Source organism: Streptomyces adustus, assembly GCF_009377175.1.
GTDB lineage: Bacteria > Actinomycetota > Actinomycetes > Streptomycetales > Streptomycetaceae > Streptomyces > Streptomyces adustus.
On the sequence record NZ_VJZD01000021.1, the window covers coordinates 1 to 57,671 of the forward strand.

The following is a 57,671-nucleotide window of genomic DNA, read 5'->3' on the forward strand; positions in this document are numbered from 1 at the left end:
CCCCCGCCCCGCGAACCCCTCCCACTCGGGCGGCCATCTCGCGATCGAACTGGACGCCGAACTGCACGCCGGTCTGGTCCGCCTCGGCCGGGAGCACGGCGCCAGCGTCTACATGGTGTTGCAGGCCGCCCTGGCCTCGCTGCTGCACAAGCTCGGCGCGGGCGAGGACGTCCCGATCGGCAGCCTGATCGCCGGCCGGACCGACCAGACCCTGGACGACCTCGTCGGATTCTTCGTCAACACCCTGGTGCTGCGCACCGACACGAGCGGTGACCCGACCTTCGCCGACCTCCTCGGCCGGGTCCGCGAGCGCGCGCTGGCCGCCTACGCGCACCAGGACCTGCCGTTCGAGCACGTGGTCGAGGCCCTCAACCCGACCCGGTCGCTCGCCCGCCAGCCGCTGTTCCAGGTGCTGCTCGCGCTCCAGAACGTGCCGCGCACCGAGTTCGCGCTGAGCGGTCTGGCCTCCGAGATCGTCCTGGTGCGGACACCCACGGCGATGTTCGACCTCGGCTTCCACCTGCTGGAGCGCGGCGGCACCGGCGGCCCGGCCGAGGGCATCGTCGGGCGGGTCGAGTACAGCACCGACCTGTTCGACCCCGCCACGGTGGAGGCACTGGTCGCCCGATGGCTGCGTCTGCTGGCGTGGGTGGTCGCCGAGCCGGACCGTCCGCTGAGCCGGATCGACGTCCTGACCGCCGAGGAGCGGCACGAGCTGCTGGTCGTACGCAACGACACGGCGCGTGCGGTGCCGGCCGCCACCCTGCCCGCTCTGTTCGAGACGCAGGTCCGGGCGACCCCCGAGGCCCCGGCGGTGGTGTTCGAGGACACCGTGCTGACCTACCGGGAGCTGAACCGCAGGGCCAACCGCCTGGCGCACGCGCTGATCGCGCGCGGGGTCGGCCCTGAGCAGGTCGTGGCCCTGCGGCTGCCGCGCTCCGCCGAGCTGTCGGTCGCCGTCCTCGCGGTGCTCAAGACGGGCGCGGCGTACCTTCCGGTCGATCCGGACTACCCGGCCGCCCGGATCGCGTACATGCTCCAGGACGCGCGGCCTGCCGTGGTGCTCGACGACCTCGCGGCCGTCACACCGGACGGGGACCTGCCGGAGCACGATCCGGCCGTCGTCGTGGACCCGCGGCACCCGGCCTACGTCATCTACACCTCGGGTTCCACCGGCCGGCCCAAGGCCGTGGTGATGCCCGCCGCCGGGCTGCTGAACCTGCTGGCCTGGCACCACCGGGCCGTCGGCGGCGAACCCGGCACCCGTACCGCGCAGTTCACCGCGATCAGCTTCGACGTCTCGGTACAGGAGACGCTCTCCGCGCTGTTGTACGGCAAGACCCTCGTGGTGCCGACCGAGGAACAGCGGCGCAGCGCCGAGCTGTTCGCGCGCTGGCTGGACCGGCACGGGGTCGAGGAGCTGTTCGCGCCCAACCTGGTGATCGAGGCCCTGGCCGAGGCCGCCGAGGAGGTCGGCCTCGAACTGCCGAGGCTGCGGCTGATCGCGCAGGCCGGCGAGGCGATGCGCCTCGGCGGTGCCGTAGGCCGCCTCCAGACCCGGCGGCCGGGCCGGGAGCTGCACAACCACTACGGCCCCGCCGAGACCCATGTGATCACGGCCTACCCGCTGCCGGCCGACCCCGCCGACTGCCCGCTGCCGGTGCCGATCGGCGTACCGATCACCAACTGCCGGGTGTACGTGCTGGATTCGACCTTGCGGCCGGTAGCCCCCGGCGTGCTGGGCGAGCTGTACCTCGCCGGGACGGGACTCGCCCGCGGCTACCTGAACCGGCCCGGACTCACCGCCACCCGGTTCGTCGCCAACCCCTGCGGACCGGCCGGCGCGCTGATGTACCGCACCGGCGACCTGGTCCGCTGGCGCGCCGACGGCGAGCTGGAGTTCGCGGGCCGGGTGGACCACCAGGTGAAGATCCGCGGCTTCCGGGTCGAGCCGGGCGAGATCGAGGCCGAGCTGGCCGCGCACCCGGGTGTCGCCCAGGTCGCGGTGCTCGCCCGCGAGGACCGGCTCGTCGGGTACGTCGTCCCCCTGGCCGGGACCGGCACGACCGCGTCGGCGCTGGCGGCGTATCTGCGCGACCGGGTGCCGGACCACCTGGTGCCGTCCGCGTTCGTGCTGCTCGACGCGCTGCCGCTGACGCCGAACGGGAAGCTGGACCGGGCGGCGCTGCCCGCGCCCGAGCCGGGCACGACCCCCGGCGGCCGGGCGCCGCGCACCCCGCAGGAGCAGATCCTGTGCGAGCTGTTCGCCGAGGTGCTTGGCGTGCCGCGGGTCGGGGCCGACGACGGCTTCTTCGACCTGGGCGGGCACTCCCTGCTCGCCACCCGGCTGGTCTCGCGGGTCCGGGCGACCCTCGGCGTCGAGCTGGAACTGCGCAGCCTGTTCCGGGCGCCGACGCCCGCCGGGATCGCGGCCGGGCTGCACGACGCCGGCACCGCGCGGCAGGCCCTGGTACCCCGGCCCCGCCCCGAACCGATGCCGCTGTCGTTCGCCCAGCGCCGGCTCTGGTTCCTCCAGCAGTTCGGGGCGCCGAGCGCCACGTACCACATGCCGCTCGCCCTGCGGCTGACCGGCGACCTCGACCGGGCGGCGCTGAGCACCGCGCTCGCGGACGTGGTGGCCCGGCACGAGACCCTGCGCACGGTCTTCCCGCACATCGCGGGCGTCCCGCACCAGCGGGTGCTGGACCCCGCCGAGGCCGCCGTGCCGTTGACCGTACGCACGGCCGACGAGGCGGAGCTGCCCGCGCTGCTGCGTGAGTCGGCGGTACGGGCATTCGACCTGACCTCGGAAGTACCGCTGCGGGCCGAGCTGTTCGCGCTCGCGCCGGACGAGCACGTGCTCCTGCTGGTGATCCACCACATCGTCGGGGACGGCTGGTCCATGGGTCCGCTGGCCAGTGACCTGGCCACCGCCTACACCACCCGGCAGGGCGGCGGGGCGCCGACCTGGCCGCCGTTGCCGGTGACGTACGGCGACTACACCCTGTGGCAGCACGAGATCCTCGGCGACGAGCACGACACGGACAGCGTGTTCGCCCGCCAGGTCACCTACTGGACCGAGGCGCTGACCGGGCTGCCCGAGCAGTTGCAACTGCCCGCCGACCGGCCACGCCCGGCCGCCATGTCGTACGGCGGCGACCTGCTGGAACTCCGGATCGACGCCGAACTGCACGCGGCCCTGGCGGAGTTGGCCCGAAGGTCGGGCGCGACCCTGTTCATGGTGCTCCAGGCGGCGCTGGCGGCGCTGTACACGCGGCTGGGCGCGGGCACGGACATCGTGATCGGGTCGCCGGTCGCGGGGCGTACCGACGAGGCGCTGGACGATCTGGTCGGGTTCTTCGTGAACACGCTGGTGCTGCGCACCGACACGAGCGGTGATCCGAGTTTCGCCGAGCTGCTGGGCCGGGTGCGGGAGACGGCGCTGTCGGCGTACGCGCACCAGGACGTGCCGTTCGAGCACCTGGTGGAGGCGCTGAACCCGTCCCGCTCGCTGTCCCACCACCCGCTGTTCCAGACCGGGTTGGTGGTGCAGAACGCGCCGGGCGGCGACTTCGAGCTGCCGGGTCTCCGGGTCTCCGGGGTCGGCGTGCTCACCGGGACCGCGCGGCTCGACCTGACCTTCGGGTTCGCGGAGGAGCACGGGCCCGACGGCGCGCCTGCCGGGCTCGGCGGCGCGGTCGAGTACAGCACCGACCTGTTCGACCGCTCGACGGTCGAGGCCCTGGTCGCTCGCTGGACCCGGCTGCTGGCCGCGGTCGTCGAGGCGCCCGACCGGCCGATCGGCGGGATCGACCTGCTGTCCGCCGAGGAGCGCCGCGAGCTACTGCCCGCCGCCGAGGCCGGGGCGCCCGGAGTGAGCCTGCCGGAGCTGTTCGCGGCGCAGGTGGCGGCGACCCCGGACGCGATCGCACTCGTCTGTGGTGCCACTGAGCTGACGTATCGTCAACTACACGTTTGGGCGAACCGGTTCGCGCATACGCTGATCGCCCGTGGGGTCGGTCCGGAGCGGACCGTGGCCGTGGCGTTGCCGCGTTCGGTGGAGTCCGTGGTGGCCGTCCTGGGGGTGCTGAAGGCCGGGGCCGCGTATCTGCCGGTGGATCCGACGTACCCGCAGGCGCGGGTCGCGTACATGCTGGACGACGCGCGGCCCGCGGTGGTGGTCGACGACCCGGCGGCAGTGACCGAAGGAAGCGGGCCGGAGACCGACCCCGTGGTCGCGCTCGACGTCCGGCACCCGGCCTACGTGATCTACACCTCCGGCTCGACCGGCCGGCCCAAGGGCGTCGTGGTGAGTCACGCGGGTGTGTCGGGCCTGGTGGCGGCGCAGATCGAGCGGCTCGGCGTGGCGCCGGGCAGCCGGGTGCTCCAGTTCGCCTCGCCCAACTTCGACGCGGCCTTCTGGGACCTTTGCAGCGCCGTGCTCACCGGCGCGGCCCTCGTCCTGGCCCCGTCCGAGGCCCCGCTGGAGGCCCTGACCGACCGCGGGCTCGACGTCACCCATGTGACGCTGCCGCCCTCGGCCCTGGCCGCGGTGGAGAGCGCCGACCTCACGGCGACCACCCTGGTGGTGGCGGGCGAGGCCTGCACGCCGGAGCTGGTGGCCCGATGGGCGCCCGGCCGGCGGATGATCAACGCGTACGGTCCGACCGAGACGACGGTGTGCGCGACCATGAGCGACCCGCTCGCGCCGGGGTCGGGCGTACCGCCGATCGGCCGATCGGTCGCGGGCTTCCGGGTGTACGTCCTCGACGAGCGACTGCGCATCGTGCCGCCCGGCGCGACGGGGGAGTTGTACGTCGCAGGGCCGGGTCTGGCACGCGGGTACCTGAACCGGCCCGGGCTGACGGCCGGGCGGTTCGTCGCCTGCCCGTTCGGTCCTGCGGGTGCGCGGATGTACCGCACGGGCGACCTGGTGCGCCGCCGGGCCTGGGGGTCCCCCCGGCCGGAGGCTGGGGGAGAGCTGGAGTACGTCGGCCGCGCCGACGACCAGGTGAAGGTGCGCGGCTTCCGCATCGAACTCGGCGAGGTCGAGGCGGCGCTGGCCGAGCACCCCGCCGTCGCCCAGACCGCCGTCCTCGCCCGGGACGACCGGCTCGTCGGTTACGTGGCGGCGCGTCCCGGCGCGGTCGTACGCCCGGCGGAGCTGACGGCGTACCTGCGCGACCGGCTGCCCGACTACCTGGTGCCGGCAGTCCTCGTGGTGCTGGACGTCCTCCCGCTGACGCCGAACGGGAAGCTGGACCGGGCGGCGCTGCCCGCGCCCGACCTCGGCTCGGCCGAGGCCGGGCGGGCGCCGCGCACCCCGCAGGAGCAGATCCTGTGCGAGCTGTTCGCCGAGGTCCTGGGCGTGCCGCGGGTCGGGGTCGACGACGACTTCTTCGACCTGGGCGGGCACTCGCTGCTCGCCACCCGGCTGGCCGCGCGGGTGCGCTCGGTGCTCGGGGTCGAGCTTGGGCTGCGCGCGCTGTTCCTGGCGCCCACCGTGGCAGGCCTGGCCGAGGTGCTGGCCGGGGCCGGCCACGCCCGTCCGGCGCTGACCACACACGAGCGGCCGGAGGCGGTGCCGCTGTCCTTCGCCCAGCGCCGGCTCTGGTTCCTGCACCGTATGGACGCCGCCGCCGCGACCTATCACATCCCGCTCGCGCTCCAGCTGACCGGGACGCTCGACCGGGTGGCGCTGGACGAGGCGCTGGCCGACGTGGTGGCCCGGCACGAGAGCCTGCGGACGGTCTTCCCGGAGGTCGACGGCGTACCCCGGCAACTCGTCCTGGACCCGGCCGAGGTCCGGCCCCAGGCACGGCTGACCGAGGTGTCGGGCACCGAACTCTTCGAGCGGCTCGCCGAGTTCGCTCGGCAGCCCTTCGATCTGGAGGCCGAAGTGCCCCTGCGGGCCGGGCTGTTCGCGCTCGCCCCCGACGAGCACGTGCTGCTGCTGGTGATGCACCACATCGCCGGTGACGGCTGGTCCACCGGCCCGCTGGCCCGCGACCTGGCCGAGGCGTACGCCGCCCGCTGCGAGGGCCGCGCGCCGCACCGGTCGGCCCTGCCGGTGCAGTACGCGGACTACACGCTGTGGCAGCGCGACCTGCTCGGCGACGCCGCGGACCCGAAGAGCCGGTTCGCCGAACAGCTCGACTACTGGAAGCGTCAGCTGTCCGACCTGCCGGAGCTGCTCCAGCTGCCCGCCGACCGGCCGAGGCCTGCCGTCGCGGGCTGGCGCGGGGACCACGTCGGCCTGGAGTTGGATCCCGAACTGCACGCAGCCCTGGTGGAGTTGGCCCGAAGGTCGGGCGCGAGCCTGTTCATGGTGCTCCAGGCGGCGCTGGCGGCGCTGTACACGCGGCTGGGCGCGGGGACGGACATCCCGATCGGGAGCCCAATCGCGGGACGGACGGACGAGGCGCTGGACGATCTGGTCGGGTTCTTCGTCAACACGCTGGTGCTGCGCACCGACACGAGCGGTGATCCGAGTTTCGCCGAGCTGCTGGGCCGGGTGCGGGAGACGGCGCTGTCGGCGTACGCGCACCAGGACGTGCCGTTCGAGCACCTGGTGGAGGCGCTGAACCCGTCCCGCTCGCTGTCCCACCACCCGCTGTTCCAGACCATCCTGGCCGTGCAGAACGCCCCGATGGGCCGCTTCTCCCTGCCCGGCCTGGACGTGACCACCTACGCGGTGGCCACCGGGACCGCCAAGTTCGACCTCGGGGTGAGCCTCGTCGAACAGTTCGCTCCGGACGGCAGTCCGGCGGGGATCGTCGGCGCGGTGGAGTACGCCACCGACCTGTTCGACCGCTCGACGGTCGAGGCGCTCGCCGGGCGCTGGACGCGTCTGCTGGAGGCGGTCACCGCCGACCCGGACCGGTCGATCGGACGGATCGAGCTCCTCGACGCCGACGAGCGGCACCGGCTGCTGGAGCGGGGCAACGCGACCACCCGGGAGGTGGACGCCGTCCCGGTGCCGCAGGCCTTCGCGGCGCAGGTGGCGGCGACCCCGGACGCCCTCGCCCTGGTGTGCGCCGACACCGAGCTGACGTACAGTCAACTCGACGCCTGGGCGAACCGGTTCGCGCATGCGCTGATCGCCCGTGGGGTAGGTCCGGAGCGGACCGTGGCCGTGGCGTTGCCGCGGTCGGTGGAGTCCGTGGTGGCCGTCCTGGGCGTACTGAAGGCCGGGGCCGCCTACCTGCCCGTGGATCCGGCGTACCCGCAGGCACGGATCGCGTACATGCTGGACGATGCCCGGCCGGCCCTGATGGTCGACGACCCGGCACTGGTGACCGACGTGTCCGCCTGGCCGGAGACCGACCCCGTGGTCGCGCTCGACGTCCGGCACCCGGCCTACGTGATCTACACCTCGGGCTCGACCGGCCGCCCCAAGGGCGTCGTGGTCGCCCACGGCGGCGTCGCGAGTTTGGTCGCCGCGCAGATCGAACGGTTCGCGATCGAACCCGACAGCCGGGTGCTCCAGTTCGCCTCGCCCAGCTTCGACGCCTCGGTGTCGGAGATCTACACCGCCCTGCTGCGCGGCGCGGCCCTGGTGCTGCCCCCGACGGCGGACCCGGTCGCCGCGCTGGCCGACCGGGACCTCGCGGTCACCCATGTGACCGTGCCCCCGTCCGTCCTCGCCGCCGTGCCGGAGGGCTCGGTGCAGGTGTCGACGCTGGTGGTGGCCGGTGAGGCGTGCCCGCCGGAGCTGGTGGACCGCTGGGCGCCGGGCCGTCGGATGATCAACGCGTACGGTCCGACCGAGACGACGGTGTGCGCGACCATGAGCGCCCCGCTGTCCCCGGGATCCGGTGTACCGCCGATCGGCCGCCCGATCGCCAACTCCCGGGTGTACGTGCTGGACGTGCGGCTGCGGCCGGTGCCGACGGGCGTGGCGGGGGAGCTGTACGTCGCGGGCGCGGGACTGGCGCGTGGCTATCTGAACCGGCCGGGTCTGACGGCCGGACGGTTCGTCGCCTGCCCGTTCGGGGCCGGTGAGCGCATGTACCGCACCGGAGACCTGGTGCGCTGGCGCTCCGACGGAGAGCTGGAGTACGTCGGCCGTGCCGACGACCAGGTGAAGGTGCGCGGCTTCCGGGTCGAGCCCGGCGAGGTCGAGGCGGCGCTGGCCGAGCACCCCGCCGTCGCCCGGGCCGCCGTCCTGGCCCAGGACGACCGGCTCGTCGGCTACGTCGTACCGCACCAGGACGAGACCCGGGACAGTGGCCTGGAAGCGGACCACGTGGGCGAGTGGCAGGACATCTACGACGCCCTGCCCATCACCCCCGAGGAAGCCGGCTTCGGCCAGAACTTCGTCGGCTGGAACAGCAGTTATGACGCCAGCCCGATCCCGGTCGAGCAGATGCGGGAATGGCGGGACGCCACCGTGGCCCGCATCCTGGCCCTGCGCCCCCGCCAGGTGCTGGAGGTCGGCGTCGGCACCGGACTGCTGCTCTCGCAGATCGCACCGCACTGCGAGTCCTACTGGGCGACGGACTTCTCCGCCACCGCGATCGACGCGCTGAGCGCGCAGGTCGCCCGGCAGGAGGGCCTGGCCGAGCGTGTCGTGTTGCAGACCCGCCCGGCGCACGACACCGACGGTCTGCCGGCCGGGCGGTTCGACACCGTCGTGATCAACTCGGTGGTGCAGTACTTCCCGTCCGCCGACTATCTCGCCGACGTGATCGGGAAGTTGATGCGGCTGCTCGCCCCCGGCGGGGCGCTCTTCGTCGGTGACGTCCGCAACCTGCGGCTGCTGCGCCCGCTGGCCACCGCGGTCCAGCTGCACCGGGCCGATGCGGACGGCGACCTCGCGGCGGTGCGCCGCGCGGTGGAGCAGGCCGTCAGGGTGGAGAAGGAACTCCTGGTCGACCCGGACTTCTTCACCGTCCTGCGGGAGCGCGGCACGGACGTCGGCACGGACATCGGCGCGGTGGCCGTGGAGGTCAAGCAGGGCCGCCACCACAACGAACTGACCCGCTACCGCTACGACGTCACCCTGCACAAGGCCCCGGTCGTTCCGGCGGACCCGGGCCGGACGGTCGAGCTGGAGTGGGGACGTCGGCTCGCGGAACTGGACGAGCTGCGCGAACTCCTCGCCCGGACACCCGCCGACGTACTGCGGATCACCGGAGTGCCGAACCGCCGGGTACTGCGCGAGGCCGCCCATTCCCGGGCGGTGCAGAACGGTGACGGCTCGCTCGCCGAGTTGCTGGAGCGGCTGCACGGCCCGGAGGCGAGCGACCTCCCCGACCCCGAGGACTTCCGGGCCCTCGGACGGGAGTTCGACCGCTGGGTGGGTGTCACCTGGTCGGCCACAGCGGCCGACGCCGTGGACGTCGTCTTCGCCGACCCGCGGGCGCGGCACGGCTGCCCGGTCGAGCCGTACCGGCCGACCGGGACCATCGGCGGGCCGCTGTCGTCGCTGACCAACCGCCCGACCGGCAGCCGGGGCACCGGTGCCCTCATCGGCGAACTCCGTGAATGGCTGCGCGGGCGGCTGCCCGACTACCTGATCCCGTCGGCGTTCGTGGCGCTGGAGACCTTGCCGCTCACGGCCAGCGGCAAGCTCGACCGCCGTGCGCTGCCCGCGCCCGACCTCGGCGCGGCCGCAGGCGGCCGGGCGCCGCGCACCCCGCAGGAACAGCTCCTCGCCGGACTGTTCGCCGAGGTGCTCGGCCTGGCCCAGGTCGGTGTCGAGGACAGCTTCTTCGACCTGGGCGGACACTCGCTGCTGGCGACCCGCCTGGCCTCCCGCGTCCGGGCGACCCTGGGCGCGGAGCTCGAAGTCCGGACGCTGTTCGAGGTGCCTACCGTGGCCGGACTGGCGGCCCGTCTCGACGGCTCCGGCACGGCGCGGCCCGCGCTGACCGCGCAACCGCGGCCCGAACGCGTGGAGCTGTCCTTCGCCCAGCGCCGCCTGTGGTTCCTGCACCGGATGGACGGGCCGAGCGCCACGTACAACATGCCGCTCGCGCTGAGCCTGACCGGCGAGCTCGACCGCCCGGCCCTGCACGCGGCGCTCGGGGACGTGATCGCCCGGCACGAGAGCCTGCGGACGGTCTTCCGCGAGACGGACGGCGTGCCGTACCAGGTCGTGCTGAGCGCCGCGCAGGCGCACCCGGAGCTGCCGGTGGTCGAGCTCGACCAGAGTCGGCTGGCCGACCGGCTGGCGCGGACGGCACAGCTGGGCTTCGACCTGGCGGCCCAGCCGCCGGTCCGGGCGGAGCTGTACGCGCTCGCTCCCGACCGGCATGTGCTGCTGGTCGTGGTGCACCACATCGCCGCCGACGGCTGGTCGATGGGGCCGCTGTCCGACGGCCTCGCGGCTGCCTACGCGGCGCGCTGCCGAGGCGAGGAGCCGCAGTGGTCGCCGCTGCCCGTGCAGTACGCGGACTACACGCTCTGGCAGCGCGACCTGCTTGGCGACACCGCCGACCCGGACAGCCTGTTCGCCCGACAACTGGCTTACTGGAAAAAGGAGTTGGCGGGCATTCCGCAGCAGGTGCAGTTGCCCGCCGACCGCCCCCGGCCGCCGGTGGCCTCCCAGCGGGGCGGCCGGGTCGTGGTCGGGCTGGAGCCCGAACTGCACCAGGCCCTGCGGGATCTGGCCGCCGCGCGCGGCGCCAGCATGTTCATGGTGCTCCAGGCGGGCCTCGCCGCGCTGCTCACCCGGCTCGGCGCCGGTACCGACATCTCCGTGGGCAGCCCGATCGCCGGCCGTACCGACCAGGCGCTGGACGACCTCGTCGGCTTCTTCGTCAACACCCTGGTGCTGCGCACCGACACCGGCGGCGACCCCGATTTCGCCGAACTGCTCGGCCGGGTGCGGCAGAAGGCGCTCGCCGCGTACGGCCACCAGGACGTGCCGTTCGAGTACCTGGTCGAGGTGGTCAACCCGGCCCGGTCGCTGTCGCACCACCCCCTGTTCCAGATCATGCTGGCCCTCCAGAACGCACCGGTGGGCGAGTTCGCGCTGCCGGGCCTTGAGACCGCCCACCTTGAGGCGTCGACCGGCACCTCGCGGGTCGACCTGACGTTCAGCCTGGCCGAGCGGTTCCGCCCGGACGGCAGCCCCGACGGCCTGGCCGGCGCGGTGGAGTACGCCACCGACCTGTTCGAACCGGCCACCGTGGAGCTGCTGTTCGAGCGCTGGGCACGGCTGCTGCGAGCGGCGGTCGCCGACCCCGGCCTGCCGGTCAGCCGGATCGACATCATGTCCGGCGAGGAACGCAGTCGGCTGCTGTCCCGGTCCACCGGCGCCGCGTTCGAGCTGCCGGAGGCCGCGCTGCCGGAGCTGTTCGCCCGCCAGGTGCGCGCCACCCCGGACGCGGTGGCCGTCGTGGCGGGCGCCACCGAGCTGACCTACCGGGAACTCGACCAGCGGTCCAACCGCCTCGCGCGGGCCCTGATCCGCCAGGGCGTACGGCCGGAAACACCGGTCGCGGTGCTGCTGGACCGCTCGGCCGACCTGGTGGTGGCGCTCCTGGCGATCGTCAAGGCGGGCGGCGCCTACGCGCCCCTCGACTCGCGCTTCCCGCAGTCCCGGATCGACCTGATCCTGAAGGAGGCCGGGGCCGCGCTGGTGCTCACCGAGGACGTGCTGACCGCGCTGATCGAGGGCGAGCCCGATGCGTCCGACCTCGAAGTGACGTGCGACCCGCTCCAGTTGGCGTACGTGATGTACACCTCCGGCTCGACCGGCCGGCCGAAGGGCGTGGCCGTCACCCACCGCGACGTGGTGGGCCTGGCACTGACCCCCGAGTACCGCGGCGGCGGACACGAGCGGGTGCTGATGCACTCCCCGACCGCCTTCGACCTCTCGACCTACGAGCTGTGGGTGCCGCTGCTCAACGGCGGCCGGATCGTGGTCGCACCGCCCGAGCGGCTCGACCTCGACCTGCTCCAGCACACGATCGGCACGCACGGGGTGACCGGACTGTGGCTGACGGCCGGCCTGTTCCGGCTGGTCGCCGAGGAGCGGCCGGGACTGCTCGCGGGGGTGCGCGAGGTGTGGACCGGCGGTGACGTGGTCTCCCCTGCCGCCGTCGCCCGGGTGCTGGAGGTCTGCCCCGGCGTCGAGGTGGTCAACGGCTACGGGCCCACCGAGGCCACCACCCTGGCCACCCGCCACCCGGTGCACAGCCTCCCCGAGAACGCCGCGACCGTGCCGATCGGCGGGCCGATGGCGAACATGCGCGCCTACGTGCTCGACGACCGTCTGCGGCCGGTGCCCACCGGCCTGGTCGGCGAGCTGTACCTCGCGGGGACCGGCGTGGCCCGCGGCTACCTCGGCCGGCCCGGCCTGACGGCGGAGCGCTTCACCGCCGACCCGTACGGGCCGCCCGGGAGCCGGATGTACCGCACCGGCGACCTGGCGTGGTGGCCGGCCGAGGGCACCCTGGAGTTCGCCGGCCGGACCGACCACCAGGTCAAGCTCCGCGGCCTGCGGATCGAGCCCGGCGAGATCGAGGCGATCCTCGCGAGCTGCCCGGGCGTCGCCCAGGCGGCCGTCGTCGCCCGCGAGGACCGGCCCGGCGACAAGCGCCTTGTGGCCTACCTGGTGCCCGCCCCCGAGGGCGCGCCCGAGACGGGCGAGCTGTCCGGGCGGCTGCGCCGGGAACTGCCCGACTACATGGTCCCGTCGGCGTTCGTCACCCTGGACACGCTGCCGCTGACCGCCAACGGCAAGCTGGACCGGGCCGCCCTGCCCGCCCCCGAGTACGGGGCGCCGGGCACCGGCCGCGGCCCACGGACGCCGCGGGAGCAGCTGCTGTGCGACCTCTTCGCCGAGGTCCTCGGCCGGGAACAGGTGCGCATCGACGACAACTTCTTCGATCTGGGCGGGCACTCGCTGCTGGCCGCCCGCCTGACCTCCCGCGTCCGCGAGACCCTCGGCCTGGAGCTCGGCCTGCGCATGCTGTTCGAGGCGCCGACCGTGGCCGGTCTCACCGAGCGCCTGGTCATGGACGACCCCGCCGACGCGCTGGACGTGGTGCTGCCGCTGCGCTCGACCGGTACCGGCACACCACTGTTCTGCATCCACCCCGGCGGCGGCATCAGCTGGTCGTACAGCGGGCTGCTGAACCACATCGGTCCGGACCACCCCGTCTACGCGATCCAGGCGCGCGGCCTGGGCCGCCCCGAACCCCTGGCGGCGTCCTTCGAGGAGATGGCGGCCGACTACGCCGACCAGATCCGCAAGATCCAGCCCGAGGGCCCGTACCTGCTGCTCGGCTGGTCCGCCGGCGGGCTGATCGCCCACGCGCTCGCCTGCGAGCTGCAGGCACGCGGCGAGCGGACCGCGCTGCTCGCCATCCTCGACGCCTACCCGGTGAAGGACGTGCAGTTCGACGAGATGCCCGTGCCCACCGAGCGGGACGTGCTCGTCGGTGTGCTCGACGTCGACCCGGACGAACTGGGCGACCGGGAGCTGACCTACACCGAGGTCGCCGAGGTCCTGAACCGGCGGGGCAGCGCGCTCCAGGGCCTGACGGAGCAGCAGATCGAGGTCATCGTCCACATCATGATCAACAACGCGAAGCTGGCGGTCGACTTCGTCCCCGCCCGCTTCGACGGCGACCTGTTGCTGTTCAACTCCACGATCGACCGCGACGGGGACGACGCCGGGCCCGCGACCTGGCGCCCGTACATCGCCGGCCGGATCGAATCGCACGAGATCACCACCCGGCACAACCGGATGACCGAAGCCGGCTCGCTGGCCCAGATCGGACCGATCCTGGCCGCCCGCCTCGCCGAGGCCACCGGTGACACCACCCTTTCCCACCAGGAGGACTGACCCATGACCAACCCGTTCGAGGACCAGGACGGCACCTTCCTCGTGCTCGTCAACGACGAGAACCAGCACTCGCTGTGGCCGCAGTTCGCGGACGTCCCCGACGGCTGGAGCCTCGCCCACGGACCCGACACCCACGCCGCCTGCCTGGAGTACGTCGAGCGGAACTGGACCGACATGCGGCCCAGGAGCCTCGCCGACGCCATGAACGCCCAGCAGTAGCGCGGCTCGCAGTGAACCTGACCGAAACCACCGACGAGGCCCGCGACACCGCGGGCCTCGCCCGGTCCGACGACCTCGCCGCGGCCCTGCTCACGCCCGAGGCCCGCCGGGACCCGTACCCCTTCTACGCCCGCATGCGCCGCGAGGACCCGGTCCACCGCAGCGCCCAGGGCATCTGGTACCTCACCCGGTACGCCGACGTCGAGGCCGCCCTGAGCGACCTGCGGCTGTCCAACGACCGGGACCGCATGACCCGCGCCTACACCGCGCTCGGCGGCGATCTGAAGGCCTTCAGCCGGCTCACCGACCGGCTCGGCCGGGTGATGAGCAACACCGACCCGCCGGACCACGCCCGGCTGCGCAAGCTGGCCAACCGGGCCTTCACCGCCCGGCGGGTCGAGGCCCTGCGCGACGGCATCCAGCGGATCGTCGACCGGCTCATCGACGAGGCCGTCGCGGCCGGGCCGACCATGGACCTGATCGAGGCGGTCGCCTCCCCGCTGCCGATGTCCGTCGTCTGCGAGCTCTTCGGCATCCCGGCCGAGGACCTCCCGCAGGTCAAGACCTGGTTCCACCGCTTCGGCCGGCTCAGCGAGGACATCGACAAGTCCGAGGCGGCGATCGAGCAGTACGAGGCGTACCTGGCCCGGCTCGTCCACGACCGCCGGGCCGACCCCGGCGACGACCTCATCAGCGCCCTGGTCGCCACGCAGGCGCAGGACGACCGGCTCACCGACTCCGAACTGCTGGCCACCTGCTTCGTCCTGATCACCGCAGGCGACGAGACCACCACCCACCTGGTCGGGAACGGCATGCTCGCCCTGCTGCGCCACCCCGACCAACTGGCCCGGCTGCGCGCGGATCCGACGCTCATCCGTACGGCCGTCGAGGAACTCGCCCGCTACGACACGCCGACCCAGGCGATCGTCCGGGTCGCCGCCGAGGACGTCGAGATCGGCGGGCGGACGCTGCGCGAGGGCGAGCTGGCCTACCTGTTCCTCGCCGCGACCAACCGGGACCCCGAGCGCTTCGAGGACCCCGACCGGCTCGACCTGACCCGCCCCGGCAACCGGCATCTCAGCTTCGGCAACGGACCGCACTTCTGCCTAGGCGGCCCGCTGGCCAAGCTCCAGGCGGAGGTGGCCGTCGGCACGCTGGTCCGCCGGCTCCCGCACCTGCGGACGGCCGACGGCGCGGTCCTCGACTGGCGGCCCAACCCGCTGCAACGGCGGCTCACCGCGCTTCCGCTCACCTACTGACCCATGAACGACGACGAAGGAGAAGTGACCATGGCCCGAGAGTTCGAGGTCCGCCGGGAACAGGACCTGCCCGCCACACCGGAACAGGTCTGGCAGGCGGTCGCCACCGGCGCCGGCAACCTCGGCTGGCTGTACCCGATGGAGGTCGAGCCGCGCGTCGGCGGAAAGGTCACCCGGGCCGACGGCACCGTCGTGACGTGGGAGCCGCCCCACCACTTCGCCGTACGCGTGTCCCTGGACAGCGGGTTCTCCAACACCCTCACCTACCTGATCGACCCGCTCGACGACGGGACCAGCCATCTGCGGATGGGAATCCACTGGGTGCACACGGGAGTCGTCGAGGAGCACTGGGACACCAAGGCGGACGCGGCCGAGAAGCACGTCGACTTCTACCAGCACTCCCTCCCCGAGTACCTGAGGCACTTCGCCGGCCGCCCCGCCGTCTACGTCAAGGCAGCCCGCCCCGAGCCCACCGACGACCCCGCCGACTTCGCCGCGCTGCGCCGACGCCTCGGCCTGGCCGACGACACGGCCGTCGGCGACCGGCTGTCGATCGACCTGCCGGGCACGGACGGCGACCCGACGGAGGTGGTCGTGGACTGGCTGAGCCCCGACTTCGTGGGCCTGCGAGGCCCGGACGCGCTGTACCGGTTCTTCAACGGCAGCTCCTGGAACTGGCCGATCTGGGTGGGCCACCACCTGTTCGCGGAGGACACGGACGAAGAGCTGGCCACCAAGGCCTGGAACGCCTGGCTCAACGGCGCCTGACCCCGTCGTACGACACACAACCGAAGGACCTCTGGTGGAAACACTGCTCTACGCCGCCGAACTCGTCCGGGAGGACGGCGCCTACAAGCTCGTGGTGCAGGACGTGGTGCGGGACACCGTCCAGGTCACCCCGGTCCCCGAATCCGCGGTGGCCAGGCTCCCTACCTTCCTGTCGGTGCTGAGTTCCAAGCTCGGATCGGCGCCTGGACGCGGCCGCCGGTAGAACGCTTCCGGCACCCCGGGGCCGGTGCCGGACGGCACCGGCCCCGTACTCCCGCCGCACGTCAGCCCAGCACCGTGCTGGAAGCGGCCCCCTCGGCCACGGGCCGCTGGCGGGACCGGGGAGGCCCGTAGCGTCCCGCGTCGATACCGGGGACCAGGCGGCGCAGCGTCGCGGCTTCCCAGCGCTCGTACGGCACACCGGTCCGCTCGAACGGCGCGACGACGTGCGACGTCCCGGAGCCCGGCGCGTCGAGGAGTACCGCCCCGGTCCGCCGGAACGCGGCCGGCGCGGGGCCGGGCACGGCACCCAGGTGCTCCCCCCATCGGGCCCAGCAGTGCCGGGACTCCCAGGCGGTGGCGACACCGTCCCAGGTCGAGTAGTCGAAACGGATGATCGCGCTCGACGCGCTGGTGGAGCCGTGGCCGACGCCGCCTGCCTTGTCGACGACCACGACGCGCCGACCGGTGCGTGCCGGCTCCAGTGCCACCGAGGCACCGATCACACCGGCCCCCACGACGACCGCGTCCGCGCCGGACGGAGGCGTGTCCCGCATGGCGTTCATCGTGCCGCCGCGATCGAGGGCGTCGGCCTGGCCTTCCCGGGCCGGACGCGAACACGCGGGGCGATTTCCCCCGTCCGAGTGAGGCCCGCCCGACGCGCGGTCCGGTCGCAGGTTACTGACGCTGCGTCACCTCCCGTCGCACACTGGCGTCATGGTCATCAATCCAGGAGACTCCCCGGACGGCTCGACGGCACGCGAGATCGACCGGCTCGCGACCTCGTACTGGGACTTCCTGCTCGCCCGCGAGCCGTTGCTGCGCACGCGCCGCGGGCTGCCGGTCGAGTCGCTGCCGGGAGTGTCCGAGGCGGAGGCCGACGAGCACGCGGGGTTCGCCGCGGGGGTGCTGAGCCGGCTGGCCGCGTTGCCGCCGTCCGAGCTGTCCGGTGCCGCCGCCGACACGGCGGGCTTCCTGCGGGCGCTGGCCGAACAGGAGGCGGAGGCGGGGCGTTTCCACTGGCTCGGCCCCACCGCCACGCCGTACCAGCTCTTCCGTCTCCAGCAGTACGGTGACAGCGTCTTCCGCCCGTTCCGCTTCGAGCACCGGGCCGACGCGGACCGGTATGTCACCCTCGTACGGGACTTGGCCCGGTGTGTCGCGACGATCGGCGACAAGGTCGCCGGGCAGGCGGCGCGGGGTGTCCGCATCCACGCGCCCGCCCTCGCCGGTGTCCACACCACACTCACCCGGCTGCGGGAGTCGGTGGCACGGTACGTCCGGGCGGACGCCGGGCGGCTCGACCGGCTCGACGCGGCGAGCCGGGGGTACCTGCGCGACGCGGTGGAGCGGCTCGTGGCCACCGGACTGGAACCGGCGTTCGACCGCCTTCTCGCCCTCGTCGGCGACCCGCACTACCTCCGGCAGGCGCCGCAGGCCGTCGGCTGGGCCCGCTACCCGGAGGGCGAGGCGGCCTACCGGGCCTTCGTCCGGACGTACACCTCCGGCGACACGCCGCCCGAACGCCTCCACGAACTCGGCCGGGAGCACTGCCGCGAACTCGGCGAGCGGATGCGGGAGCTGCGCGACACGCTCGGCTTCGCGGGCACGGAGGCGGAGTTCAACGAGCGGCTCGCGACCGAACCGCGCCTGTACGCGGCCACCCCGCAGGACGTCGAGGCCCGCTACCGCGGACACCTCGACCGCCTCACTCCGCTGCTGCCGCGCTGGTTCGCGGTCCTGCCCCGCGCCCCCTACGACGTGGCCCGCCTCGACCCGGCGCTGGAGGGGTCGATGACGTTCGGCTACTACGAACCGCCGACCGCCGCGCAACCGGTGGGACGCTACCGCTACAACGCCTCGGACCTGGCACACCGGTCACTGCTCGGTGCGGCCGCGCTGATCTACCACGAGCTGTCGCCCGGGCACCACTTCCACCTCGCCCGCCAGGCCGAGAACACCGCGCTGCCCGACCTGCGACGCGAACTGGTCGCCTTCGGCGGCTTCGAGGAGGGCTGGGCGGAGTACGCGGCAGGGCTCGCCTGGGAGATGGGGCTGTACGACGACCCGTGGGACGCGTACGGACGACTGGCCCATGAACGCTTCACCGCGCAGCGCCTCGTCGTCGACACCGGTCTCAACCTCGGGACGATGACACTGGAGGAGGCGCGCACCTTCATGCGCGCCCACGCGGCAGCCGAGTCCGAGCGGCAGATCACGACCGAGCTGTTGCGCTACGCGACCGATATGCCGGGGCAGGCGCTGACGTACAGGGCAGGCCATGCGGAGTTCACGGCACTGCGGACAGCGTGCGAACGCGACGCCGGCGCCGCGTTCGACGTGCGCGCCTTTCACGAGACCGTGCTGGCCGGCGGCACCCTGCCGTTTCCCGCGCTGCGCCGACGGGTGGAGAGAGAACTGCAAGGCGATTCCAGGAGAGTGCCGCTCTACTCGAAGGAGTGAAGGCCATGAGGAATCCGTAGCCGTCCGCTCGACCTCGGATACTCTCTGTAATCGTCACGTTTTCCGTCGTCATCTCCTCGACAGAAGAGAAGGATGTTCTGCCATGCCGCCTGTAGTACCTCCTTTCCTCATCGGTCTGATCACCGCATCCCTGGTGAAAAGGCTGGGTAAACCCTTGATGCGCGGGCTCGTCAAAACGTCGGTCGGACTGGGAATCGAAGTCAAGCGGGCCGTCCAGGAAGCCGGCGAGGGAATCCAGGACCTCGCGGTCGAGGCGACCGCCGAAGCGCTCGCGGTCAGGACCGCAGAAGGTGCCGAGCACGGCGTCGGCGCCCCGGAGGAAGGCGCGGCGGGCCGGGTCGCGGCGGCCGCCAACTCGACGCCCGCGGCCGCTGCCGCGAACGAGGGACAGTCCGGCGGTGAGGGCAAGCCCGCCGGCAAGAACCGCAGCGGCGGTTCGGTCGCCACCAAGGTGCGCTGAGTCGGCCGACCGACTCACGAGGACGACACCCTGATGGAGACAGGTCAGATGTCTGCGACCGGAACCCCCTTGTATTCCGCGGAACTCATCCAGGAAGGCGGTGCCTACAAACTCGTCGTGACCGATCGTCAGCGCCACACCGTGCAGGCCACCTACGTGTCCAGGAGGGCGGTGGAGCAGCTTCCCGCCTTCCTCTCCAAGCTCGACTCCCTGCACCAGCGCGGGCTGCGCCGGCGATGACGACGACCGAGGCGAAGAAGTGGTTCCGGGTCCACCGGCGGACGGCGGACCCCCGGCTCCGGCTGGTGTGCTTCCCGCACGCAGGCGGCACGGCGCAGCTGTTCCACGGCTGGCCCGCGCTGCTGCCGTCGGACGTCGAGGTGCTCGCCGTCCGCTACCCCGGCCGCCAGGACCGGCTCGCGGAAGCCTGTATCGAGGACATGGCCACCCTGGCCGACACGATCGAGGACGCACTGCGGCCCTGGCTCGACCGGCCGTTGGCACTCTTCGGACACAGCATGGGCGCCTGCGTCGCCTACGAGGTGGCCCTGAGGCTGGAGGCCCGCGGCATCGTCCCCGAACACCTGATGGTCTCCGCACACGAAGCCCCCCATCGGGCCGACCGTGCCGCGCTGCACGACGCCGACGACGAGACCCTGATCTCCCATGTCCGGCAGCTCGGCGACCTGCACTCGGAGGCCTACGACATCCCGGAACTGCGTGACCTGCTGCTGCCCGCACTGCGTTCGGACTACCGGCTGATCGAGGGCTATCACCCCCCGAACCCGGCACCGGTCAAGGCGCCGATCACCGCGTACGCCGGCCAGGACGATCAGAGTTGCGCGCTCGACGCGGTCCTCGCCTGGTCCGGCCTCACCGCCCCGGGCGCCTTCGAACTGAGCCCGTACCCCGGGGACCACTTCTACCTCGTGGCCCGGGAGGCCGAAGTCGTCGCGGACGTGGCGGCACGCCTCGCACGCGGGTGAGGCGCCGGTCGGGCCGGACAAGGGCTGTCCCCAGCTTCGGGCGGAAGGCGGGATTCCGCCCGAACGAATGAACAGCGCCGGGTTCTACAGGCACATCGACCGACGTCCGACTATCGTGATTTTCGGTGGGGGTGAAATTCCTGGAATTCCTGCCCGGCCTTGTCGGCCAGAGGGTACTGGTTCGTGCGACGTCGGCAGTCTTGCTGTGTACATCAAGAAGAGGGTTCACACATGCTCCCTACGATTCCTCCCTTCCTCGTCGGCATGATGGCGGCCCCTCTGGTCAAAAGAGTGGCGAAACCGCTGGCGCGAGGCGTCATCAAGACGTCCGTCGGCCTGACCTTCGAAATCAGGCGTGCGGCCATCGAGGCCGGCGAGGAGATCCAGGCCCTCACCGCCGAAGTGGCCGCCGAGAAACTGGCGAGTTCCGCTCGCGTACGTCGTGGGAGTGTCGACGGTGAGGTGATGGCGCACGGCGCCGCGGTCGGCTGAGGACCGTCGGTCTACGCGAAGGCGGTGCTCCCCGAGCCGGGGCCGCGCCGCCCCTTTGCCGACCGGACCCCGGTACTGGGGCCGATGGTCCCTGTCGTGACCGGCCGGATGGGGCCGGAAGGCCAGGCGGCAGGGACTGCCAGCCCAGGTGCGCCACGGCCTGAGGCTTCTAGCGTTTCCGACCATGGGGAACGATCAGAACGCACGGGGCCAGGCGTCGCCCACCGGGGCGGGCTGGCCGCTGGCGGCCCGCAGACTGCTGACCCGCCGTGAGGTGTCGGCCGACGGCCGTGCCGTGTTCGGCGCGAGCGACCCGAAGTGGGAGACCTTCTACCGGGACCGCTGGGCGCACGACAAGGTCGTGCGCTCCACGCACGGAGTGAACTGCACCGGCTCCTGCTCGTGGATGGTGTACGTCAAGGACGGGATCATCACCTGGGAGCACCAGGCCACCGACTACCCGTCGATCGGCGCCGACTGCCCCGAGTACGAGCCGCGCGGCTGCCCGCGGGGCGCGTCGTTCTCCTGGTACACCTACTCACCCAGCCGGGTCCGTTACCCCTACGTACGGGGCGAGTTGCTGAAGCTGTGGCGCGAGGCCCGCAGGCGGCTCGGCGACCCGGTCGCGGCCTGGGCCGAGATAACCTCCGACCCGGCGAAGGCGCGGGCGTACAAGCGGGCGCGCGGCAAGGGCGGTCTGGTGCGCGCCGACTGGGACGAGGTCACCGAGCTGATCGCCGCCGCCCAGGTGCACACCGTCAAGACCTACGGCCCCGACCGCGTCGCCGGATTCTCGCCCATCCCGGCGATGTCGATGGCGTCCTTCGCGGCCGGGGCGCGGTTCCACTCACTGATCGGCGGCACGCTGCTGTCGTTCTACGACTGGTACGCCGACCTGCCGATCGCCTCCCCGCAGGTCTTCGGCGACCAGACGGACGTACCGGAGGCCGCGGACTGGTGGAACGCGGGCTACCTGATCATGTGGGGCTCGAACATCCCCGTGACCCGCACGCCCGACGCGCACTTCCTGACCGAGACCCGCTACAACGGCACCAAGGTCGTCGCGGTCAGCCCCGACTACGCCGACAACGTCAAGCACGCCGACGAATGGCTCGCCCCGCACCCCGGCACGGACGGCGCGCTGGCGATGGCGATGGGACACGTGATCCTGCGCGAGTTCCTCGTCGACCGCGAAGTCCCCTACTTCCAGGACTATCTGCGCAGGTTCACCGACGCCCCGTTCCTGGTGACGCTGCGCGAGCACGACCGCGGACTCGTCCCCGACGGCTTCCTGACCGCCGCGCATCTCGGACACGACACGGAGAACGCCGAGTCCAAGACGGTTCTCCTGGACGGGACCACGGGCGAACCCGTGGTCCCCAACGGCTCGCTCGGCTTCCGGTGGGGGGAGGCCGGGCGAGGCCGCTGGAACCTCGACCTGGGCGACGTGATACCCGAACTGACCCTGCTCGAAAGCGCCGAGGAGACGGCCGAGGTCACCCTGCCCCGCTTCGACGAGGGCGCCACGGAGGGCGGCTCGGTCCTGGTGCGCGGGGTGCCCGTCCGGCGCGTCGGCGGACGGCTCGTCACCACCGTCTTCGACCTGATGCTGGCGCAGTACGGCGTCGCCCGCCCCGGACTGCCGGGCAGTTGGCCGTCGTCGTACCAGGACGCCTCCCAGCCGTACACCCCGGCCTGGCAGGAGACCGTCACCTCGGTTCCGGCCGAGCAGGCGGCCCGGATCGCCCGGGAGTTCGCCCGCAACGCCGAGCGCACCAACGGCCGGTCCATGATCGCGCTGGGTGCCGGCACCAACCACTGGTTCCACTCCGACACCATCTACCGCGCCTTCTTGGCGCTGCTCACCATGACCGGCTGCCAGGGCGTCAACGGCGGCGGCTGGGCGCACTACGTCGGCCAGGAGAAGGTCCGCCCGGTCACCGGTCAGCAGCACCTGTCGTTCGCCTTCGACTGGCAACGGCCCACCCGGCACATGGCGGGCACCTCGTACTGGTACCTGAACTCCGACCAGTGGCGCTACGAGGCCTTCGGGCCGGACGAGTTGGCCTCCCCGCTGGGGGAAGGGCGGTTCAAGGGCAAGGGCTTCGCGGACACGCTCGCGCAGGCGGTCCGGCTGGGCTGGACGCCCGGCCACCCCGGGTTCGACCGCAACCCGCTCGACCTGACGGACGAGGCGCGGGACCGGGGCAAGCCGGTGGCCGAGCACATCGTGGACGAACTGAAGTCGGGGCGGCTGCGGTTCGCCGTCGAGGACCCCGACGACCCGGCCAACTTCCCCCGCGTGCTCACTGTTTGGCGGGCGAACCTGCTGGGCTCCTCCGGCAAGGGCAACGAGTACTTCCTGCGCCACCTGCTGGGCACGGACGCGGCCGTGCGCTCCGAGGAGACCCCGCCCGAGGGCCGCCCGAAGGACGTGGTGTGGCGGGAGGAGGCACCCGAGGGCAAGCTCGACCTGCTGGTCTGCATGGACTTCCGGATGACCTCCACCGGCCTGCTCGCCGACGTGGTGCTCCCGGCCGCGACCTGGTACGAGAAGGACGACCTGTCCAGCACGGACATGCACCCCTTCGTGCACGCCTTCACCCCGGCCATCGCCCCGCCCTGGCAGGCCCGCACCGACTACGACACCTTCCTCACGATGGCCGACCGGTTCAGCGAACTGGCCGCCGAGCACCTCGGCACCCGCACCGACGTCCTCGCGGTACCGCTGCTGCACGACACCCCCGACGAACTCGCCCAGCCGGGCGGTGTGGTGCGGGACTGGAAGGCCGGTGAGTGCGAACCGGTTCCCGGCCGGACCATGCCGAAGCTGGTCGTCGTCGAACGGGACTACGCCGCCGTCGCGCAGAAGATGCGCGCCGTCGGTCCGCTGCTCGACACCCTGGGCACCACCACCAAGGGCGTCACCGTCCACCCGGACCGGGAGATCGAAGACCTCAGGCACCGCAACGGCACCGTCCGGGACGGTGTCGCCACCGGGCGGCCCTCGCTCGCCACCGCGAGCGACATGTGCGAGGCGATCCTCGCGCTGTCCGGCACCACCAACGGCCGTCTGGCCACCGAGGGCTTCCGGGAGCTGGAGCGGCAGACCGGCAGCGAGGGTCTGGCCGAACTCTCCGCCGAGCGCGAGGCCGAGCGGATCACGTTCGCCGACACCCGTACCCAGCCGCGCTCGGTGATCACGTCGTACGAGTGGTCGGGCTCGGAGACCGGCGGGCGCCGCTACTCGCCGTTCGTCATCAACACCGAGCACAAGAAGCCCTGGCACACCCTCACCGGCCGCCAGCACTTCTTCGTCCAGCACGACTGGATGGCCGAACTGGGCGAGCAACTACCCGTCTACCGGCCCCCGCTGAACACACCCCGGCACTACGGCGACGAGCAACTGGGCGAGAACGGCCGGGCCGAGGTCACGGTCCGCTATCTGACCCCGCACTCGAAGTGGTCCATCCACTCCAACTACCAGGACAACAAGTACATGCTCGACCTGTCCCGCGGCGGACCGACGATCTGGATGTCCACCGCCGACGCCGAGAAGATCGACGTCAAGGACAACGAGTGGATCGAGGCGTACAACCGCAACGGCGTCGTCGCCGCCCGCGCCGTGGTCACCCACCGGATGCCCGAGGGCACCGTGTACATGTACCACGCCCAGGACCGCACCGTGAACGTGCCGAGGACCGAGGTCGGCGGCAGGCGCGGCGGCATCCACAACTCGCTCACCCGGCTGCTGCTCAAGCCCACCCATCTCGCGGGCGGCTACGCGCAGTTCACCTACGCCTTCAACTACTACGGCCCGACCGGCAACCAGCGCGACGAGGTCACCGTCATCCGCCGCCGCTCGCAGGATGTGGAGTACTGAGATGCCCCGTGGCGAAGCCTCTGTCGGACGCGTGATGGCTCAAGTGGCGATGGTGATGAACCTCGACAAGTGCATCGGCTGCCACACCTGCTCGGTCACCTGCAAGCAGACGTGGACCAACCGCACCGGAGTCGAGTACGCCTGGTTCAACAACGTCGAGACCAAGCCCGGCGTCGGCTACCCGCGCCGCTACGAGGACCAGGAACACTGGAAGGGCGGCTGGATGCTCGACCGGCGCGGCCGGCTCGTGCTGCGCTCCGGCGGCAGGGCCAAGCGGCTGCTGTCGATCTTCTCCAACCCCGATCTGCCCGCCATCGAGGACTACTACGAGCCGGTCACCTACGACTACGACAACCTCGTCAACGCCCCCGCCCAGCGGGACATCCCGGTCGCCCGCCCCCGCTCGGTCCTCACCGGCAGGCCGACCGCGATCACCTGGGGCGCCAACTGGGAGGACGGTCTCGGCGGCGCGCCCGAGAACGCGGGCGCCGACCCCAACCTGAGCGGCGAGTGGGCCCGGAAGGTGAAGTTCGAGTTCGAGCAGACCTTCCTCTTCCATCTGCCCCGGCTGTGCGAGCACTGCCTCAACCCGGCCTGCGTGTCCGCCTGTCCGTCCGGCGCCCTGTACAAGCGGGTCGAGGACGGCATCGTCCTCGTCGACCAGGACCGCTGCCGGGGCTGGCGGATGTGCGTGACCGCGTGCCCGTACAAGAAGGTGTACGTCAACCACGCCACCGGCAAGGCCGAGAAGTGCACCTTCTGCTTCCCCCGCATCGAGGCCGGGCAGCCCACCGTCTGCTCCGAGACCTGCGTCGGGCGGCTGCGCTACCTCGGGCTGCTGCTGTACGACGCCGACCGTGTCGGCGAGGCCGCCGCCACACCGGACGAGCAGGACCTCCTCGACGCCCAGCGCGGCGTCTTCCTCGACCCGCACGACCCCGAGGTGATCGCGGCCGCACGGCGGTCCGGGATCCCGGAGGACTGGCTGGCGGCGGCCCGCCGCTCCCCGGTGTACGACCTGGTCGCGCGCTTCAAGGTGGCGCTGCCGCTGCACCCGGAGTACCGCACGATGCCGATGGTCTGGTACGTGCCGCCGCTCTCGCCGGTCCTGGACGCCGTGACCGGTGCGGGCGGAGATCAGGACGACCCCGACCACGTCTTCGCCGCCGTCACCCGGCTGCGCATCCCGCTGGAGTACCTGGCGGAACTGTTCACCGCCGGGGACACCGACGTCGTCGCGGGCGTGCTGATGAAACTCACCGCGCTCCGCTCCCACATGCGGGCCCGCACCCTCGGCGAGGCCGGTGACGAGGCGGTGCTGGACGCCGTCGGGCTGACCGCACGCGAGGCGGAGGACCTGCACCGGCTGCTCGCCGTCGCCAAGTACGCCGACCGGTACGTCGTCCCCGCCGCCCACAAGGAGGACGCCGCCGCGCTCACCGCGATGGAGAACCGCTGTCCGGTCGAGACCTCCGAGGACGCCGGGCCCCGCAAGGTCATGCTCGGCCTCCCCACCCCGCGCCGCGACACCACCGCCGGAGGACGTCCGTGAGCCCGCTGCCCTCAACGATTCCCGCACTCGTCCGCACCCGTGTCCGGGCGGCCGTACGCCGTCCCGCCCGGCTCACGGCCGAGGAGACGGCGGGCCGCGCACTGGTCCTGCGGCTCGTGTCGCTGCTCCTGCAATACCCCGACGCCGAACTGAGCGCGGCCCGGCCGGAGTTGGCGACCGCGGTGAAGGACCTCCCGGCCACCCCCGCGGCGGGGCACCTGGCCCGGTTCATCGACTCGTTCACCGCACAGGACCCCGACGCGCTGGAGCGGCACTACGTCGAGATGTTCGACCTGCGCCGCAGGAGCAGCCTCCACCTCACCTACTACCTGCACGGCGACACCCGCCGCCGCGGTATGGCGCTGCTCACCCTCAACCAGCGCTACCGGGCCGCCGGCTGGGACATCGACGGCGGCGAACTGCCCGACCATCTCCCGGTCGTGCTGGAGTTCGCCGCCCTGGCGGGCCCGGGCAGCGGAGAGGCGCCGCTGCGCCAGCACCGGCGCGGCCTTGAGCTGATCCACCGGGCACTGACCGACGCCGACTCGCCGTACCGGCACGTCCTGGCCGCACTGCTCAGCCTGCTGCCGCCGGCCACCGAGGCGGACCGCGCGGCAGTGGCCAGGCTTGCCGCCGAGGGGCCGCCGAACGAGGAGGTCGGCCTCGACCCCTACGGGACCTACGGCGCCGGGGAGTTCGCCCCTCCGGGCACGTTCGTGCCGCCGACGGCCGCCCCGCTGACCCGCGTCCCGCCCCGCACCCCCATGGAGGGCAGCCGATGAACGCCGCAGCACTCGCCCGACCGGTCGCCACGCCGGTGAGCGGCACCGACCTGCTGGTGTGGGTCGCCTTTCCCTACATCTGCCTCGCCGTGTTCGTGGTCGGGCACGTCTGGCGCTACCGGCAGGACCAGTTCGGCTGGACCACCCACACCAGCCAACTGCTGGAGCACCGCTGGCTGCGCTGGGGCAGTCCGCTGTTCCACCTCGGCGCGTTCATGGTGATCGCCGGGCATGTCGTGGGCCTGGCCGTGCCCGCCTCGTGGACCGAAGCGGCCGGCATCTCCGAGCACGCCTACCACACCACCGCCGTCTGGGCCGGTTCGGTGGCGGGCGTCGCCATGGTCGCCGGGCTGGGCATGCTGTGCGCCCGCAGACTGCTGACCCGCCGGATTCGGCTCACTACCGACCGCAGCGACAAAGTCCTCTTTCCGCTGCTGTCCGCCACCGTCCTGCTGGGCATCACCGCCACCGGCGCCCACAACGTGTTCGGACCCGGCTACGACTACCGGGAGACCGTCTCCGTCTGGTTCCGCGGTCTGTTCGCTCTCCAGCCGCAACCGGAGGCCATCGCCGGGGCGCCGCTGCTGTTCCGCCTGCACGCACTGACGGCCTGTCTGCTCTTCGCCGTCTGGCCCTTCACCCGGCTGGTGCACGTGTGGAGCGCCCCGGTCGGATACCTCGCCCGGCCCTATCTGGTCTACCGCAGGCGGGCCACACCGGCAGCGGCCCCGCAGCTCGGGGGCCACCCCCGGTCGGCCTCCGGCTCCCGCTGAGCCGCATGAGTCACGGACCCGCCCTGGCGCCGGACATTACGACCGGCCGACACCCGCGCCAGGCCGGCGCGAGCCGCCGGACCGGCTGGGTGATGCTCCTGGCCGGAGTCGTGGGCTGACTGGCCTCCTTTTTCCCGACATGCTGCTCGGACCGGGTGCCTTCGCCGCCGTGGCCGCCCTCGGCGTCGCGGTCCTCACCGGTGCGCGGCTGCACCGCCGGCTGTGGCTCGCGCTGGACGCGGGGGCCCTGGCGGGGGTGGTGTTCGTCCACTGGCTGATCGGGCAGTCGCGCTACGAACTCGACAAGATCTGCCCCTACTGCGCGGTCGTGTGGACGGTGACCATCGCGCTGTTCTGGTTCGTGACCCTGCACTGCCTGGAACAGGGCATCGTGCCGGTGCCCCGGGCGTGTTGCACGCCGCCCGCGACACCCACTGGATGCTGCTCGGCGCCTGGTACGGGGTGATCGCCCTGCTCGTCCTCACCCGCTTCTGGGAGTACTGGAGCAGCCTGCTGTGACCGGGGCGTCGCACGCACCTGCTCGCCGGGGCCGGCCGGCCCCGGCGTGAGGACCGTCAGCCCGGAGGCCGGGACCCATGGCCCATGCCGCCCGGGTGTCCACGAGCGGACAGTGGCCGCAGGGCCTCCGGTCCGCGAGCAACAGGACCGCGGTCCGCCGGACCCCGGCCGCAGAACCACCGTGAGCAAGAGGAAAGGGACGGACGACATGGTCCAGTCTTCGACGACGCAGAGCAGCGGGACGGTCCCCGGCACGCCGACGCCCGGCCGGGCCTGGCGGATGCTGGCCCTGGCCACCCTCGGGTTCGCCGTCAACTTCTGGGCCTGGGCGCTGCTCAGCCCGCTCGGCCCCCGCTTCAAGGACAGCCTGGAACTGACCTCCTTCCAGCAGTCGCTGCTGGTGGCCGTGCCGGTCGTCGTCGGCTCCCTGGGCCGCATACCGGTCGGAGCGCTGACCGACCGGTTCGGCGGACGCGTGATGTTCCCGATCGTCTCGGCGGCCACCATCGTGCCCGTGCTCTACCTGGGCACTGCCGGACACTCCTCGCTCACCGGACTGCTCGTCGGCGGGTTCTTCCTCGGCGTCGGCGGTACCTCCTTCGCCGTCGGCGTGCCCTTCGTGAGCGCCTGGTTCCCGCCCGAGCGGCGGGGCCTGGCCATCGGCGTCTTCGGCATGGGCATGGGCGGCACCGCGATCAGCGCCCTCACCACGGTGAAGCTGGTCGACGCCCACGGCATGGCGAACCCCTTCCTGATCACCGCGGGCGTCCTGGCCGCGTACGCCGTCCTGGCCGCGCTGGTCCTGCGCGACGCCCCCGGACGCTCCGTGCCGGCCGAACCGCTGGCCCGACGCCTGGCCGAAACGCTGCGCCTCGGCGTCACCTGGCAGGCGTCCGCCCTGTACGCGGTGGCCTTCGGCGGCTACGTCGCCTTCTCCGTCTACCTGCCGACCTACCTCAAGACCGGCTACGGACTGCCCCAGGCCGACGCGGCCGACCGGATGGCCGGGTTCGTACTGCTCGCGGTGGCCATGCGGCCGGTGGGCGGCTGGCTGTCCGACCGCATCGGGCCGGTGCGCGTGCTGGCCGGTGCACTGGGTGCGGTGCTGGCCGGGGCGCTCGCGCAGTCGTTCACACCGGCCCTGGCGCCGGTGGGCACGATCGCGTTCCTGGCCATGGCCGCCGCGCTGGGCGCGGGCAGCGGCGCGGTGTTCGCGCTGGTGGCCCTGCTGGCCCCGGCGAACAGGGTCGGCTCGGTCACCGGCGTCGTCGGCGCCGCGGGCGGCCTGGGCGGCTTCGTGCCGCCGCTGCTGATGGGCTCGCTGTACGGCACCTACGGCTCGTACGCGATCGGCCTGGTCCTGCTGGGCGTGGTCGCGGCGGCGGCACTGGCCTTCACCGAGACGGGGGTGCGGCACGCCCTGACCCGGCGCACGTCCGGTGTCCGCTGAACCGGCGCCTGGAACTCATGCCGTCGCTCCTGCTGTCGCCGCAGATCCTGGCGTCGCGCCCCAACTCCCGTTCGCGTCGGCGGAATTCAGCGCAGTCACCGGGACGTCGCTGTTACGGTCACCAGCAGGACGAGCGGATCTCGGGGGGCTATCGGTGGGATGGACCGGAACCGTTGCTCCCCCCGGACAGCGGCGGCGACGGTGCCCACGTCCGAGACTGGTCGGAAGTACTGAGAGGCCTCGTCATGACCTTTGTGAGCCTGCGGGCCCGGTTCGCTGGATGCGCCCTGGTGGCGTCGATGTTCCTCCTCGCTGCGTGCACGTTTGCGGGTGGCCACGGCAAGGCCACCGACTCGCCGCGTCCTGTGTCCGGCACCTCTCACGCGTCCGCTGGTTCATCAGAGGCAAAGCTGACCGAGCGGGCTGAAGCGGCCCTTGCCGCGGTCGGCAGCGGAACGCTGGTGGAGGCGGGATCGGAACGTGTGACCGATGGCATCCACGCCGAACCCACGCTGACCGAGGGGAAGTCCTACAGGCTGAACCTGATATGCGTCGGCACCGGAAGCGCACGAGTGAAGTTCACGCCGACCGTCGGCGCTGCGAGGACCACGGTGACGTGTGACGAGTCGGTGGTGCAGCAGCGCATCACCGCACCCAAGTCGATTCGCATCGACGCCGATGGGGCCAAGGGCGCCACCGGCGTGATCGCCTGGCGGATCGACGCCCTCTGATCGCGGCAGGGACGGGAACGGGTCTGGTCGACGACGTGGCCGGCCTCGACTGCTCCCGTGAGGGGAAACCGACGGTCCTGATCGCCTGCCGGCCGGTATGGGGCAGCGGTCGTAAGGGACCCGTCAAAGCCGGGAGCGTCGCCGTAAGGGAGCCGTCAACGGCGGTCGAATCCGGTCGGGGAGGCGGTTTGCTCTAAGCGTCCGAGCTCAACCGCACCTCACTCCAGGAGTCCACGATGGCCGATCTGGCCTTCGTCGTCACCGTGCTCGCCGCGTTCGCGCTGGTGGCCCTCGTCGCCAGGGGGGTGACGAAGCTGTGACCGCCGAGAACGTCGTGGGCCTGATCGTGGCCGTCGCCCTGCTGGGCTATCTCGTCCTCGCCCTGATCTTCCCGGAGAGGTTCTGAGCAGGCATGGGTTCCGTACTTGCAGGCGTCCTCCAGTTCCTCGCCCTCATCGGCGCGCTGGCGCTCGTCTACGTGCCCTTCGGCAATTACATGGCCAGGGTCTACTCCGCCAAGAAGCACCTGCGGGTGGAGAAGTGGATCTACAAGGGCATCGGTGCCGACCCGGACACCGAGATGACCTGGCCCGCCTACCTTCGCGGGGTCCTCGCCTTCTCCGCGGTCGGTGTGCTCTTCCTGTACCTGCTCCAGCGGCTCCAGGGTGTCCTGCCCGGCTCGCTGGGCTTCTCGTCGGTCAACCCGGCACAGTCGTTCAACACGGCCGTGTCGTTCGTGACCAACACCAACTGGCAGTCGTACTACGGCGAACAGACCATGGGTCACGTCGTGCAGACCGCCGGTCTGGCCGTGCAGAACTTCGTCTCCGCGGCTGTCGGCATCGCCGTCGCCGTGGCCCTCGTCCGAGGGTTCGCCCGCTCCCGCACCGGTGAACTCGGGAACTTCTGGGCCGACCTGGTGCGCGGCACCCTGCGCATCCTGGTGCCGCTCGCCGTCGTCTCCGCGGTGATCCTGGTCGCCTGCGGGGCGATCCAGAACTTCTCCGGCATCCACGAGGTCGGCCAGTTCATGGGCGGCTCGCAGCAGTGGAACGGCGGCGCGGTCGCCTCGCAGGAGGCCATCAAGGAGCTGGGCACCAACGGCGGCGGCTACTTCAACGCCAACAGCGCCCACCCCTTCGAGAACCCGACCCCGTTCACCAACCTGTTCGAGATCTTCCTGATCCTGGTGATCCCCTTCGCGCTCACCCGCACCTTCGGCGTGATGGTCGGCTCGGTGAAGCAGGGTTACGCGATCCTGGCCACGATGGCCGCCATCTGGATCGGTTTCACCGCGCTGATGATGGCGACCGAGTTCGCCCACCACGGCCCGGCGTTCCAGGCCGCGGGTGCGGCGATGGAGGGCAAGGAGACCCGCTTCGGCGTCGGCGCCTCGTCGATCTTCGCGGTGGCGACGACACTGACCTCGACGGGCGCGGTGGACTCCTTCCACTCCTCGTTCACCGGCCTCGGCGGCGGTATCACCATGCTGAGCATGCAGTTGGGCGAGATCGCGCCCGGCGGCACCGGCTCCGGCCTCTACGGCATGCTGATCATGGCGGTCATCGCGGTGTTCATCGCCGGTCTGATGGTCGGCCGCACGCCCGAGTACCTGGGCAAGAAGATCGGCGGCCGCGAGATGAAGCTCGCCGCCTGCTACATCCTGATCACCCCGGCGCTGGTGCTGGTCTTCACGGCGGCCTCGATGGCGCTGCCGACCCCGCCGCACTCGATGCTCAACTCCGGTGCGCACGGCTTCTCCGAGGTCCTCTACGCCTTCACCTCGGCGGCCAACAACAACGGCTCGGCGTTCGCCGGCCTGAACGCGAACACCGACTGGTACAACACCATGACCGGACTCGCGATGCTGCTCGGCCGCTTCCTGCCGATGGTGTTCGTGCTGGCGCTGGCCGGCTCGCTCGCCGGGCAGAAGCCCGTCCCGGTGACCGCGGGCACCCTGCGCACCGAGAAGCCGCTGTTCACCGGCCTGCTGGTGGGCGCGGTCCTGATCATCACCGGTCTGACCTACTTCCCCGCCCTCGCTCTGGGCCCGCTGGCCGAGGGGCTGGCGTCATGACCACCCGAACGGAAGACCACGAGGACGCGATGTCCACTCCCACCCTTGCGCCCCACCAGGACGCACCGACCGGGTACAAGCCCGCCGAGGGCCGTGTCGGAGCGGGCCTCTTCGACCCCAAGGCACTGGTCAAGTCTCTGCCGGAGGCGTTCCGCAAGCTCGACCCGCGGGTGATGGTCAAGTCGCCCGTCATGTTCGTGGTGTGGATCGGCTCGGTCCTGACGACCGTGTTCTCGTTCCAGCACCCGGGGGACTGGTTCGGCTGGACGATCAGTGCCTGGCTGTGGCTGACCGTCGTCTTCGCCAACCTCGCCGAGGCCGTCGCCGAGGGCCGCGGCAAGGCGCAGGCCGACACCCTGCGCAAGGCCAAGACCGACACCGTCGCCCGCCGGCTGCTGAAGGACGGATTCGAGGAACAGGTCCCCGGCACCGTGCTGACCATCGGTGACCTGGTGGTCTGCGAGGCGGGCGACATCATCCCGGGCGACGGTGACGTCGTCGAGGGCGTCGCCTCGGTGGACGAGTCGGCGATCACCGGCGAGTCGGCTCCGGTCATCCGGGAGTCCGGCGGCGACCGCAGCGCCGTCACGGGCGGCACCAAGGTGCTGTCCGACCGGATCGTCGTCAGGATCACGACGAAGCCCGGCGAGACCTTCATCGACCGGATGATCGCACTCGTCGAGGGCGCGGCGCGGCAGAAGACCCCGAACGAGATCGCGCTGAACATCCTGCTGGCCTCGCTGACGATCGTCTTCCTGCTGGCGTGCGCCACGCTGCCGCCGCTCGCGGACTACGCGGGCACGCACCTCACGATGGTCGTCCTGGTCGCCCTGCTGGTCTGTCTGATCCCGACCACGATCGGCGCCCTGCTCTCCGCGATCGGCATCGCGGGCATGGACCGCCTGGTCCAGCGCAACGTGCTAGCCATGTCCGGCCGTGCGGTCGAAGCCGCCGGCGACGTCTCCACCCTGCTGCTCGACAAGACCGGCACCATCACCCTCGGCAACCGCCAGGCCGCCGAGTTCGTCCCGGTCGGCGGCACCGCCGAGGCCGAGCTCGCCGACGCCGCCCAGCTCTCCTCGCTGGCCGACGAGACCCCCGAGGGCCGCTCCGTCGTCGTACTGGCCAAGGAGCGGTACGGGCTGCGCGAGCGGCAGCAGGGCGAACTGGCGGGCGCCGAGTGGATCGAGTTCACCGCCCAGACCCGCATGTCGGGTGTCGACGTGGACGGCCGTAGGATCCGCAAGGGCGCCACGGCCTCGGTCCTCGCCTGGGTGGAGGAGCGGGGCGGCACGGTCGCCATGGACGCGGACACCGTCGCCGGCCGGATCTCCGAGGCGGGCGGCACCCCGCTGCTGGTCGCGGTCGACGACGAACAGGGTGCCCGCGTCCTGGGCGTCATCCACCTCAAGGACGTCGTCAAGGAGGGCATGCGCGAGCGGTTCGACGAGCTGCGCCGCATGGGCATCAAGACCGTCATGATCACGGGCGACAACCCGCTGACCGCGAAGGCGATCGCCGAAGAGGCGGGCGTCGACGACTTCCTCGCCGAGGCCACCCCCGAGGACAAGATGGCCCTCATCAAGCGGGAGCAGGCGGGCGGCAAGCTCGTCGCGATGACCGGCGACGGCACCAACGACGCCCCGGCCCTGGCCCAGGCGGACGTCGGCGTGGCGATGAACACCGGTACGTCGGCCGCCAAGGAGGCCGGCAACATGGTCGACCTCGACTCCGACCCGACCAAGCTGATCGAGATCGTCGAGATCGGCAAGCAACTGCTGATCACCCGGGGCGCGTTGACCACGTTCTCCATCGCCAACGACGTCGCGAAGTACTTCGCGATCATCCCGGCGCTGTTCGCGGCGGTCTACCCGGGCCTGGACAAGCTGAACATCATGGCGCTGTCCTCGCCCGACTCCGCGATCCTGTCGGCCGTCGTCTTCAACGCGCTGATCATCATCGCGCTGGTCCCGCTCTCCCTCAAGGGCGTGCGCTACCGGCCGGTGAGCGCCGACAAGCTGCTCCGGCGCAACCTGGGGATCTACGGCCTCGGCGGTCTGATCGCCCCCTTCATCGGCATCAAACTCATCGACCTGCTCATCTCCCTCATCCCCGGGCTGTAATTTTTCGAAGGCGTGCTGATCTCCATGAACAACTCCGTAACGAACACGGCCCGGTTGCTGGGGGCGGGCCTGCGTGCCCTCCTCGTGCTGACCCTGGTGACCGGCGTCATCTACCCACTGGTGGTCACCGGCATCGCGCAGGGGCTGTTCGGCAACCAGGCGAACGGCTCGGAGATCAAGGCGGACGGCAGGGTCGTCGGCTCCTCCCTCATCGGGCAGTCGTACAACCTGCCGCCGAAGAAGGGCCAGGAGACCCCCGACCCGGACCTGAAGTGGTTCCAGGGCCGGCCCGCGAACGGACTCGGCAGCAACAGCGTCAACACGCAGTACAAGCTGCTGCTGTCCGGCGCCACCAACCTCGCCGCCGACAACAAGGTCCTCGTCCAGCAGGTCGAGGACGCCAAGGCCGCCGTCGTCAAGGACAACTCGGTGCCCGGCTACACGGTCAGGCCCTCGGACGTCCCCGCCGACGCCGTCACCTCCTCCGGCTCCGGCCTGGACCCGGCCATCTCCCCGCAGTACGCCGAACTCCAGGTGCACCGGATCGCCGCGAAGAACGGCCTGTCCGTCGCGCAGGTCGAGAAGCTGGTCGAGGACCACACACAGGGCCGCACCCTCGGCTTCATGGGCGAGCCCCGCGTGAACGTCCTCGAACTCAACATCGCGCTCAAGGACCTCGCGGCGAAGCAGTGACGGCGTCATGCGACCCGCACGGGAGTCGGCGGCCGGGAGACATCCCGTACCGCCGGCTCCCGGCGCCATGACGTCGGCCGCCCGGCTTTCCGGCGCCCACGCCCGACGCACGACAGGAGAGGCACACACCCATGACCCGGGTGCTCGTGGTGGAGGACGACCCGCAGCTCGTACGGGCCCTCGTCATCAACTTGCAGGCACGTCACTACGGCGTGGACGCCGCCCCCGACGGGGCCACCGCCCTCCGGCTCGCCGCGACCCGCCGGCCCGACGTGGTCCTGCTGGACCTCGGACTGCCCGACCTGGACGGTGTCGACGTCATCAAGGGCGTACGGGGCTGGAGCCGCGTACCGATCCTGGTCCTCTCCGCCCGGCAGGCGACCGACGAGAAGGTCGGCGCCCTCGACGCGGGCGCCGACGACTACATCACCAAACCCTTCAGCATGGACGAACTCCTGGCCCGGCTGCGGGCCGCCGTCCGCCGCACCGGGGACACACCCCTGGTCCCCGAGACGACGCTGGTCGAGACGGAGCACTTCACCCTCGATCTGCTGGCCAAGAAGGCCGTACGGGACGGTCGGGACGTACGGCTGACCCCGACGGAGTGGCACCTGATGGAGATCCTTGTGACCAACCGCGGCCGGCTGATCACACAGAAGCAGCTGCTCCGGGAGGTCTGGGGCGCCTCGCAGAGCAACAAGACCAACTACCTGCGGGTCTACATGGCGCAGCTGCGCAGGAAGCTGGAGACGGACCCCGCGCACCCCCGCTGTCTGATCACCGAACCCGGCATGGGCTATCGCTTCGAAGGATGACATGGCACGCGGAAAGCTCCGGATCCACCTCGGCGCGGCACCCGGCGTCGGCAAGACGTACGCGATGCTGTCGGAGGCGCACCGCCGTATCGAGCGGGGCACCGACTGCGTCGTCGCGTTCGTCGAACACCATTCCCGGCCCCGGACCGAGGTGATGCTGCGCGGCCTGGAACAGATCCCGCGCAAGGAACTCGACCACCGCGGCGGCGTCTTCACCGAGATGGACGTGGACGCCGTCCTGCGACGCGCCCCCGCCGTCGCCCTGGTCGACGAACTCGCCCACACCAACGTCCCCGGCTCCCGCAACGCCAAGCGCTGGCAGGACGTGGAGGAACTGCTCTCCGCCGGCATCGACGTCGTCTCCACCGTCAACATCCAGCACCTGGAGTCGCTCGGTGACGTCGTGGAGGTCATCACCGGAGTCCGCCAGCGCGAGACCGTGCCCGACGAGGTGGTACGCCGTGCGGACCAGATCGAGCTGGTCGACATGTCACCGGAGGCCCTGCGCCGCCGTATGGCGCACGGCAACATCTACACGCCGGACAAGGTCGACGCGGCCCTGTCCAACTACTTCCGGCCCGGCAACCTCACCGCCCTGCGCGAGCTGGCGCTGCTCTGGGTGGCCGACCGGGTCGACGCATACCTGACCGAGTACCGCAGCGAACACCAGGTCTCGGCCATCTGGGCGTCACGCGAGCGCATCGTGGTCGGTCTGACCGGCGGCCCCGAGGGGCGCACCCTGATACGGCGTGCCACTCGGCTGGCCGAGAAGGGAGCGGGCGGCGAGGTCCTCGCCGTCCACATCTCGCGCAGCGACGGCCTCTCGGGCGCCTCCCCGGAGGAACTGGCCGTCCAGCGCACCCTCGTCGAGGACCTGGGCGGCACCTTCCACCATGTGGTCGGCGACGACGTACCGGCCGCGCTGCTCGACTTCGCCCGGGGCGTGAACGCCACCCAGATCGTGCTCGGCGCCTCCCGACGGCGGGCCTGGCAGTACGTGTTCGGTCCGGGCGTCGGTGCCACGGCCGCCCGGGAGTCCGGTCCCGACCTCGACGTCCATCTCATCACGCACGACGAGGTGGGCAAGGGCCGAGGACTGCCGGTGGCGCGGGGAGCACGCCTCGGCCGGTCGCGGGTCATCTGGGGATGGTTCGTCGGCGTGCTCGGTCCGGCCCTGCTGACCTGGTTGCTCACCGGCGCCGCGCCCGAGGTCGGTCTCGCCAACGACATGCTGCTGTACCTGACCCTGACGGTCGCCGCGGCCCTGCTGGGCGGGCTGCTTCCGGCGCTGGCCTCCGCGGTGGTGGGCTCGTTGCTGCTCAACTGGTACTTCACGCCGCCCGTCCACACGCTGACGATCGCCGACCCGAGGAACATCGTGGCCATCGCGATCTTCGTCGGGGTCGCGGTGTCCGTGGCCTCGGTGGTGAGCCTCGCGGACCGGCGCACCCACCAGGCCGCCCGGCTGCGCGCCGAGTCCGAGATCCTCTCGTTCCTCGCGGGAAACGTCCTGCGCGGTGAGACCACACTGGAGGCCCTGCTGGAACGCGTCCGCGAGACCTTCGGAATGGATTCGGTGGCCCTGCTGGAGCGGACCGCCGAGGCGGATCCCTGGACCTGCGCCGGAAGCGTGGGGCCCGAGCCCGCGGAGAGTCCCGACGACGCGGACGTCGACGTACCGTTGGGCGAGCACATGGCTCTTACGCTGCGTGGCCGCGTCCTGCCGGCCGCCGACCGCCGGGTGCTGGCGGCCTTCGCCGCCCAGGCCGCCGTCGCACTGGACCGCCAGCGCTTGCGGCACGAGGCCGACCGGGCCAAGGAACTGGCCGAGGGCAACCGCACGAGGACCGCGCTGCTCGCCGCCGTCAGCCATGACCTGCGCACCCCGCTCGCCGGCATCAAGGCCGCCGTGACCTCGCTGCGCGCGGACGACGTCGAGTGGTCCGAACAGGACCGGGCCGAGCTGCTGGAAGCGATCGAGGCGGGCGCCGACCGGCTCGACAACCTGGTCGGCAATCTGCTGGACATGTCCCGCCTGCACACCGGCACCGTGACCCCCGTCATCCGCGAGACCGGCCTCGACGAGGTCGTGCCCATGGCGCTCGGCGGGGTACCCGAGGACAGCGTGGAACTGGACATACCCGAGACGCTGCCCATGGTGTACGTCGACCGGGGGCTGCTGGAGCGAGCCGTCGCCAACGTCGTCGAGAACGCGGTCAAGCACAGCACGCAGGGGGAGCGGGTCCTGGTCGCCGCGAGCGCACTCGCCGACCGCGTGGAACTGCGGGTGGTGGACCGTGGCCCCGGGGTGCCCGACGACGACAAGCACCGCATCTTCGAACCGTTCCAGCGCCACGGCGACTCGCCCCGCGGGGTGGGGGTCGGGCTCGGCCTCGCCGTCGCCCGCGGCTTCGCGGAGGCGGTCGGCGGCAGCCTGCACGCCGAGGACACTCCCGGTGGCGGCCTCACCATGGTGCTGACCGTGCCGACCACGCCGGAACGCGGCCGGTCGCAACAGCGGGACCAGCCGGCCGCCGTCACCTCCTGACGGCCTCAGGCGTCGGGCGGCGCGGTCTCGAACTCCCGCTCCAGATGACCGGTGTCCAGGCGTCGCCGCAGGGCGTTCCGGCGGTGTGCGGCCGTCAGCGCCGCCCGCAGCGGGGAAGGCGGGACGGCGAGAACAGGGCAGGCGGCGTGGGCGAGGCAGTAGCGGCCGACCGACGGCCACAGCGCGCGGCGCAGCCGGCCCCGTCCACCGGCGCCGACGACGAGCACGTCGCCGTCCCGGTCGGCGATCCGTATCAGCGCGGGCCCGGGGGCGCCCCGCACGACGAGCGCCTGCCCGGGCAGTCCGGTGCCGACGCCGCCGAACACGTCACGCAGCGCTGCCACGAGCCGTTCGCGCGCAAGCCGTTCCCACTCCGGGACCATGGCAGTCGTGGCCGGGACCCGATGGGCGGCGAGATCACCCACCGGCGGCTCCCAGGCGAGCACCGGCCACAGCTCCGCACCTCGCAGCCGGGCCTCGTCGGCGGCCCGGTCCAGGACGGCGAGACACCCCGGCGAGCCGCTCACCCCCACGACGACACGCGCTACGACACGGGCGGACGCGGGCCCGGGGGACACGGACATGGCTTTCACCTTCTGCATGCGCCGAGCGAGGACTCCCGGTCAGCGGTCTTGTGCACGATCGCCTCCATATCACCGCCCCTCAAGGGCTCGCGACAGTCCGGCCGTCCGTTCTTGGCGAGCCTCTGACGGCCCTGACCGCGCCCTCCCACCAGTGCTGTCAGCGTCTCGTCAAAGACGCCGGGATCGTCGTCAGCGTCCCGTCAGGACCGGGCCGGGGGCCGGGGGGCGCGGGCATAACGTCGACAGCGAACCCCGGCCGGCCTCCCCGCGGCCGGGGATCCACAGATCCCATCCCCACGCTCCCTGCCCTCGGGAGGCACCCCATGAACCAACTCCTCCACGGTGAGGACCCCGAGCCCGCCGATCGGTTCCCGGCCGGACCTCTGTACGTACCGGTCCGGCCGGGACCCTCCGGATGCGCGGCCCGGCTCTTCCGCACCCCGCTCGGCGACCGTACGGCCGTCGGCTTCACCTCCGAGCACCGGCTGACCGCCACCCTCGGCCCCGACCAGGCGTGGATCAGGCTCGCCGAGTCCGCGTTGCGCGCGCTGACCGCGCCGCTCGGCGTCACCGGCGTCACGGTCGACCCGCAGTTCACCGCCCCGGCGCCCGCGCGGGTCACATCGCCCGCCCCGGTCGCACCGGTGCTTCCCGTCCCACCGGCCGGGCCGGTCACGCACGAGATGCCCGCGCTGCGGACCGCCTGAGAGGGGCAGCCACCATGAGCACGGTCCACGAACCCACCACCACGGCCGGCGTCACCACCGCGGTCGGCCTGTCGGTGTGGCCCGCCTCCACCCGTGAACGCCCGCACGGCGACCTCGCCGTGGGCGGTGTACCGCTCGCCGAACTCGCCGACCGCTTCGGCACACCCGTCTACGTCCTGGACGAGGCCGAGGTCCGCGACCGCTGCCGCACCTACCGCGACGCCTTCCCCGACGCCGAAGTCCTCTACGCGGCCAAGGCGTTCCTGTGCCGCGCGATGGCCCACTGGATGGACGAGGAGGGCCTCGGCCTCGACGTCTGCTCCGCCGGCGAACTCGAACTCGCCGTCACCACCGGCTTCCCGCCCGAGCGGATCGTGCTGCACGGCAACGCCAAGTCCCCGCGCGACCTGGAGGCCGCCCTGCGCCTCGGCGTCGGCCGCATCGTCATCGACAGCCCCTCCGAGATCGCCCGGCTGGCCGCCGCCGTCGGCCCGGACGGCCACCAGAAGGTGATGGTCCGGGTGGTGCCCGGCATCAGCGCGGGCGGCCACGAGAAGATCCGCACCGGCACCGTCGACCAGAAGTTCGGCCTGTCCATCGCCGACGGCTACGCGGCGCACGCCATCGCCCGCATACTCGACCAGCCCCAGCTCGAACTCACCGGTCTGCACTGCCACCTGGGCTCGCAGATCACCGGGGTCAAGCCGTACCTGGGCGCCGTACGCCGCATGGTCGGCCTGATGAGCCGGCTGCACGAGCAGCACGGCCTGATCCTGCCCGAACTCGACCTCGGCGGCGGCCACGGCATCGCCTACCGCCCCGGCGAACCGGCCCTGGACCTCACCGCGCTGGCCCGCAAGGTACGCGCCGAACTCACCGAAGCCTGCGCCACGGCCGGACTGCCCGTCCCCCGTCTGATCATCGAACCGGGACGGGCCATCGCCGGACCGGCGGGCATCGCCGTCTACCGCGTCCTGTCCGTCAAGCACACCGGCGAGCACGTGTTCGTGGCCGTCGACGGCGGCATGAGCGACAACCCGCGCCCCGCCCTGTACGGCGTCCGCTACGCTCCCCGGCTGATCGGCCGGCACAGTACCGCCGCCCCGGCCCGGGTGACCGTGGTGGGCCGGCACTGCGAAGCCGGCGACGTCCTCGCCGCCGACGCGGAACTCCCCGCCGACGTACGCCCCGGCGACCTGCTCGCCGTCCCCGTGGCCGGTGCCTACCACCTGTCCATGGCCTCCGGCTACAACCTGATCGGCCGCCCGCCCGTCGTCGCCGTCCGCGACGGACAGGCTCGACTGCTGGTCCGGCGGGAGTCCCTGGAGGACATCCGCCGCCGTGACGTGGGCCTGTGACCCGCCAGGACCACTGATCTCCCGGGCGGGCCGGTCGTCCCTCCCTCGCCGACCGGCCCGCCCGGGATCCGCCTGCTGGTTCTATACGTCGATCTGCGAGCCCATGATGACCGTGCGGTCCCGGGGGAGGCCGAAGTACTCGGCGGCGTCGGCGGTGATGTAGGAGGTGGCGATGAACAGTCGCTTGCGCCAGGGCGCCATCGTCGGCGCCTTGCCCCGCCGGAGCTCGATCTTCGACAGGAAGTACGACGCCCGGTCGAGCTGGAGCGGCCCTTCGGTCAGGGCGGGATCGAGCGCGGTCAGCGTGCTGGGCACGTCCGGTGTCTCCATGTAGCCGAACCGGGCGGTGACATGGAAGATGCCGTCGTCGGTGTAACCGAGGTCGTCGACGACCAGTCGCCGGTCGGCCGGGACCCGGGGCACCGGCTCGGTCTCCAGGGACAGGATCACGACATGGTCGTGCCGTACGTGGTTGTGCTCGACGTTGGCCCGCATGGCCAGCGGGGTGGTGTCCTTGCCCCGGTTGAGGAAGACGGCCGTTCCCGGCACGCGCAGTGTCGATACCTCACCGCTGCGCAGACGCTCGATGAACTCGGGCAGCGGCCCCTCGTCCCGTACCCGTGCCGCGGTGACGATCTTGCGTCCGCGCTGCCAGGTGGTCATCACGGTGAACGCGGTGAGGCCGATCAGCAGCGGCAGCCAGGCGCCGTGCACGAGCTTGGTGAGGTTGGCCGCCACGAAGAGCAGGTCCACCAGGAGCAGCGGGCCCGCGCCGAGCGCGACCAGCCACAGCGGCCTGCGCCACTTGGCGTGTGCGACGTAGAAGAACAGCAGAGTGGTGATGGTGATGGTCCCGGTGACCGCCATGCCGAACGCGAAGGCCAGGGCCGTGGAGCTGCGGAAGGCGAAGACCAGGGTGAGGACCGAGACCATGAGCAGCCAGTTGATCCACGGCACGTAGATCTGGCCGATCGTGGACTCGGAGGTGTGGGCGATGCGCAGCCTCGGCAGGTAGCCGAGCTTGGCGGCCTGGGAGGTGACGGAGTACGCGCCGGTGATCACGGCCTGGGAGGCGATCACCGTGGCCGCCGTGGCCAGCAGCACCATCGGCCATCTGCCCCAGTGGGGCACGAGCAGGAAGAAGGGGCTGCTGATGTTGCGGGGGTCCGCCAGGATCAGCGCGCCCTGACCGAAGTAGCTCAGGATGCACGCCGGGAACACGAGGAACATCCAGCCGCGGGTGATGGCCCGGCGGCCGAAGTGCCCCATGTCCGCGTAGAGCGCCTCGGCGCCGGTGACCGAGAGCACGACCGCGGCGAGGGCGAAGAACGCGGTGCCGAAATGACCGACCAGGAAACCCACCGCGTACGTCGGCGACAGCGCCCTGAGGATCGCCGGGTGGTCGATGATGCCGACCACACCGCAGGCGCCGATGACCACGAACCAGGCGATCATGACCGGCCCGAACATCCGGCCCACGGCCGCGGTCCCCCTGCGCTGCACGAGGAACAGCAGCACGATGATCAATGCGGTGACCGGTACGACCGCGCTCTCCAGCGACGGCTCGACGACCTTGAGGCCCTCGACCGCGGAGAGCACCGAGATGGCCGGAGTGATCATGCTGTCGCCGAAGAACAGCGAGGCGCCGAAGACACCGAGCGCGGCCAGTACGGCCGTGGTCCGCCTGCCACGCTGCGAGCCCCACCGGTGTACGAGGGTGATCAGCGCCATGATGCCGCCCTCGCCGTCGTTGTCGGCACGCATAGCCAGCAGCACATAGGTGACCGTCACGATGGTCATCACCGACCAGAACACCAGGGACACGACGCCGTACACGTTGTCCGTATTGACCGGGACCGGATGCGGGTCGCTCGGGTTGAACACCGTCTGGAGGGTGTAGATCGGGCTGGTCCCGATGTCGCCGAAGACCACGCCGAGAGCACCGATCACCACCGCGAGACGCACCGCGTCGTGCGCGCCGGGACCATGTCCCTCCGGTTGCCGCGCTGTCGGTCCGCCGTCCGGCGCGGCCCCGTGCCGGGGATCGGTCATGGCGTGCTCCTTCGCTCGGGACGTTCGTCCAGGGCCTCGTCCAGGGTCTTCGCGGCCATGATCAGGGAGAGATGGGTGAAGGCCTGCGGGAAGTTGCCGAGCTGCTCGCCGCTGGGCCCGATCTCCTCCGCGAACAGGCCGACATGGTTGGCGTACGTCAGCATCTTCTCGAAGGTGTAGCGGGCCTGCGGGAGGCGTCCGGCGCGGGCGAGGGCGTCGACGTACAGGAACGTGCACAGGCTGAACGTCCCCTCGGAGCCGCGCAGTCCGTCCGGGGAGGCCGCGGGGTCGTAGCGGTAGACGAGGCTGTCGGAGACCAGGACGCGGTCCATGGCGTCGAGGGTGCTCAGCCAGCCCGGGCTGCGCGGGGCCAGGAACCCGACCCTGGGGGCCAGCAGCAGGGAGGCGTCGAGGACGTCGCCGTCGTAGTGCTGGACGAAGGCGCGCTGCCGCTCGCTCCAGCCGCGCTCCATGACCTGTTCCAGGATCTCGTCCCGGGTCCGCGTCCAGCGCGCGAGGTCGGCCGGCCTGCTGAACTCGGCCGCCAGCTTCAGCCCGCGGTCGAACGCGGCCCAGCACATCACCCGGCTGTAGGTGAAGTCCTTGCGGCCGCCCCGGGTCTCCCAGATGCCCTCGTCGGGCCGGTCCCAGGAGTCCGCCAGCCAGTCGAGGGTCCTGGCCAGGTTCTTCCAGCCGTGATAGCCCGCCTGCTCGCCGACCGCGCGGCCCTCGGCCAGGGCGTAGAGGGCCTCGCCGTAGATGTCGAGCTGGAGCTGTTCGGTCGCGGCGTTGCCGATCCGCACCGGGTAGGACCCGCGGTAGCCCTTGAAGTGCTCCAGGGTCTCCTCGGGCAGGTGCGGGTTGCCGTCCACCCGGTACACGATCTGGAGGGGTTCGTCGCCAGGACCGTCGCCGCGTTCCAGGCGTTCGCCGAGCCAGTGGGTGAAGCGCGCCGCCTCGTCGATGAAGCCGAGGTCGAGCAGGGCCCGCACCGACAGGGAGCCGTCCCGCACCCAGGTGTACCGGTAGTCCCAGTTGCGCTCGCCGCCGATCTGCTCCGGCAGTCCCATGGTCGCCGCGGCGACCGGCGCGCCCGTGGGGGCGTACGTGAGGAGTTTCAGCGTGATCGCCGAGCGGTGCACCATGTCCGTCCAGCGGCCGCGGTACCGCGAGGTGCGCACCCACTGCTGCCAGTAGTCGACGTTGTCCCAGAGCTCGGCGGTGATCCGCTCGGTGCTGGGGGGCGGTGGCGGCCGTCCGCCCGGCGCGCAGACGGTGAACACCGCGACCGCCGTCTTCCCGGCGTGCAGGGTGATGCCGCCCCGGACGTCCTGCCCGTCCCGCCCGTCCCGTTCGAGGGGGATGCCGGTCTGGAGATGGGCCGTGCTCCCCGGGGCCCGGAACGTCGCCGTGTGGGGCGTCAGTTCGAGTTCGTGCGCCGCCCGCCCGTAGTCGAACCGAGGCCGGCATTCGAGACCGAAGTGCACGGTGCCGCGCACCGCGCGCACGACCCGCACCAGGGTGTGCCGGTCGGTCGCCGTCGGGCCCGGCAGCACCGGCATGTAGTCGATGGTCTCGCCCACGCCGTCGGGCGACATGAACCGGGTCACCACCACCGCGGTGTCCGGGTAGTAGAGCTGCTTCCAGGAGCCCTCGGGGTGATCGGGCGCGAGCCGGAAATGACCGCCGCGTTCGTGGTCGAGCAGCGCGGCGAAGACGCTCGGCGAGTCGAAGCGCGGAGCCGCGAACCAGTCGATCACCCCCTGGGACGACACCAGGGCCGTGGTCTGGAGATCACCGACGAGACCGTGCTCGGCGATGGGCGGATAACGGTCCATCCCGGCCTCCTCGTCACGCCGTCCCGGCCGTCACCCGTCCGCCGCGGACGGCGTCCAGGAGTGCCTGGTGATCCCTCTCGTTCTGATCGGCGTAACGCTCGGCGAACGGCACCAGCGCACGGTCGAAGACGTCGCCCCCGCCCAGATAGGAGGCGATCGCGATCCGGTCCCCCGACCTCGCGTGCGCGCGGGCCAGCGTGGCCCCGCACAGCTCGCCGAAGGCCCGCATCCCGGCCGGCACCATCGACTCCGGCTGCGCGGCGCCCTTCCAGTCCCGCAACTGCCGTACGTAGAAGTCGCGTCGGCGGCCGTCGATGCCGTCGGCGCGTTCCCAGCCCAGGAAGATGTCGCTGGTCGCCTGCATCAGCCGCTGGCCGAAGACCACCCGCTCGCCCTCCGTGCGCCGGCCGCCCGCACCGGCGAACGGCTCCAGTACCGAAGCGGCCGCCTCCTTGGCCTGGAGGATGAGCGGATCGTCGTCGTCCCGGCCGAGCAGCAGGACGATCCAGCACCGGGTGCCCACGCTGCCGACCCCGACCACCTTGCGGGCCACGTCGCCGAACCGGTACTGCTCCAGCAGGAACCGCCGGTCCGCCTGGAGGCTGCGGCCGTAGTGCTCGATCAGCCCGCGCAGCTGCTCCTCCAGCGCCCCGCGCTCGACGTCCGGAAGCAGGTCCTGGAGCGGGGTGATCAGCGGCGGGTCCGCGGCGATCCTGGGCCTGCCGTCGACGACCCGGGTGAGCTTGGCGAAGGCCTGGCGGCTGTCACGGGTGCGCGCCTTCGCCACCGACTCCTCCCAGCGGGCCCGGGTCCGCGCGCTGCCCTCCTTGACGAAGAGGTCTCGTACCCACTCCTCGTCGAACCGGGCGTACCAGACGGGCAGATCGCCCATCCCGGCGTAGCGCCGCATCCACTCCCGGTAGGAACGGACCGTCGACCTCACGACGCCGGCCCGCTCCTGGGCGCTGAAGCCGTTCGCCCGGCCCGCGACGACGAAGCTCGCCGACAGCCGCTTGACGTCCCACTCCCAGGGGCCGGGCAGGGTCTCGTCGAAGTCGTTGATGTCGAACACCAGCCGGCGCTCGGGCGAGGCCAGCAGCCCGAAGTTCAGCAGGTGCGCGTCGCCGCACAGCTGCGTCCTGAACCCCGACCGGGGCGTGTCGGCCAGGTCCCCGGCCATGACGGCGGCCGCCCCCCGGTAGAAACGGAACGGCGACTCGGCCATCCGGCCGTAGCGGATCGGGACGAGTTCGGGCACCCGGGTCGCCGACTGCGCCTCCAGGACGGCCACCGGATCCGGCCGCTTCGCGGTGGGCGTGAACTCGACATGGCTGGAACGGGGCACGGACGAGCGGGCGGCCTTGCCCAGCGCGGCGCGCTCCTGCGGGGTGCGGTGCCGGGTGCCCGCAGCGGTCGGGTGAGGGGTGGTCATGGCACTCGCTCCGAGTGTCGTCGCCGACGCGCGCAGCGCGGGCGAGTGCGGTCGGCGGGGGATCGACCGCGCCGATGCCCCGTGAGGATGCCTCGTGTCGACGTCCTCGGAGCGTGTCAGGACCCGCCGGGAGAAGCGGACGTCTCAGCCGGAAACCACGGTAGCCCCGGGCTTTGCGCCCGGCGAGTCGAGCCGACCGGGACGGCCGCCGCGGCGCGGGCGAGGAGTTGTGGGCGGGGGAGGGGGCGGCGACGATGAGCGCATGTGCGGTTCCACGGCCGGGTGCCGCGCGCGGCGACCAGGGTCGGCCCGGCGTGATCCGCCGGACCGGTTCTAGGGGGCTGCGATGGTTCTCGACCTGCTGATCCTCGGGCTGTTGATCGCTCTGAACCCGCTGCCGGTCACCGGGTTCGTGCTGGTGCTGTCGGCCCCCGGCGGGATCTGGAACGGGCTGGCCTTCGTGCTCGCCTGGCTGACCTGCTTCGTCGGGATCATCGCCGTGGTGCTGGTCATGACCGGCGGTCAGCCGCCGCCCCCGCGGTCCCCGCCGACCGAGGCCGCGCTGGCCGCCAAACTCGCCATCGGCCTGGGGCTCGTGTGGTACGCGGAGCACACCCGCCGCAGGCTGGGCACCCGGCAGAAGCCGTCCGGAGGCATGTCGCGGGTCGACCGGATCAACCCGTGGAGCGCCGCCGGCCTTGCCCTGCTCCTCCAGCCGTGGGGATGTGTGGCCGCCGGTGCCGCCACGGTGGTGACGGCCGACCTCTCCCACGCCGCCGCGTACGCGGCGCTGTTCGGCTACTGCCTGCTGGCCAGCTCCAGCCTGCTCACGATGGAGCTCTACGCGACCTTCGCCCCCGAAGCGGCCGCCGAGCGGCTCGGGAAGCTGCGCGCATGGCTGGAGGGCCACAAGGAGCAGACGATCGTCGCGGTCTCGCTGCTGGCGGGGCTGTGGCTGGTGGGCCGGAGCATCCACGGACTGACGTCCTGAACCGACGCCGACGCCGACGCCGACGCCGACGCCGACGGGCGCCGTACGGCATACGCCGTGCACACGGGCCCGCCGTGCTGCCGCGCGTGCGTACGCCGAGTTGCCGCGTCCGGACCGCGCCGCGTTAATGGTGGGGCGCCCGGCCGGGCCGTGATCCGGCGCATGCCGCTGTGTCACACGGAGGTCCGGATGGACATGATCCACGTCCGGGCGGTGAGCCCTCCGGACCTCACGGAACACGCCGTCGCCCTGCTGCGGGCCGAGCCGTGCGTGGTGAACCTGGTGCTCCAGCGGGACAGCGTACGCAACCCCGACGGTGACGCCATCGAGTGCGACGTCCTGACCGGCGCCGCGAACGACGTGTTGCGCGGGCTGCGCGACCTCGGACTCGGGCGGCGCGGCTCGATCGTCCTGGACCCGGTCGACACCGTGTTCTCCGACCACGCGGCGAAGGCGGGTGCCGAGGTGTTCGGCGCCCGGCTGAGCGCGCCGGTGTGGGAGCAGGTGGAGGCGCACATCCGGGCCGAGGGGAGATATCCCCCGAGCTTCTACCTCTTCCTGCTGATCGCCGGGATCATCGGCGCGGTGGGCATCTTCACCAACTCCCAGATCCTGATCGTCGGGGCCATGGTGGTCAGCCCCGAGTACGGCGCCATCACCAGCGTCGCCCTCGGGATCGACCACGGTTCCCGACGGGGGGTCCGGCGGGGACTGTGGGCTCTGTCCGAGGGATTCCTGCTCGTGATCGTCACGACCTTCCTCTTCGCGCTCCTCGTCCGCGGTTTCGGCCTGCAACCGCGCGCGTTCGCCCTCGGGCTGAGGCCCGTCTCGAACCTCATCAATTCGCCGAACTTCTTCTCGGTCGTGGTCGCGGTGCTGGCCGGGATCGCCGGAATCGTCTCGTTGGCCGAGGCCCGCACGAGAGCGCTGCTCGGCGTCTTCATCTCGGTGACCACCATTCCGGCGGCGGCCGACATCGGGGTCTCGTGCGCGTTCACCGAGTGGACCGAAGCCCGCGGATCGCTGCTCCAGCTCCTGCTCAACATCGTGGTGCTGATCGTGGTCGGGACCGGCACGCTCAAGTGCCAGCGCGCGATCTGGCGGCGCGTCGGCGCACGCGGCCGGACCCGCTCGGCCTGAACCGAAATGCGGCCGCATCCGACCGGTGATGCAATGGACTCCGATTCAGGGACAACGCCGTGACCAGCCAGAGGTGACATCGTGGGCGATGAATTTGTCGAGATGGGACCGATCGATTACGCGGTCGTGGAGTTTCCCGGAAACCACATGACCGGTGAGGGTTTTCCGCTGCTGGTCGACCTGGTGGAGCGCGGCATCATCCGAATTCTCGATCTGATGTTCATCGGAAGAGAAGAGGACGGAACCGTGGTCGGTATGGAGATCACCGACTTCACCGGCGACGGTGCGCTGGACCTGGCCGTCTTCCAGGGAGCGTCCTCCGGGCTCCTTGGTCACGACGACGTGCAGGAGGCGGGCGCCGCCCTGGAACCGGGCAACTCCGCCGGGATCATCGTCTACGAGAACCTGTGGGCCGCGCCCTTCGTCACCGCCCTGCGCCGCGGCGGCGCGCAACTGGTCGCCTCCGGACGCATCCCGGTGCCGGCCGTCCTGGAGGCGCTCGACCTGACGGACGAGGCCGTCGCGGCCGAGACCCGGCAGACCCCGACGGCCTAGCGGTATCGACCCGCAGCGCGGTGACGGAAGACGAGGTACTGCTGGGCCTCGCCCTGATCGTCGTACTGGCGACGGGCTCCCAGGTGGTGGCGCACGTACTGCGCGTCCCCGCGCTGATCGTCCTGCTGCCGGTCGGCTTCACCGCCGGCACGCTGACGGACCGCGTCAACCCCCAGGCGCTCCTGGGCGCCGCCTTCTCCCCACTGGTCTCGCTCGCCGTCGCGGTGATCCTCTACGACGCCGGGCTCGGGCTCGACCTGAGCCGGCTCCGCAACCACACGCGACGCGTCGTGGTCCGGCTGATCTGGATCGGGGTGCTGGTCACCTGCGTCTCGACGGTCCTGGTGGCCGTGCCGCTGCTCGGGCTGTCACGCAGCGCGGCGGTGATGCTCGGGGCGATCGTCGTCGTGTCCGGGCCGACCGTCGTCGGCCCGCTGCTCGGCTTCGTCCGGCCGACCGAGCGGCTCCAGCGCATCCTCGTCTGGGAGGGAACGCTGATCGACGCCGTGGGCGGCGTCCTGGGCGCCCTGGTCTTCCACGCCGTCATGGCGGGCGGACACCGGGGCGTCGCGAGCGGGCTAGGACAGTTCCTGATCAGCACGGCGGTCGGCGTGGCGGGAGGCGTGGCCGGAGCGGCCCTGCTGGTGACGGCGCTGCGCAGGCTCCGGCTCGGCGAGGTGCTGGGCACGACGGTGCAACTCGCCGTGGTGGTCGGCGTGGCGGCCGTCTGCGACCTGGCGCGGGACGACGCCGGACTCATCGCTGCCATCCTGATGGGCCTGGCGGTGGCGAACCTGCCCGACCTGGACGAGGCCGTCCGCAAGCCGTTCTTCGAGACGCTCGTCAACCTGGTCATCGGCCTGCTGTTCATCTCCATCTCGGCCACCGTCACCCCGCAGTCCCTGCGGCATGTGCTGCTGCCCACCCTCGGGCTCGTGGCCGTCCTGGTCCTGGTGACCCGGCCCGTGGTGGCGGCCCTGTCCACGCTGGGGACCGACGTGCCCGCCGGGGAGCGCTGTTTCCTCGGGTGGATGGCGCCGCGCGGGATCGTCGCCGCCGCCACCGCCTCGACGTTCTCGGCTGCCCTGGTCGACAAAGGGGTCGGCGGCGCGGCGCGGATCCTGCCGGCCACCTTCGTGGTGATCGTGGCCACGGTCACCCTGTACGGGCTGAGCGCGGTGCCCGTGGCGAGACGGCTGGGCGTGGTGCGCCCGGCCCGTTCGCGGCCGCTGCTCGTGGGCGGCGATCCCTGGGTGGTCGACCTGGGCCGGGCCCTGCGGTCGGTGGGCCTCGACGTGGTCATGTGGGCGGCGGGTGAGCCGGAGCGCGACAGCATCAGGGCCGCCGGGATCGAGCTGGCCGAGGGGGAGTTCCTCGCCGTGGCCACGGGCGCCGGTGCGGAGGCCGAGGGCCTCACCGGGGTCCTGCTCCTGACCGGCGAGGACGATTTCAACGCACTGGCGGCCCTGAACCTGGAGGGCAGGGTCGAGGGCACCGTCCACCGGCTCGGGGCGTCCGTGGAGAACCAGGGGATGATCGCAGCCCCCTCCCTCCAGGGGCGGGTGCTCTTCGCTCCCGAACTCACCGCGTCCGAGCTGGCCCGCCGCCATGCCGGGGGCGCCCGAGTGGTGACCCGCCGGGTCGAGGGCCCCCTGGAGGCCGGGGCCCGGCTGCTGTTCCTGGTCCGCGACGACGGCAGGCTGCTCCCGGTCACCCGCACCGGCGGCCCGAGCCCGCGGCCGGGGGACATCGCCGTACTCCTGACGGCTTGAGGGTCCGGCCGGGCCGAAGTGCGGTGGTACGCGTCCGGTGCTCCAATGGAATCCGGCGAGCGCGCGGGCAGCCGCGTGCCGGCCGGCAGTCAGGTATGTCGGAGGCCGGACAGACCGTCACGCGCCTCCTGCGAGAAGGGAACCGCCGTGCCAGGTCTCCTCCGCGGGGTAGCCCGCACAGCCGTGGTGGCCGGCACGGCCACCGCCGTGTCGAACCGTGTCTCACGCCGTCAGCAGGGCCGCTGGGCCGAGCAGGAGTACCAGCAGGCGCAGCAGCAGGCCGCTCCGCAGCCCGTGGCGCCCGCCCCGGTCGCTGCCACCACCCCGCTCACGGACGACATGAGCAGCAAGATCGATCAGCTGAAGCAGCTCGGTGACCTCAAGGCCCAGGGTGTTCTCACCGAGGCCGAGTTCGCGGAGCAGAAGCGCAGGCTCCTCGGCTGACCCGTCGCCGCGGGCACGGATCACCAGGAGGTGGGCAGGCTCTCGACGACGTCCGCGCGGGGTCGCGCGGGCGGACGTCGGGAGCCTGCCTTCGTGGCGCGCCGGCTCAGCGGGCCGTGCCGAAGTCCTGCGTCCAGTAGCTGCCGGGCTGCGCGAGACCGACACCGATCTCCTTGAAGGAGCAGTTCAGGATGTTGGCCTTGTGGCCGGGGCTGGACATCCAGCCGGCCATGACCTGCTCGGGGCTCGCGTAACCGTAGGCGACGTTCTCGCCGTAGGCGCTCCAGATGTAACCCGCCCGGGTGATCCGGTCACCGGGGGCCGACCCGTCGGACCCGGTGTGCGACATGTTCTGGTGCGCCGCCATGTCGGCGCTGTGCGCCTGGGCGGCCTTCGTCAGGGTCGCGTTCACGGTCAGGGCCGAGCAGCCGACCTTGCTGCGCTCGGCGTTGACGAGCTGGACGACACGCTCGGTGGCCGCGGTCGCCGTGGCGGTGGCCGAAGGGGTCGCGGCCGCCTTCGGGGTGTTCGTCGGCTGCGGGGTGGCGGTCGGCTTCGGCGTGCTCGTGGCCGTCGGCGCGGGGGTGGCCGAGGCGGGCGGCGCGGTCCACGGAACGTGCGGGGCGTGGGTGGCGGCCGCCTTGGGCTTGTGGGTCTTGGTCTTCGCCCGGTGGGAGTGGGCGCCGGCCGAGGAGGTGGCCTTCGGCGCTGCCGTCGCGGTGGGCGTGCCGCTCTCGTAGCCGTTCCCGGCGCGGTTCCAGACGAACTGCTCCCGCCAGTCCGCGCTCAGGGTGTGCGCCGCGGTGGGGGTGGACCGGGCGGCCCCACTGCCCGGCCAGTTGGCGCAGGCCATGGCGGCGGACGGCACGCCCACGGCCGCCACGGCGACGGCGGCGATGACTATTCGTCGGAACTGCTTGCTCTTGCGGTGCTTTGCCATGCGTGACCTCACTCGGTAGTCGCGGAGCGCCCTCGTGCGGCTGGCTCTGCGCGGACTCCGCTTCTGCGAGCGCGGAGACGTCCTGCCGGTCGACATTCTTAGGACGTCCTCATATAGGGCGCAAAGGGCCCATGTACTACCTCGCTTCGTAGACTTTGGGGGCCCTTGCCACGGGCGTGGGGGCGTGCTGACCGCACGCCCTCGGCGCCGGTCGCGCGCCTGTCGTCACGTCAGAAACCCTCAAGAGCAGGACGGTGGGGGCGCACGCCGGGCGGGTGGATCTTCATGGCTTCGGGCGGATCGCTCACCTGGAGCAAGACGGACAAATCCCATATGTCGCCAGAGTGGCATCTACTACCCGGCCCGCTTAGTGCCCGGAGTCCGGGTGACGCATGTCACGGAACCATTCCTTCCGGTTCTTTCCGATGCCCGACCGACGCCCGACGCGGCCCTGTCAAGCCCGCGCGTGCTTTCAGGTGACCTCACCGCCTGTCTCCGCGGTCGAGCGGCTCGGCAACCCCGACCATCGCAGTCGGCGGGGACGTCCTCGCCCGCACCTCGCCCTCCGGGAGGCAGTTGTGCACATCCTGCTCGTGGCCGACGCGTTCAACAGCCTCACGCAGCGTGTCCATGCCGAACTGCGGGATCGCGGTCACACCGTGGCGGTGGAGCTCGCGCTGCCGGGCCGGTCCTTGTCGGAGGCCGTACGGCGGCACGCGCCGCAGCTCGTCCTGGCGCCGATGCTGAGGACGGCCATCCCGCGGGAGGTGTGGTCGGCGCACACCTGTCTGATCGTGCATCCGGGTCCCGTCGGCGACCGGGGCCCGTCCTCGCTCGACTGGGCGATCCACGAGGGTGCCGGCCGATGGGGTGTGACCGTCCTCCAGGCCGAGGAGGAGATGGACGCCGGTGACGTGTGGGCGTCCGTCGCCTGCCCGCTGCCCGCGGTGGGCAAGAGCGACCTGTACCGCAACGAGATCGCCGACGCCGCCCTCGCGGCCGTTCTGCTCGCGGTGGACCGCTTCGTGAGCGGAACCCATGTGCCGCTCCGTCAGCAGCCGCCCGACGGAGACGGCCCGTCCGGAGCTGCCCCCGCGTCCGGAGCCGCCCCCGTGTCACCGTCCGGAGCCGCCCCCGCGTCCCCGGCCGGAGCGGCCCCCGCGTCCGAGGCCGAAGCCTTCCCCACGGGCCGGGCCGCATCCGTCCCCGCGTCCGCGGCCGCAGCCCTGCCCGGGCTTCCGGCCGCCATGGTCGTCCCGCCGTGCACCCGTCCCTATCTGGACCAGAGTGTCCGGCGCATCGACTGGTGTGCGGACGACACGGCGACCGTCGTCCGCAAGCTGCGGGCCGCGGACTCGCGGCCCGGGGTGCTGGACGTGCTGCTCGGCGGCGAGTGGTATCTCCACGGCGGTCACCCCGAGGCAGGGCTGCGCGGCCGCCCCGGCGAGCTGCTGGCCACCCGGGCCGGGGCGCTGTGCCGGGCGACGACGGACGGCGCGGTGTGGATCCCCGAACTGCGGCCGCGCCGTCGGCCGGGCGGCCCGCGCACCTTCAGACTGCCCGCCACGCTGGCCCTCGGCGACCGGCTGCCCGCGCTGCCGGAGGTGCCCGCGCCCCCGCTGTCGTACCCGCGAGCGCATCGCGGCACCTGGACGGACATCCGCTACCGGGAGGACGGCGAGACGGGGTTCCTCTCGTTCTCCTTCCCGGGCGGCGCGATGAGCACGGGGCAGTGCCGCCGGCTGCTCGCCGCCTACCGGGAGGTCTGCGAGCGGCCGACCACGGTGCTCGTGCTCGGCGGCCAGCGGGACTTCTTCTCCAACGGCATCCACCTCAACGTCATCGAGGCCGCCGCCGACCCCGCCGCCGAGTCCTGGGCGAACATCAACGCCATCGACGACCTGGTGGAGGCGGTGCTCGGCACGACGGACCGGCTGGTGGTCGCCGCCGTGGCGGGCAACGCGGCGGCCGGCGGCGTGATGCTCGCGCTGGCGGCCGACGAGGTGTGGTGCCGTTCGGGCGCGGTCCTCAATCCGCACTACCGGCTGATGGGTCTGTACGGCTCGGAGTACTGGACGTACACGCTGCCGCGCCGGGTGGGCTCCGCCACGGCCGAGCGGATCATGAGCGAGGCGCTGCCGATGAGCGCCGTGGGCGCCCGGCGCGTGGGCCTCGTGGACCGCGTGGTCGAGTGCGCTCCGGAGGACTTCCCGGCGCGGGTCGGCGCCCTGGCGACCCGGCTTGCGTCCCTGCGGGGCACCGGGGCGCGCGTCGTCGCGAAGAAGGCGGAGGCGGAACGCCGCCGGAGCGTGGCGCCGCTGGCGGGTTTCCGGGAGCGGGAACTGGCCCGGATGCGAGAGACGTTCGAGGATCCCGAAGCCCCGTACCACGCGCTGCGTCGCACGTTCGTCCGCAAGGACGGCCCACTGCGTGCATGACATCGACGTCACCGGAACGGCCCACGCAGACCATCCATCGGGTCCGGATCGCTGGTAGCAAGAAGAGTGATGGTCGAAATATAGGCCTTTGTTCCTCAACGCCACGAGGAGGCGGTCCCATGACTGCAGCAACGCCGCGCCCGGTCGACGCTGCGGACGGCGGAAGCGCGCCCGCAGACGAGGCACCCACGATCCACATTCTCTGGATCAACGCAGGACTGAGCTGCGACGGAGACTCGGTCGCGCTGACGGCCGCCATGCAGCCGAGCATCGAGGAGATCGTGCTCGGCGTGCTGCCCGGCCTGCCGAAGATCCAGGTGCACTGGCCGCTGATCGACTTCGAATGCGGTCCGGTCGGTGGCGCGGACACGTTCATCGAGTGGTTCTTCAAGGGGGAGCGGGGCGAGATCGACCCGTTCGTGCTCGTCGTCGAGGGGTCCATCCCCAACGAGGCGATCAAACCCGAGGGCTACTGGTGCGGCTTCGGCGACAATCCCGAGACCGGTCAGCCGATCACCACCAGCGAGTGGATCGACCGGCTCGCCCCGAAGGCGCTCGCGGTCGTCGCCATCGGCACCTGTGCCACCTACGGCGGCATCCACGCCATGGCCGGCAACCCGACCGGCGCCATGGGCGTGCCCGACTACCTCGGCTGGGACTGGAAGTCGCAGGCCGGCATCCCCATCGTGTGCGTGCCCGGCTGCCCGATCCAGCCCGACAACTTCTCCGAGACGCTCACGTACCTCCTGTACCAGGCCGCCGGCGCCGCCCCGATGATCCCCCTGGACGACAAGCTGCGTCCGGCCTGGCTGTTCGGCGCCACCGTGCACGAGGGCTGCGACCGCGCCGGCTACTACGAGCAGGGGCAGTTCGCCGAGACGTACGACTCGCCGACGTGCCTGGTCAAACTCGGCTGCTGGGGCCCGGTCGTCAAGTGCAACGTGCCCAAGCGCGGCTGGATGAACGGCATCGGCGGCTGTCCGAACGTCGGCGGCATCTGCATCGCCTGCACCATGCCGGGCTTCCCCGACATGTTCATGCCCTTCATGGACGAGCCTCCCGGAGCCAGGGTGTCCAGCACGGCGAGCGGCGCGTACGGCGCGGTGATCCGCAGGCTGCGGTCCGTGACGGCCAAGACCGTGGACAAGGAGCCCAAGTGGCGCCAGACCGGCGAGCGCATCACCACCGGCTACCGGCCGCCGTGGTGATCCCACGCCCCATGTGAGCCCTCCGACCCGACCCACTTCCCCCCACACCCGCGCGCAACGAAGGGCACGGCACACCGAGATGGCACCGACGACGAAAGCGGCCGGCGACGGCACCGGCCTGGTGGAGATGTCCTGGGATCCGATCACCCGGATCGTGGGCAGCCTGGGCATCCACACCAAGATCGACTTCAAGCAGAAGCGGGTCGCGGAGTGCTACAGCACCTCGTCGGTCTTCCGCGGATACAGCGTCTTCATGCGCGGCAAGGACCCCCGCGACGCGCACTTCATCACCAGCCGGATCTGCGGCATCTGCGGCGACAACCACGCCACCTGCTCGGTGTACGCCCAGAACATGGCGTACGGCGTGAAGCCCCCGCACCTCGGTGAGTGGATCCTCAACCTCGGTGAGACCGCGGAGTACATGTTCGACCACAACATCTTCCAGGAGAACCTGGTCGGGGTCGACTACTGCGAGAAGATGGTCAAGGAGACCAACCCCGGTGTCCTGGAGCTGGCCGAGCGCACCGAGGCCCCGCACGCCGCCGAGCACGGCTACCGCACGATCGCCGACATCATGCGCTCGCTGAACCCCCTGGAGGGCGAGTTCTACCGCGAGGCCCTCCAGGTCAGTCGCTACACCCGGGAGATGTTCTGTCTGATGGAGGGGCGCCATGTGCACCCCTCCACGCTCTACCCGGGCGGCGTCGGCACGGTCGCCTCCGTGCAGCTCTTCACGGACTACCTCAGCCGCCTCATGCGCTACGTCGAGTTCATGAAGCGCGTGGTGCCGCTCCACGACGACCTGTTCGACTTCTTCTATGAGGCCCTGCCCGGGTACGAGGAGGTCGGCCGTCGGCGCGTGCTGCTCGGCTGCTGGGGTGCGCTGAACGACCCCGAGTACTGCGACTTCACGTACGCCAACATGACGGACTGGGGCCGGCGGATGTTCGTCACGCCCGGTGTCGTCGTCGACAACAAGCTGGTCACCAACGACCTCACCGAGATCAACCTCGGCATCCGCATCCTGCTGGGCAGCTCCTACTACGAGGACTGGCAGGGCCAGGAGCAGTTCGTCACGCACGACCCGCTCGGCAACCCGGTGGACCCGCGCCACCCGTGGAACCAGCACACCATCCCCGCCCCGCAGAAGCGGAACTTCGACGACAAGTACAGCTGGGTGATGTCACCGCGCTGGTTCGACGGCAAGGACCACCTCGCCCTGGACACCGGCGGGGGCCCCCTCGCCCGGCTGTGGTCCACCGCCCTGTCGGGGCTCGTCGACATCGGCGGGGTGAAGGCCACCGGGCAGAGCGTGATCATCAACCTGCCGCGCACCATGACCAAGCCGGAGACCACCTTCGAGTGGAAGATCCCCCGGTGGTCCAACGCGCTGGAACGCAACCGCGCGCGCACCTACTTCCAGGCCTACTCCGCCGCCGTCGCCCTGCACTGCGCGGAACAGGGGCTCGCGGAGGTCCGGGCCGGCCGGACCCAGACCTGGGAGAAGTTCGAGGTTCCGGACGAGAGCATCGGTTGCGGCTTCACCGAGGCGGTCCGCGGCGTCCTCTCCCACCA

At 71.8% G+C, this 57,671-nt stretch carries 39 protein-coding genes (1 of these 39 running past the window's edge); 33 read left to right on the forward strand and 6 right to left on the reverse strand.

Features of this window, described 5'->3' with window-relative positions; all coding sequences use genetic code 11:
• From FNH09_RS07705 to FNH09_RS07725, 5 genes are all read left to right on the forward strand, one after another.
• Nucleotides 1–13,804: non-ribosomal peptide synthetase (locus FNH09_RS07705; RefSeq protein WP_152886003.1), on the forward strand; the 13,804-nt coding region annotated here is incomplete at its 5' end.
• 3 nt (nt 13,805–13,807) lie between these two features.
• Nucleotides 13,808–14,023 carry an MbtH family protein gene (locus FNH09_RS07710; protein WP_152886004.1) on the forward strand — a complete coding sequence of 72 codons (216 nt, stop codon included), beginning with the start codon at nt 13,808–13,810 and terminating at the stop codon, nt 14,021–14,023.
• An 11-nt stretch (nt 14,024–14,034) separates the two neighbouring features.
• On the forward strand, nt 14,035–15,282 hold the full coding sequence (locus tag FNH09_RS07715) for a cytochrome P450 (protein ID WP_162468237.1): 1,248 nt from the start codon (nt 14,035–14,037) through the stop codon (nt 15,280–15,282).
• Nucleotides 15,283–15,312: 30 nt separating this feature from the next.
• The gene (locus FNH09_RS07720; protein ID WP_152886037.1) at nt 15,313–16,050 is read left to right on the forward strand and encodes an SRPBCC family protein; all 738 of its coding nucleotides are present in this window, start codon (nt 15,313–15,315) and stop codon (nt 16,048–16,050) included.
• 34 nt (nt 16,051–16,084) lie between these two features.
• Nucleotides 16,085–16,273 carry a hypothetical protein gene (locus tag FNH09_RS07725; protein ID WP_338017507.1) on the forward strand — a complete coding sequence of 63 codons (189 nt, stop codon included), beginning with the start codon at nt 16,085–16,087 and terminating at the stop codon, nt 16,271–16,273.
• Nucleotides 16,274–16,334: 61 nt separating this feature from the next.
• On the opposite strand, the gene FNH09_RS07730 is transcribed toward FNH09_RS07725, so the two are convergent.
• Nucleotides 16,335–16,826, reverse strand: coding sequence for an NAD(P)/FAD-dependent oxidoreductase (locus FNH09_RS07730; protein ID WP_162468238.1), 492 nt, complete (start codon nt 16,824–16,826; stop codon nt 16,335–16,337).
• A gap of 160 nt (nt 16,827–16,986) precedes the next feature.
• On the opposite strand from FNH09_RS07730, the gene FNH09_RS07735 reads away from it, so the two are divergent.
• The 18 genes from FNH09_RS07735 to FNH09_RS07820 all read left to right on the forward strand — a co-directional run bounded on the left by FNH09_RS07735 (nt 16,987) and on the right by FNH09_RS07820 (nt 38,637).
• Nucleotides 16,987–18,732, forward strand: a complete 1,746-nt coding sequence (locus FNH09_RS07735; protein WP_152886007.1) for a DUF885 domain-containing protein — start codon at nt 16,987–16,989, stop codon at nt 18,730–18,732.
• Nucleotides 18,733–18,835: 103 nt separating this feature from the next.
• Nucleotides 18,836–19,213, forward strand: a complete 378-nt coding sequence (locus FNH09_RS07740) for a DUF5132 domain-containing protein (protein WP_152886008.1) — start codon at nt 18,836–18,838, stop codon at nt 19,211–19,213.
• A 48-nt stretch (nt 19,214–19,261) separates the two neighbouring features.
• Nucleotides 19,262–19,453, forward strand: coding sequence for a hypothetical protein (locus FNH09_RS07745; protein WP_238426525.1), 192 nt, complete (start codon nt 19,262–19,264; stop codon nt 19,451–19,453).
• Complete coding sequence (locus FNH09_RS07750) at nt 19,450–20,199, forward strand: thioesterase II family protein (protein WP_152886010.1); 750 nt, start codon at nt 19,450–19,452, stop codon at nt 20,197–20,199. Before FNH09_RS07745 ends, FNH09_RS07750 begins: the two co-directional genes overlap by 4 nt.
• A 231-nt stretch (nt 20,200–20,430) precedes the next feature.
• On the forward strand, nt 20,431–20,691 hold the full coding sequence (locus FNH09_RS07755; RefSeq protein ID WP_152886011.1) for a DUF5132 domain-containing protein: 261 nt from the start codon (nt 20,431–20,433) through the stop codon (nt 20,689–20,691).
• Between the two features lie 184 nt (nt 20,692–20,875).
• Nucleotides 20,876–24,574, forward strand: a complete 3,699-nt coding sequence (locus FNH09_RS07760; RefSeq protein WP_152886012.1) for a nitrate reductase subunit alpha — start codon at nt 20,876–20,878, stop codon at nt 24,572–24,574.
• 1 nt (nt 24,575) lies between these two features.
• Nucleotides 24,576–26,126, forward strand: a complete 1,551-nt coding sequence (gene narH, locus FNH09_RS07765; RefSeq protein WP_152886013.1) for a nitrate reductase subunit beta — start codon at nt 24,576–24,578, stop codon at nt 26,124–26,126.
• Nucleotides 26,123–26,908 (forward strand): nitrate reductase molybdenum cofactor assembly chaperone, encoded by a 786-nt coding sequence (gene narJ / locus FNH09_RS07770; protein ID WP_162468239.1) that lies wholly within the window; start codon nt 26,123–26,125, stop codon nt 26,906–26,908. The genes narH and narJ overlap by 4 nt, the downstream gene beginning before the upstream one ends.
• A complete protein-coding gene (narI, locus tag FNH09_RS07775; RefSeq protein ID WP_152886014.1) occupies nt 26,905–27,681 on the forward strand; it encodes a respiratory nitrate reductase subunit gamma in 777 nt (258 codons plus the stop codon). The genes narJ and narI overlap by 4 nt, the downstream gene beginning before the upstream one ends.
• A 139-nt stretch (nt 27,682–27,820) precedes the next feature.
• Entirely contained in the window at nt 27,821–28,147 is a 327-nt protein-coding gene (locus FNH09_RS07780; protein ID WP_238426526.1) for a vitamin K epoxide reductase family protein, read from the forward strand.
• A gap of 261 nt (nt 28,148–28,408) precedes the next feature.
• Complete coding sequence (locus FNH09_RS07785; RefSeq protein WP_152886015.1) at nt 28,409–29,650, forward strand: MFS transporter; 1,242 nt, start codon at nt 28,409–28,411, stop codon at nt 29,648–29,650.
• A gap of 245 nt (nt 29,651–29,895) precedes the next feature.
• Entirely contained in the window at nt 29,896–30,381 is a 486-nt protein-coding gene (locus tag FNH09_RS48275; protein ID WP_238426527.1) for a hypothetical protein, read from the forward strand.
• A 316-nt stretch (nt 30,382–30,697) separates the two neighbouring features.
• Nucleotides 30,698–30,787: a K(+)-transporting ATPase subunit F gene (gene kdpF / locus FNH09_RS07795; RefSeq protein ID WP_018566520.1), complete on the forward strand. Its 90-nt coding sequence runs from the start codon at nt 30,698–30,700 to the stop codon at nt 30,785–30,787.
• Nucleotides 30,788–30,793: 6 nt separating this feature from the next.
• Entirely contained in the window at nt 30,794–32,458 is a 1,665-nt protein-coding gene (gene kdpA, locus FNH09_RS07800; protein ID WP_152886016.1) for a potassium-transporting ATPase subunit KdpA, read from the forward strand.
• Entirely contained in the window at nt 32,455–34,581 is a 2,127-nt protein-coding gene (gene kdpB, locus FNH09_RS07805; protein ID WP_202919615.1) for a potassium-transporting ATPase subunit KdpB, read from the forward strand. Before kdpA ends, kdpB begins: the two co-directional genes overlap by 4 nt.
• A 24-nt stretch (nt 34,582–34,605) precedes the next feature.
• Complete coding sequence (locus tag FNH09_RS07810) at nt 34,606–35,274, forward strand: potassium-transporting ATPase subunit C (RefSeq protein WP_152886017.1); 669 nt, start codon at nt 34,606–34,608, stop codon at nt 35,272–35,274.
• A 131-nt stretch (nt 35,275–35,405) separates the two neighbouring features.
• Entirely contained in the window at nt 35,406–36,089 is a 684-nt protein-coding gene (locus FNH09_RS07815; protein WP_152886018.1) for a response regulator, read from the forward strand.
• 1 nt (nt 36,090) lies between these two features.
• Complete coding sequence (locus tag FNH09_RS07820; protein WP_152886019.1) at nt 36,091–38,637, forward strand: sensor histidine kinase; 2,547 nt, start codon at nt 36,091–36,093, stop codon at nt 38,635–38,637.
• 5 nt (nt 38,638–38,642) lie between these two features.
• Here FNH09_RS07820 and FNH09_RS07825 read toward each other — a convergent pair whose 3' ends face one another.
• Nucleotides 38,643–39,221 carry a universal stress protein gene (locus FNH09_RS07825; RefSeq protein WP_152886020.1) on the reverse strand — a complete coding sequence of 193 codons (579 nt, stop codon included), beginning with the start codon at nt 39,219–39,221 and terminating at the stop codon, nt 38,643–38,645.
• A gap of 323 nt (nt 39,222–39,544) precedes the next feature.
• Between FNH09_RS07825 and FNH09_RS07830 the strand changes: the two genes are divergently transcribed.
• Both FNH09_RS07830 and lysA read left to right on the forward strand, forming a co-directional pair.
• On the forward strand, nt 39,545–39,928 hold the full coding sequence (locus FNH09_RS07830) for an SAV_915 family protein (protein WP_152886021.1): 384 nt from the start codon (nt 39,545–39,547) through the stop codon (nt 39,926–39,928).
• A gap of 14 nt (nt 39,929–39,942) precedes the next feature.
• Complete coding sequence (lysA, locus tag FNH09_RS07835) at nt 39,943–41,286, forward strand: diaminopimelate decarboxylase (RefSeq protein WP_152886022.1); 1,344 nt, start codon at nt 39,943–39,945, stop codon at nt 41,284–41,286.
• 81 nt (nt 41,287–41,367) lie between these two features.
• On the opposite strand, the gene FNH09_RS07840 is transcribed toward lysA, so the two are convergent.
• Genes FNH09_RS07840 through FNH09_RS07850 form a run of 3 tightly spaced genes read right to left on the reverse strand, consistent with a single transcriptional unit; the run spans nt 41,368 to nt 46,608 of the window.
• Complete coding sequence (locus FNH09_RS07840) at nt 41,368–43,338, reverse strand: potassium transporter Kup (RefSeq protein ID WP_152886023.1); 1,971 nt, start codon at nt 43,336–43,338, stop codon at nt 41,368–41,370.
• Complete coding sequence (locus tag FNH09_RS07845; protein ID WP_152886024.1) at nt 43,335–45,176, reverse strand: glycoside hydrolase family 15 protein; 1,842 nt, start codon at nt 45,174–45,176, stop codon at nt 43,335–43,337. Before FNH09_RS07845 ends, FNH09_RS07840 begins: the two co-directional genes overlap by 4 nt.
• Nucleotides 45,177–45,189: 13 nt before the next feature.
• Nucleotides 45,190–46,608, reverse strand: a complete 1,419-nt coding sequence (locus FNH09_RS07850; protein ID WP_152886025.1) for a DUF2252 domain-containing protein — start codon at nt 46,606–46,608, stop codon at nt 45,190–45,192.
• A 346-nt stretch (nt 46,609–46,954) separates the two neighbouring features.
• On the opposite strand from FNH09_RS07850, the gene FNH09_RS07855 reads away from it, so the two are divergent.
• The 5 genes from FNH09_RS07855 (at nt 46,955) to FNH09_RS07875 (ending at nt 51,510) form a co-directional block, all read left to right on the forward strand.
• Nucleotides 46,955–47,599 carry a GAP family protein gene (locus FNH09_RS07855; protein ID WP_152886026.1) on the forward strand — a complete coding sequence of 215 codons (645 nt, stop codon included), beginning with the start codon at nt 46,955–46,957 and terminating at the stop codon, nt 47,597–47,599.
• 189 nt (nt 47,600–47,788) lie between these two features.
• Nucleotides 47,789–48,739: a DUF389 domain-containing protein gene (locus FNH09_RS07860; RefSeq protein WP_152886027.1), complete on the forward strand. Its 951-nt coding sequence runs from the start codon at nt 47,789–47,791 to the stop codon at nt 48,737–48,739.
• Nucleotides 48,740–48,841: 102 nt separating this feature from the next.
• Nucleotides 48,842–49,294, forward strand: coding sequence for a DUF6325 family protein (locus FNH09_RS07865; protein ID WP_152886042.1), 453 nt, complete (start codon nt 48,842–48,844; stop codon nt 49,292–49,294).
• A 20-nt stretch (nt 49,295–49,314) separates the two neighbouring features.
• Nucleotides 49,315–51,066 carry a cation:proton antiporter domain-containing protein gene (locus FNH09_RS07870; RefSeq protein ID WP_162468241.1) on the forward strand — a complete coding sequence of 584 codons (1,752 nt, stop codon included), beginning with the start codon at nt 49,315–49,317 and terminating at the stop codon, nt 51,064–51,066.
• Nucleotides 51,067–51,213: 147 nt separating this feature from the next.
• Entirely contained in the window at nt 51,214–51,510 is a 297-nt protein-coding gene (locus FNH09_RS07875; RefSeq protein ID WP_162468242.1) for an SHOCT domain-containing protein, read from the forward strand.
• A 106-nt stretch (nt 51,511–51,616) separates the two neighbouring features.
• Here FNH09_RS07875 and FNH09_RS07880 read toward each other — a convergent pair whose 3' ends face one another.
• Nucleotides 51,617–52,450, reverse strand: coding sequence for a CAP domain-containing protein (locus FNH09_RS07880; protein WP_152886029.1), 834 nt, complete (start codon nt 52,448–52,450; stop codon nt 51,617–51,619).
• 578 nt (nt 52,451–53,028) lie between these two features.
• Here FNH09_RS07880 and FNH09_RS48280 point away from each other — a divergent pair.
• The 3 genes from FNH09_RS48280 to FNH09_RS07895 form a co-directional block, all read left to right on the forward strand.
• The gene (locus tag FNH09_RS48280) at nt 53,029–54,888 is read left to right on the forward strand and encodes a hydrogenase maturation protein (protein ID WP_338017508.1); all 1,860 of its coding nucleotides are present in this window, start codon (nt 53,029–53,031) and stop codon (nt 54,886–54,888) included.
• A 119-nt stretch (nt 54,889–55,007) separates the two neighbouring features.
• The gene (locus FNH09_RS07890; protein ID WP_152886031.1) at nt 55,008–56,096 is read left to right on the forward strand and encodes an NADH-quinone oxidoreductase subunit B family protein; all 1,089 of its coding nucleotides are present in this window, start codon (nt 55,008–55,010) and stop codon (nt 56,094–56,096) included.
• 79 nt (nt 56,097–56,175) lie between these two features.
• Nucleotides 56,176–57,671 carry the 5' portion of a nickel-dependent hydrogenase large subunit gene (locus tag FNH09_RS07895; RefSeq protein WP_152886032.1) on the forward strand. It continues 289 nt past the right edge of the window, so the window shows 1,496 of its 1,785 coding nt (coding positions 1–1,496); the start codon lies at nt 56,176–56,178; the stop codon falls past the right edge of the window.

What these genes read in the sequence shown, in the direction of transcription:
- FNH09_RS07720 (WP_152886037.1), top strand. Translation starts at nt 15,313, where the DNA reads ATGGCCCGAGAGTTCGAGGTCCGCCGGGAACAGGACCTGCCCGCCACA.
- FNH09_RS48275 (WP_238426527.1), top strand. Translation starts at nt 29,896, where the DNA reads ATGACCTTTGTGAGCCTGCGGGCCCGGTTCGCTGGATGCGCCCTGGTG.
- FNH09_RS07710 (WP_152886004.1), top strand. Translation starts at nt 13,808, where the DNA reads ATGACCAACCCGTTCGAGGACCAGGACGGCACCTTCCTCGTGCTCGTC.
- kdpA (WP_152886016.1), top strand. Translation starts at nt 30,794, where the DNA reads ATGGGTTCCGTACTTGCAGGCGTCCTCCAGTTCCTCGCCCTCATCGGC.
- FNH09_RS07890 (WP_152886031.1), top strand. Translation starts at nt 55,008, where the DNA reads ATGACTGCAGCAACGCCGCGCCCGGTCGACGCTGCGGACGGCGGAAGC.
- FNH09_RS07810 (WP_152886017.1), top strand. Translation starts at nt 34,606, where the DNA reads ATGAACAACTCCGTAACGAACACGGCCCGGTTGCTGGGGGCGGGCCTG.
- kdpB (WP_202919615.1), top strand. Translation starts at nt 32,455, where the DNA reads ATGACCACCCGAACGGAAGACCACGAGGACGCGATGTCCACTCCCACC.
- FNH09_RS07825 (WP_152886020.1), bottom strand. Translation starts at nt 39,221, where the DNA reads ATGTCCGTGTCCCCCGGGCCCGCGTCCGCCCGTGTCGTAGCGCGTGTC.
- FNH09_RS07780 (WP_238426526.1), top strand. Translation starts at nt 27,821, where the DNA reads ATGCTGCTCGGACCGGGTGCCTTCGCCGCCGTGGCCGCCCTCGGCGTC.
- FNH09_RS07750 (WP_152886010.1), top strand. Translation starts at nt 19,450, where the DNA reads ATGACGACGACCGAGGCGAAGAAGTGGTTCCGGGTCCACCGGCGGACG.
- FNH09_RS07740 (WP_152886008.1), top strand. Translation starts at nt 18,836, where the DNA reads ATGCCGCCTGTAGTACCTCCTTTCCTCATCGGTCTGATCACCGCATCC.
- FNH09_RS07745 (WP_238426525.1), top strand. Translation starts at nt 19,262, where the DNA reads ATGTCTGCGACCGGAACCCCCTTGTATTCCGCGGAACTCATCCAGGAA.
- FNH09_RS07820 (WP_152886019.1), top strand. Translation starts at nt 36,091, where the DNA reads ATGGCACGCGGAAAGCTCCGGATCCACCTCGGCGCGGCACCCGGCGTC.
- FNH09_RS07730 (WP_162468238.1), bottom strand. Translation starts at nt 16,826, where the DNA reads ATGCGGGACACGCCTCCGTCCGGCGCGGACGCGGTCGTCGTGGGGGCC.
- lysA (WP_152886022.1), top strand. Translation starts at nt 39,943, where the DNA reads ATGAGCACGGTCCACGAACCCACCACCACGGCCGGCGTCACCACCGCG.
- FNH09_RS07840 (WP_152886023.1), bottom strand. Translation starts at nt 43,338, where the DNA reads ATGACCGATCCCCGGCACGGGGCCGCGCCGGACGGCGGACCGACAGCG.
- FNH09_RS07860 (WP_152886027.1), top strand. Translation starts at nt 47,789, where the DNA reads ATGGACATGATCCACGTCCGGGCGGTGAGCCCTCCGGACCTCACGGAA.
- FNH09_RS07880 (WP_152886029.1), bottom strand. Translation starts at nt 52,450, where the DNA reads ATGGCAAAGCACCGCAAGAGCAAGCAGTTCCGACGAATAGTCATCGCC.
- FNH09_RS07785 (WP_152886015.1), top strand. Translation starts at nt 28,409, where the DNA reads ATGGTCCAGTCTTCGACGACGCAGAGCAGCGGGACGGTCCCCGGCACG.
- FNH09_RS07760 (WP_152886012.1), top strand. Translation starts at nt 20,876, where the DNA reads ATGGGGAACGATCAGAACGCACGGGGCCAGGCGTCGCCCACCGGGGCG.
- narI (WP_152886014.1), top strand. Translation starts at nt 26,905, where the DNA reads ATGAACGCCGCAGCACTCGCCCGACCGGTCGCCACGCCGGTGAGCGGC.
- FNH09_RS07830 (WP_152886021.1), top strand. Translation starts at nt 39,545, where the DNA reads ATGAACCAACTCCTCCACGGTGAGGACCCCGAGCCCGCCGATCGGTTC.
- narH (WP_152886013.1), top strand. Translation starts at nt 24,576, where the DNA reads ATGCCCCGTGGCGAAGCCTCTGTCGGACGCGTGATGGCTCAAGTGGCG.
- FNH09_RS07755 (WP_152886011.1), top strand. Translation starts at nt 20,431, where the DNA reads ATGCTCCCTACGATTCCTCCCTTCCTCGTCGGCATGATGGCGGCCCCT.
- FNH09_RS07815 (WP_152886018.1), top strand. Translation starts at nt 35,406, where the DNA reads ATGACCCGGGTGCTCGTGGTGGAGGACGACCCGCAGCTCGTACGGGCC.
- FNH09_RS07845 (WP_152886024.1), bottom strand. Translation starts at nt 45,176, where the DNA reads ATGGACCGTTATCCGCCCATCGCCGAGCACGGTCTCGTCGGTGATCTC.
- FNH09_RS07735 (WP_152886007.1), top strand. Translation starts at nt 16,987, where the DNA reads ATGGTCATCAATCCAGGAGACTCCCCGGACGGCTCGACGGCACGCGAG.
- FNH09_RS07855 (WP_152886026.1), top strand. Translation starts at nt 46,955, where the DNA reads ATGGTTCTCGACCTGCTGATCCTCGGGCTGTTGATCGCTCTGAACCCG.
- FNH09_RS07850 (WP_152886025.1), bottom strand. Translation starts at nt 46,608, where the DNA reads ATGACCACCCCTCACCCGACCGCTGCGGGCACCCGGCACCGCACCCCG.
- FNH09_RS07865 (WP_152886042.1), top strand. Translation starts at nt 48,842, where the DNA reads ATGGGACCGATCGATTACGCGGTCGTGGAGTTTCCCGGAAACCACATG.